Here is a 56,951-nt window from a genome sequence, read left to right on the forward strand (position 1 = left end):
CACCCCCCCACCGGGCATCCCGGGGCACAGCCCACGCCCCGGCCCCCCCGCGCCGCCGCGCGGCCTACGCTGCCCCCCCCGGCCGGCGACTGGGGGGGGGGGCGCCGGGCCCGCCCCCCACCCCCCTTTTCCGTGTTCTCCTCGTCGCATCCCGGACGCGGTGTCCGTCGCGCGAGTGAGGGACAGGCGAGCGGGCCGCGCGTTACGGTCGGACCATGAACATCGAGGCCGTGGTCTGGGACGTCGACGACACGATCTTCGACTACACGGCCGCGGACCGGGCCGGAATGCGCGCGCACCTGGACGCCGAGGGCCTCCTGGGGGCCTACGAGTCCGTCGACCAGGCACTCGCACGCTGGCGTGAGGTCACCGACCAGCAGTGGGCCAGGTTCTCCGCGGGTGAGTCGGACTGGGAGGGGCAGCGGCGCGAACGGGTGAGGGTCTTTCTGGGGGAACGGCTGAGCGACGCCGAAGCCGACGCGTGGTTCCTGCGCTACGCGGCGCACTACGAAGCCTCGTGGGCCCTCTTCCCCGACGTGGTGCCCGCCCTGGACGCCCTCGCCACCAGCCACCGGCACGCGGTCCTCTCCAACTCCAGCCTGCAGAGCCAGGACCGCAAGCTGCGCGTCCTCGGCGTGCGCGACCGCTTCGAGTCGGTCCTGTGCGCGGCCGAGCTGGGCGTCTCCAAGCCCGCCGCGGCGGCCTTCCACGCGGCCTGCGACGCGCTCGCGCTGCCCCCGGACCAGGTCGCCTACGTCGGCGACCACCCGGAGATCGACGGCCGGGGCGCTGCCGACGCCGGTCTGCTCTCCGTCTGGATCGACCGTGGTGGCGCGCACACCGTGGTGGACGGCGTGGCCCCCGGTCCGCGCCGCATCGCCTCGCTCGCCGAACTGCCCGCGATCCTCGGCGCGGATACCCGTTTTGGAGCGCCGTCCACCTTCAGGTAATGTTCTTCCTGCGCCGCCGGGGAGCGGGCCGAAAGGCCGGAAACCGGAGGAGCGAACTAGAACAAGAACCCCTCCGGGGCTTGCGTTCCAGTGGCCTATGGTGTAATTGGCAGCACGACTGATTCTGGTTCAGTTAGTCTTGGTTCGAGTCCAGGTAGGCCAGCTCGCAGAGCTCATCTGCAACCGCGGAGATCGACTCCGCAAAGCCCCCGTTGTGTAGCGGCCTAGCACGCTGCCCTCTCAAGGCAGTAGCGCCGGTTCGAATCCGGTCGGGGGTACAGATCCTTCCCAAGGGAGACAGTCCGGGTCGCACCCGCTGACTCTCATGCAGGATCGCTAGGGCCCCCGTTGTGTAGCGGCCTAGCACGCCGCCCTCTCAAGGCGGTAGCGCCGGTTCGAATCCGGTCGGGGGTACGCAGTTGGTCTAAACCATATTGGTCTATGGTGTAATTGGCAGCACGACTGATTCTGGTTCAGTTAGTCTAGGTTCGAGTCCTGGTAGACCAGCTTGGATCTGCGGAAACGCAAGATCCTCGCCCCCGTTGTGTAGCGGCCTAGCACGCCGCCCTCTCAAGGCGGTAGCGCCGGTTCGAATCCGGTCGGGGGTACCACACAAGGCCCTTCGCTTCGGCGGAGGGCCTTCGTCGTGCCCGGAGCCGGCTACTCGAAGCCGTACCGCCGTGTCGTCTCCTCCTCCTGGGCCAGCCGGTGCAGCGCCTGCAGGATCGGCTCGTTGATGATCGCCCCCAGGATCGCCCACTCGATCCGCTCCTCCTCCGAGGGCTGCGTCTCCATGTTGTCCAGGTCGAGGACGGCTGTCCGGTGCATCAACTCGGCGTACGGCACGAGCAGTTCGGCCCCGAAGCCGTAGCCGAGCCGGCGGAACGCGGCCACCGCCACCACCAGTGAGCGGTATGCCGGGGAAATGGTCGAGAGCCGCTTGGCGTTCTCCCACCCGAGCCGGTCGAGGAGCGCGGCGGCCTCCTGGTGTGCGGCGCGGACGTATTCGTCGTCCTCGTCCGGCTCCGGCACCTGCGGCAGCGCCCACACCGCCGCGCCCAGGCGCAGCGCGCGGCCCAGGGAGTCGTCGTCCACGTGCCCGAGCACCTCCCGGACGGTCGCCACGGGGAGCCGGCCGACCTGGATCATCGCCCGCACCAGCCGCAGCCGGCGCAGATGCTCCGCGTCGTACTCGGCGGTCCTCGCGTTGATCTGGCGGCCGGGCGCCAACAGTCCCTCGCGCAGGTAGTACTTGATCGTCGCGATGGGCACACCGCTGCGCTCGCTCAACTCGGCCAGCCGCATCCTCTTGCGCCTCTCCTAGGGAAGTGCCACTATCCAATCACTGCACAGAAGGATAGTGCCGGTATCCAATTCTGGAATCAGGGGGGACACCATGTTCGCAAAGCCGTTTCCGGGCCTCAGTACCGCGGCCGTCGAGGGCGATGCGGTGGTCCTGCTGATCGGCATGCGCATCAACCACTTCTGGGCGGTGCACCAGTGGCTGCCGGTCATGCTGTCGATGAAACGCATGCTGGGGGAGCTTGCTCGCGACAGCAGCCGGGGGCTGCTGGGCCACGTCCTGCTGACCGCCTCGCCGCGGACGTACTACGTGGTCCAGTACTGGGAGTCGAAGGAGAAGCTCTACGCCTACGCGACCTCGCCCGACATGTTGCATCACAAGGCGTGGGCGACCATCAACCGCATGGACCGGGCCGGGAAGCTGCGCCAGCACGTGGGGCGCTGGCACGAGGCGTACGTGGTGCCCGAGGGCTCGTACGAGTCCATCTACGCGGACATGCCGGCCTTCGGGCTGGCGGCGGCGCACGGGGTGCTGCCGGTCGAGAAGCGGGGGCGGCGGGCCGCGGACCGGTACGCGTACCGCTCGTCCGGGGCGGCCGAAGGGGCGGAGCCGGCCGAGAAGGCCGGGTGACCCGGGCGCGGACCAGGGGGGACGGGGGAAATCGGGGAGGGTCTGCCGCGGCGTTGAGGCAGGCCCTCCCCGGTTGTCGTACCCGGAAGGTCAGCCCGTGCGGCGCAGGGCCTCGGAGAGACGGGCGGCGGCGTCGATGACCGCCTGGGCGTGCATACGGCCCGGATGGCGCGTGAGGCGCTCGATCGGTCCGGAGACCGAGACGGCGGCCACGACGCGGTTCGAGGGGCCGCGCACCGGCGCGGACACCGACGCGACGCCCGGCTCGCGCTCGCCGATCGACTGGGCCCAGCCGCGGCGCCGCACGCCCGACAGCGCCGTCGCCGTGAAGCGGGCGCCCTGGAGGCCGCGGTGCAGCCGCTCCGGCTCCTCCCAGGCCATCAGGATCTGGGCCGAGGAGCCGGCCTTCATCGTGAGCGTGGAACCGACCGGGACCGTGTCCCGCAGGCCGGACAGCCGCTCCGCCGCGGCGACGCAGATGCGCATGTCGCCCTGGCGCCGGTAGAGCTGTGCGCTCTCGCCCGTGATGTCCCGCAGATGCGTGAGCACCGGGCCCGCCGTCGCGAGGAGACGGTCCTCGCCGGCGGCCGCGGCCAGCTCGGCGAGGCGGGGGCCGAGAATGAAACGGCCCTGCATGTCGCGCGCCACCATGCGGTGGTGTTCAAGTGCCACGGCGAGGCGATGTGCCGTGGGTCGTGCCAGTCCGGTCGCCGCGACCAGGCCCGCGAGGGTGGCCGGACCGGACTCCAGAGCGCTCAGGACAAGGGCTGCCTTGTCCAGAACGCCGACGCCGCTACTGTTGTCCATGCAACGATACTCGCGTCTCACTCTGTGAAACGCAAGTTCAATTTTCCGTGGAACGCGCCACCCTTGTAGACACAGCGGCCCGCGGACCAACGGGCCCGGCGGACGACGTCCGGTACGAGGGGTACGGACGTTCCCGCCCCGGAAATCTCTAGTTGGGCCGGCGCCACACAGGCCGGCCGGAGGGAAAGCGATGGGTAGGACACTCGCGGAGAAGGTCTGGGACGACCACGTCGTCCGGCGCGCCGAGGGCGAGCCCGACCTCCTCTTCATCGATCTGCACCTGCTGCACGAGGTGACCAGCCCGCAGGCCTTCGACGGCCTCCGTCAGGCCGGGCGTCGCGTGCGCCGTCTCGACCTCACCATCGCCACCGAGGATCACAACACCCCGACCCTCGACATCGACAAGCCCATCGCGGACCCGGTCTCCCGGGCCCAGCTGGAGACGCTGCGCAAGAACTGCGCCGAGTTCGGCGTACGGCTGCACTCGCTGGGCGACGTCGAGCAGGGTGTCGTCCACGTGGTGGGGCCGCAGCTGGGCCTGACCCAGCCGGGCACCACCGTGGTCTGCGGTGACTCCCACACCTCCACGCACGGTGCCTTCGGCGCGCTGGCGTTCGGCATCGGCACCTCGCAGGTCGAGCACGTGCTGGCCACGCAGACGCTGCCGCTGGCCCGCCCGAAGACGATGGCCATCACCGTCGACGGCGAGCTGCCCGAGGGTGTCACCGCCAAGGACCTGATCCTGGCGATCATCGCCAAGATCGGTACGGGCGGCGGCCAGGGCTACATCCTGGAGTACCGCGGCTCCGCCATCGAGAAGCTGTCGATGGAAGCCCGGATGACCATCTGCAACATGTCGATCGAGGCCGGTGCCCGCGCGGGCATGATCGCCCCCGACGAGACGACCTTCGCCTACCTCGAGGGCCGCGCCCACGCGCCCGAGGGCGAGGACTGGGACGCCGCGGTCGCCTACTGGAAGACCCTGAAGTCGGACGACGACGCGGAATTCGACGAGGAGGTCGTCATCGACGCCGCCTCCCTGTCGCCGTTCGTCACCTGGGGCACCAACCCCGGCCAGGGCGCGCCGCTTTCGGCGTCCGTCCCCGACCCTGCTTCGTACGAGGACGCTTCGGAGCGCCTGGCCGCCGAAAAGGCCCTGGAGTACATGGGGTTGGACGCCGGACAGCCGCTGCGCGACATCAAGGTCGACACCGTCTTCGTAGGTTCCTGCACCAACGGCCGCATCGAGGACCTGCGCGCCGCCGCCGCGATCGTCGAGGGCCGCAAAGTCGCCGACGGCGTACGGATGCTGGTGGTCCCGGGTTCCGCGCGGGTCGGTCTGCAGGCCGTCTCCGAGGGCCTGGACGTGGTCTTCAAGGAGGCCGGCGCCGAATGGCGGCACGCGGGCTGCTCGATGTGTCTGGGCATGAACCCCGACCAGCTGGCCCCCGGTGAGCGCTCCGCGTCCACCTCCAACCGCAACTTCGAGGGCAGGCAGGGCAAGGGCGGCCGTACGCACCTGGTCTCGCCGCAGGTCGCCGCCGCCACCGCCGTGCTGGGCCACCTGGCCTCCCCGGCCGACCTGTCCGACGCGTCCGCCGCCCGTACGCCCGCTGGAGTCTGAGAAGTCATGGAAGCATTCACCACGCACACCGGCCGGGCCGTACCGCTGCGCCGCAGCAACGTCGACACCGACCAGATCATCCCGGCCCACTGGCTCAAGAAGGTGACCAGGGACGGCTTCGAGGACGGGCTGTTCGAGGCCTGGCGCAAGGACTCGTCCTTCGTCCTCAACCGGCCCGAGCGCCAGGGCGCCACGGTCCTGGTGGCCGGCCCCGACTTCGGTACCGGCTCGTCGCGCGAGCACGCCGTCTGGGCCCTGCAGAACTACGGCTTCAAGGCCGTCATCTCCTCGCGGTTCGCGGACATCTTCCGCGGCAACTCGCTCAAGAACGGCCTGCTCACGGTGGTTCTGGAGCAGAAGATCGTGGACGCGCTGTGGGAGCTGACCGAGCAGGACCCCGAGGCCGAGATCACGGTCGATCTGGAGGCCCGCGAGGTGCGCGCCGAGGGCATCACCGCCGCCTTCGAACTCGACGAGAACGCCCGCTGGCGCCTGCTGAACGGCCTGGACGACATCTCCATCACCCTCCAGAACGAGAGCGACATCTCCGCGTACGAGGCCAAGCGGCCGTCGTACAAGCCGAAGACGCTGCACGTCTGAGGCCCGGTCCCACGGGCCCGGCCCACGGCTGATTTCGGCCACCGCAACACCCCTCTGTACCCCCAATCGTGGACGGTTGGGGGTACAGCTGTGTCTGCCCCGGAACGGCCCTCGAACACCCCGGGGCAGCACCCCAACTCCCTTGGTTACAGGGGAGATTGCCTGGGTACTCGCATTCCGCTGCCACGCCGCGTCGAGCTGCCCAGGACCCGCTCGAGGGGCGGCAGTTGCCCCCTGAGCAGGCGACAACTCGCCCCAGATGGCACAATCTGTGCATGGAACACGACGGCCAACTCGAGCTCTACGTGGCAGTCGCGGCCCAACTCAAGGAAGCGCACACAAGAGTGCGCGCACTGCAAGTCCCGGAGGGCGTACGGATGGCGCTGACCCGGAAGCTGCTGGTCATTACGGCCGTGGCCAAGCACGATCTCGCCGACGCGACAAGGCGGCTGGAGCGGTTCACCGACGACCTCGACGAGGGTCGATTCCTCGAAGGGGAACGCTGAGGAACTCCGCGCCGGTCCGAGTTCGTTGCGGCACAAGGGTGATTAGCCCGTTTCGTGTTTGATTTGCGGTATATATCTGCCTAACGTGCGAAAAAGCTTGAACGCATTCGTTCGGGCAATGTCTCCGAAGGGGAAGACGTGAACAAGGCGCAGCTCGTAGAAGCGATTGCCGACAAGGTCGGCGGGCGTCAGCAGGCCGCCGACGCGGTCGACGCCGTACTGGACGCGATCGTCCGTGCAGTTGTCGGCGGGGACCGGGTCTCCGTCACCGGCTTCGGTTCCTTCGAGAAGGTCGACCGCCCGGCCCGTTACGCCCGCAACCCGCAGACGGGTGAGCGCGTCCGGGTCAAGAAGACCTCCGTACCGCGTTTCCGTGCGGGCCAGGGCTTCAAGGACCTGGTCAGCGGCTCGAAGAAGCTCCCGCGCGGTGGCGAGGTGGCCGTCAAGAAGGCGCCCAAGGGCAGCCTGACCGGTGGCGCCACGGCGACGGTCAAGAAGGCCGCGGCCAAGAAGGCCACCGCCAAGAAGGCGACGGCCAAGAAGACCACGGCTGCCGTGAAGAAGACCGCGGCGAAGAAGACCACCGCCGCCGCGAAGAAGACCACGGCGAAGAAGACCACCGCCAAGAAGACCACCGCGGCCGCGAAGAAGACCACGGCGAAGAAGACCACCGCCAAGAAGGCGACGGCGAAGAAGGCCCCGGCCAAGAAGGCGACGGCCAAGAAGGCGCCGGCCAAGAAGTCGACGGCCCGCAAGACCACCGCCAAGAAGGCCACCGCCCGCAAGTAGCAGCGGCGCAGGGCACCTCACGCGCCGGGCCGGGCTCCCCAGGGGAGCCCGGCCCGCGGCATGTCCGCGTCCTGCTCAGAACGTCTGCAGGGTGATCAGGGTGATCCGGCGGGCCTCGCCCTCGCCCTCCGTCTCGATGCGCACGCGCTGCCCGGGGCGCAGCAGCCTGAGCCCGCCCGCCTCGAACGCCGGCCCGTCGAAGGGCACCGGGGTGCCGTCGTCGAGCAGCACCTGGCCGCTGTGGGTCTCGGGGTCGTACGTGTACGCGGTCGCCTGCATGGGGGAAGCCTATCCACCGGCCCGCGGCACAGGGATCGGCACCGCCCACAGGGGGAGCGGGGAACGGGCGCGGTCCCGCGGAACGCCGCGGGGGAGCGGAACCGGCGCCGCCCGGCCGTCAGCGGCCCGGTGGCCCGGGAAGCAGCAGACGCGCCGCCACCGCCGCGGTGCGCGGGCCGACTCCGAGGGCCAGCGCGGCCCGCAGGTCCTCGCCGGTGTCCACGTCCTGGCGTACGGAATCCACCGCGTCGAGGCCGATTTCCACGGCACCCGAGGCGCGATGCCGGGCACGGGATTCGGTGCCGAATGCGGGAATCAATTCCCGGCCCGGGGAGGCGGCCAGCAGAGTCGTACCGATTGCGGCCGCATCGGGGAGAAATGAGCGGGGGAATTCGGCGGCGGCGTCGAGCACCCGGGCCAATTCGGTGGGGCGCAGCGCGGGCAGATCGGCGTTCAGCGCGGCGACGGCGCTTTCGGGACTCCGGGAGCGGACGACGGCCGCCGCGTGGGCGAGGGCGGCGTTCAGTCCGCCGCCGGGTTCGTCCGGGACGACACGGGCGCCGAGGGCGGCCAGCTCCCGTCCGGCCAGCACGTCGTCCGTGACGACCGCCACATCCAGCACGGCCGCGCAGGCCAGCACGGCTGCCACGGTGTCCTGTGCGAAGGCGAGCGCGAGGCCGGGCCGCAACCCGTCCGCGGCGGTGTCCGCCAGCCTGCTCTTGGCTCGCGCCAAGGGTTTGAGGGGTACGACCACAGTCCACCGCACGAACGCTCCACCCTCCCTAGTCGCGTCCCCATTGTGACCCGGCGGCCCTGGCGGTACGGATGTCGGGGCGTACGGTGTTCTCGACAGACAGGCGGCCTGGGGCGACACTTGTGCGGCCCCCCAGGCCCTAGAGGAAGGTGTCCGCGTGCCCCGCCGCAGAATCGGCTTCTGGTACCGCTTCGCAGCGGTCCTCTGCAAACCACCGCTGGTGGTTCTGATCAAGCGGGACTGGCGTGGAATGGAGAACATTCCGGCCGAGGGCGGATTTATCACTGCGGTGAACCACAATTCGCACGTCGACCCGTTCGCGTATGCGCACTATCAGTACAACACCGGGCGCGTTCCTCGTTTCCTCGCGAAGGCCGGCCTTTTCAAGAAGGGATTCGTGGGAGCCGCCATGCGCGGCACCGGACAGATCCCCGTCTACCGCGAGAGCACGGACGCCCTGAGCGCCTTCCGGGCCGCGATCGACGCCGTGGAGCGCGGCGAGTGCGTGGCCTTCTATCCCGAAGGCACCCTCACCCGCGACCCCGACGGCTGGCCGATGACCGGCAAGACCGGGGCCGCCCGGGTCGCCCTCCAGACCAAGTGCCCGGTGATCCCGGTCGCCCAGTGGGGCGCCAACGAGCTGCTGCCGCCGTACGCCAAGAAGCCCAACCTCCTTCCCCGCAAGACCCACCACGTGCTCGCGGGCCCGCCCGTGGACCTCTCGCGCTTCTACGACAGGGAGATGAGCCCGGAGCTCCTCAAGGAGGCCACCGAGGTCATCATGGCCGCCATCACCGCGCTGCTGGAGGAGATCCGCGGCGCGAAGGCCCCCGAGAAGGCCTACGACCCGCGCGAGGTGCGTATCGCGCAGCGCCGCAGGGCCGCGGAGGCGGAGCGGGCGAAGGTACAGCAGGAAGAGGGGCAGGGCACGTGAGCAGTCCGGTCAAGGCGGCCGTCTTCGGGACCGGATCGTGGGGGACGGCCTTCGGCATGGTGCTCGCCGACGCCGGGTGCGATGTCACCCTGTGGGCGCGCCGTGCCGATCTCGCCGACGCGGTCAACTCCACGCGCATGAACCCGGACTATCTGCTGGGCATCGAACTCCCGGAGAACCTGCGGGCCACCACGGACCCGGCCGAGGCGGCGCGCGGCGCGGACTTCACCGTGCTCGCCGTGCCCTCGCAGACGCTGCGCGGCAATCTGGCCGAGTGGGTTCCGCTGCTCGCCCCGGACACCGTGCTCGTCTCGCTCATGAAGGGCGTCGAACTCGGCACGGTGAAGCGGATGAGCGAGGTCGTCGAGGAGGTCGCCAAGGTCTCGTCCGACCGCGTCGCCGTGGTCACGGGGCCCAACCTCGCCAAGGAGATCGCCCAGCGGATGCCGGCCGCCGCGGTGGTCGCGTGCCGTGACGAGTCGGTGGCCACGCGCCTCCAGGCCGCGTGCCACACGCCGTACTTCCGCCCGTACACCAACACGGACGTGGTGGGCTGCGAACTCGGGGGCGCGGTCAAGAACGTGATCGGTCTCGCCGTGGGCATCGCCGACGGCATGGGCCTCGGGGACAACGCCAAGGGCTCGCTGATCACCCGCGGCCTCGCCGAGACCACCCGCCTCGGGCTCGTCATGGGCGCCGACCCCATGACGTTCTCCGGCCTCGCGGGACTCGGCGACCTCGCCGCCACCTGCTCCTCGCCGCTGTCGCGCAACCACACCTTCGGCATCAACCTGGGCCGAGGCATGACGCTCCAGGAGACCATCGCGGTCACCCGGCAGACCGCCGAGGGCGTCAAGTCCTGCGAGTCCGTGCTGGATCTGGCCCGCAGGCACGGTGTCGACATGCCCATCACGGAGACGGTCGTCAGCATCGTCCACGAGGGCAAGCCGCCGGTGGTCGCGCTCAAGGAGCTGATGTCGCGCAGCGCGAAGCCCGAACGCCGCTGAACGGCCCCGCCGACGATGCCGGGAACGGCCCGGCAGGCGGTCGCCCGCGGCCGTTCGCGCGACGCTGAGCGACGGTCCGCACGACGCTGAGCAACGGCCGTCGTGGGGCGCTGACTCACCGCACTACCAACGGGTACTCTCAACGCGATATGAGCACCGAGAACCTCCCCCAGAGCCCTGAGCAGCCGCCTCGCAAGCCGCGCGTGGCCGTCGTCTTCGGCGGCCGCAGCTCCGAACACGGGATCTCCGTGGTGACCGCCGGCGCCGTTCTGAGCGCCATCGACCGTACGAAGTACGACGTACTGCCGATCGGCATCACCCAGGACGGCCGTTGGGCGCTCACCGCGGACGAGCCGGAACGCATGGCGATCGTCGACCGCAAGCAGCCCAGCGTCGAGCAGCTCGCCGAGTCGAGCGAGGGCGGCGTGGTGCTCCCCGTCGACCCCGCCAACCGCGAAGTGGTCTACAGCGAGCCGGGTTCGGTCCCCAAGGCCCTCGGCGAGGTCGACGTCGTCTTCCCCATGCTGCACGGCCCGTACGGCGAGGACGGCACCCTGCAGGGCCTCCTGGAGCTCTCCGGGGTGCCCTACGTCGGTTCGGGCGTGCTCGCGTCCGCCGTCGGCCAGGACAAGGACTACATGAAGCGGGTGTTCACCTCGTTCGGCCTGAAGGTGGGCCCGTACGTGGTGATCCGGCCGCGCGAGTGGGAGCGCGACGAGTCGGCCGCCCGCAAGAAGATCGTCGACTTCGCGGGCGAGCACGGCTGGCCGCTGTTCGTGAAGCCCGCGCGCGCGGGCTCCTCGTTCGGCATCACGAAGGTGGACGACCTCTCCGGCCTCGACGAGGCGATCGCCGAGGCCCAGCGCCACGACCCGAAGATCATCGTGGAGGCGCTGCTGCGCGGCCGCGAGATCGAGTGCGGCGTCCTGGAGTTCGAGGACGGCCCGCGCGCCTCGGTCCCGGCGGAGATCCCGCCCGTGCAGTCGCACGCGTTCTACGACTTCGAGGCCAAGTACATCGATTCGGCCGACGGCATCGTCCCGGCGCCGCTCACCGAGGAGCAGACGGCCGAGGTGCGGCGGCTGGCCGTCGAGGCCTTCGAGGCGGCCTCCTGCGAGGGCCTGGTCCGCGCGGACTTCTTCCTCACCGAGGACGGCGAGTTCGTGATCAACGAGATCAACACGATGCCCGGGTTCACGCCCATCTCCATGTACCCGCGCATGTGGCAGGAGACCGGGGTCAGCTACCCGGAGCTGGTCGACCGCCTGGTGCAGGCGGCGCTGCGCAGGTCCACCGGCCTGCGCTGAGCACGCGTTCCGGACGAGGTCCGGGTCAGTCGGCGATCCCCTTGGGGATCGCCTTCTTGATGGAGGCGGCGAGGTCGACGAGCATCCCCGAGGTGTCCCGTCCCTCCGGCACCGTCACCTCGACGTAGGCACGGCGTTGTGCGGTGGTGAAGCGGGTCGATCCGTCGTCCCGCTTCTCCATCAGCCAGTCGACGCCGTTCACTCGGCCGCCGACGGCCTTCGGGTCGTCGCCGAGCGCCACCTTGGGGTCGATCATCTTCGCGGGCCGCTCCACACCGCAGCGCAGTATGATCGCCGGGCTTCCCCAGCCCGCGGTCAACGCGGACCGGGGCTCGGGGTCCTGGCGGCCGAGGCCGTCCACCTTCCGCGGCAGCGCCTTGTCCAGGTTCTGACACAGCTCGGTGACCTTCGTGTCCGGACTCGGAACCGCGACGGAGTCACCGTCGTCTGCTGAGGAGCAGCCCGCGATCGTGATCAGCAGGGCCAGGGCGGGCAGTCCGAGGAAAGCGGAACGCCGGTGACGGAAGAAGTTCACCGGCCAAGGGTAGACGGGGGCTACAGGTGCACGACCGGGCAGGTCAAGGTACGGGTGATGCCGTCCACTTGCTGGACCTTCGCGACCACCATGCGGCCGAGTTCGTCGACGGTATCGGCTTGGGCGCGCACGATGACGTCGTACGGTCCTGTCACGTCCTCTGCCTGGATCACCCCCGGGATCTTGCTGATCGTCTCGGCGACGGTCGACGCTTTGCCGACCTCCGTCTGGATCAGGATGTACGCCTGTACCACGGAACCTCCAGGGCGGCCACGAGGATCATGTGGGGAAAAGGAACGCCACGGTATCGCGTCGCCGCTCGCCGCGGGGAGACCCACGGTGACTGGGGCTTGCGCGCCGGGGTGGGCGGACTGCACAAGTTGACGGTCAACTCGACCGTACCGAGTACGGAGACGGCTCGCGACCGGGCACGGGCAGCGAGAGAGGGAGCAGTGCGATCATGAAGGGCACCGTGGGCGAGTTGGGGGAGTTCGGGCTCATTCGAGAGCTCACCTCGCGTCTCACCACCACCCCGGCCGTCCGGGTCGGCCCCGGCGACGACGCCGCGGTGGTGGCCGCGCCGGACCGCAGGGTCGTGGCGAGCACCGACATCCTGCTGGAGGGACGGCACTTCCGCCGTGACTGGTCCACGGCGTACGACGTGGGACGCAAGGCGGCCGCTCAGAACCTCGCGGACATCGCGGCGATGGGCGCCGTACCGACCGCGCTGCTCCTCGGCCTGGTCGTGCCGGCGGAACTTCCGGCGACCTGGCCGTCCGAGCTGATGGACGGACTGCGCGACGAGTGCCAGGTGGCGGGCGCGGCCGTGGTCGGCGGTGACGTCGTACGCGGCGACACCATCACCGTCGCGATCACCGCGCTCGGCGATCTGCGCAACCACGAGCCGGTCACCCGGGCCGGCGCCCAGCCCGGCGACGTCGTCGCGGTGACGGGCTGGCTGGGCTGGTCGGCGGCCGGGTACGCGGTGCTCTCGCGGGGCTTCCGCTCGCCGCGTGCCTTCGTGGAGGCCCACCGGCGCCCCGAACCGCCGTACCACGCGGGTCCCGCGGCGGCCGGACTCGGCGCCACCTCGATGTGCGACGTCAGCGACGGCCTGATCGCCGACCTCGGGCACATCGCCGAGGCCAGCAAGGTGCGCATCGACATCCGCTCCGGCGACATCGACATCCCCTCCCAGATGAACGACATCGGGCAGGCCGTCGGCGTCGACCCCCTCCAGTGGGTGCTCAGCGGCGGAGAGGACCACGCGATAGTGGCGACGTTCCCGCCGGACGTGAAGCTGCCCGCCCGCTGGAAGGTGATCGGCGAGGTCCTCAACCCGTCGGCACTCCCTCAGGTCACCGTGGACGGGGCGCCCTGGACGAACAAGGGCGGCTGGGACCACTTCGGCGACATGGAGGCGTGATCCTGGCGGCCCGGGGCCGCGGAACACGCAGGGGCCGCCCGTGGGCCCGGCACCGACTGCGCCGGGCCCACGGGCGGCCTCGTACGTGCCGGTGGCATCGGCGGTGTCCGCCATGTCACCCGTGTCGGTCGGTCCGTGTCCGCCGGGGAGGGTGCCCGGTGCCGCGGAAGCGTGCGCAGTGATCTGTCCGCCGCGGTGCGGGCGCAGCAAAAAACCGGCCCACCCGGAGAGGTGGACCGGCTCAGTGCAAGCGAACCAGCAGTGGCCGCGCGCTAGCGGTTGTCAGCGCGAGACCTTGCCGGCCTTGATGCACGAGGTGCAAGCGTTCACGCGCTTCGGCGTCCCGCCGACCACCGTACGGACGCGCTGGATGTTGGGGTTCCAGCGACGGGGCGTACGGCGGTGCGAGTGCGAGATGTTGTTGCCGAAGCCCGGCCCCTTGCCGCAGACGTCGCAGTTGGCAGCCACGGGTCACTCCAAAGACTTCAGATGCACTTACGGTTGATCCCGGCATGCCGGAATCAGGATCTAGGATCTGAGTGGCGGTGCCAGGGGGAAGGCCCGATCGGATCGGGCAACTGGAGCAGCATACAACGACTGCGTCCGGAGAACGAAACTACCATGACCGGCCCGCACCTGGTCCGCGCCCTCATCAGGGTCCCCTACCGACAGTAACCCGTTCTGGGTCTACGCTGCGTCCCACGTTCAGCAGCTCAAGGAGGCGCAGGTGCCGCAGGTGCCGCAGACACTCGATGCTCTCGCGGTGCGCACCTGGTGCGGGCTCGCGCTCGAATCGCTGGGACGGGCCCGCGAGGAGATCGACGCGATCAACGTCTACCCGGTGGCCGACGGGGACACGGGGACCAACCTGTATCTGACCGTGGAGTCGGCGGCAGCGGCCGTCGAGGCGGTGTTCGCGGGCCACGAGACGATGGCGGTCGCGGACGCCCGGGACCCCCGCGGCACCGGTGCCCCTGCCGGCAGCGGCACCGATGCCGACGCGAGCGGAGGTCCGGCGGCGGTACGGGCGGCCGGCGGCCCCAGCCTCGCCGACGCCGTACGGGCGATGGCCCACGGAGCGCTCATCGGGGCACGGGGCAACTCCGGGACGATCCTCGCGCAGCTGCTGAGGGGTATGGCACAGGTCCTCGCGGACGGTGACACCGCTCACACCGACGGGCAGGGGCTGCGGCTCGCTCTGCGGCACGCCGCGGACTCCGCCCGCCTGGCCGTCGCCCACCCCGTCGAGGGCACCGTCCTCACGGTCGCCACCGCCGCGGCCGACGCGGCGGACGGAGCCGAGGGCGACTGCTCGGCGGTCGCGCGTGCGGCCCACGAAGGGGCACGCGCCGCACTCGCCGCGACCCCGGGGCAGCTGGCCGTCCTGCGGCGCGCCGGCGTCGTCGACGCGGGCGGGCGCGGGCTGGTCGCCGTTCTCGCGGCCCTCGTGGAGACGTTCACGGGCGAGTCGCCCGGCCTGCTCGCGGTGCCCGCGCCCGCCCGCGCCCGTGAGGGGACGACCACGGCCCAGGCTTCCCCGCCCGCCGACGCGTGCACGGACGACGGGTCGGAGGACGGCGGGCCCGCCTTCGAGGTGATCTACCTCCTGGAGGCGGAGGACGCGGCCGTGGAGCGGCTCCGGCAGCGCCTCGACGGTCTCGGGGACTCCCTCGTCGTGGTCGGCGGGGACGGGCTGTGGAACGTCCATGTGCACGTCGACGACGCGGGCGCCGCCGTGGAGGCGGGCGTCGAGGCCGGACGTCCGTACCGGATCCGGATCACGCACTTCGGGCTCGGCGACGTCCACACCGCGGGCGCGGCCGGGCGGCCGCCGCGGGAGCGGGCCCAGCGCGCGGTGGTGGCCGTCGTGCCCGGAGAGGGACTGGCCGGGCTGTACACGGAGGCCGGAGCGACCGCCGTGCTCGCCCGGCCCGGGGAGCCGCCCGCCAGCGGGGAGCTCGTCGAGGCCGTACGACGGGCCCACGCGCGTGAGGTGGTGCTGCTGCCGAACGACGCCGAGCTGCGGCACACCGCGGCGGCCGCCGCGGAGCAGGCCCGCACGGAGGGCGTCCGGGTCGCGCTCATCCCGACGCGGTCCGCGGTGCAGGGCATCGCCGCTCTCGCCGTGCACGAGCCGGACCGCCGCTTCGACGAGGACGTCGTCGCCATGACCTCGGCGGCCGGTGCCACCCGCCACGCCGAAGTCGTCGTCGCCGAACGGCAGTCCTGGACCATGGCCGGCATCTGCCAGGCCGGGGACGTCCTCGGCCTCATCGACGGAGACGTCGCCGTGATCGGCTCCGACGTCACGGCCACCGCCGAGTCGGTCCTCGACCGCATGCTCGCCGCCGGCGGCGAGATGGTCACGCTCGTCCTCGGCGACGAGGCCCCCGAGTCCGTGGTGCCCCATCTGGAGGCCCGGGTCAGGGAGTCGTACCTGGCGGTCGACACGGTCGTGTACCGGGGCGGCCGGCAGGGCGCGTTGCTGCTGATCGGGGTGGAGTAGCGGCGGCGCCCCCGCCCATGTCCTCGAGCGCCGGAGGACTCCGGCGCGCCCACGCCATCGAGGGCCGGTCGCCTTGAGCCCGTCCGGCGCTTGAGGACGAGGCCGTCCAGGCCGAAGCGGGGGTCTGGGGGCGCAGCCCCCAGGAGCAGGGGAAGGGCAGGGGCGGAGGGGGCGAACCTCCGGCCTGCGGGAGCGCGGCGAACCTCCGGCCTGCGGGAGCGCGGCGAACCTCCGGCCTGCGGGAGCGCGGCGAACCTCCGGCCTGCGGGAGCGCGGCGAACCTCCGGCCTCCGGAGGGGCGTCCCCTGGTCCGCGGAAGGAGCGCCCCCCGATGCGTGGACGGGGCGCCCACGGGACCCCGGCCGGCTCAGTCCCCCGGGAGCCCCTCGACCAGCCCCAGCATCCGCTCCGCCTCGGTCCGCCGGGCCCCCGCCGTCTCCCCGTCCAGCCCCTGGCAGGCGGAGAGCACCGCACGCGCGCGTGCGGCAGCCGCGGCGGGGCGGCCGAGGTCGGCCTCCAGCCAGCCGGCGGCGAGTTCGGCCCCGGTGCGGGCGCCGACGCCACCGTCGCCGAGCGAGGTGAACACGGCGATCGCCCGCGTGACATGGGCGAGCGCCTCCTCCAACACCGCCCCGGCGGAGGCCTCTTCCTCGTCACCGGACACGGAGCGGACCACCAGATCACCGAACTGGCGGTGGGTGTGCCCGAGTTCGGCGACCAGGCGCTCCCGCGCGTCCTCGTCATCCGGAGCCCCGGAGGCGGAGCCGGACGATGAGCCGGACTCCTCCTGGAGAGCCGACTCGCACGCGCGCACGGCCGTCTCCATCAGCTCCCGCGCGGCGCCGAGCCCGGCCTCCGTGCGCGTCGCGGTCCACGCGCGCGCCCGCAGCGACCTGACCAGCCCGTGGACGTTGCCGAGCGCGCGCCACAGGTCGCCGGCACGGGCGTACGCCTGCTCGGCCCGGTCGGCGAGACCGGCGTGCCCCAGGGCCTCGGCGGCCAGATGCGCGAGCATCGCGTGGTCGTGCTGTTCGGGCCAGTGCCGGGCGATGTCCGCGGCCCGCAGCCAGTGCCCCGCGGCCTCACGGTGTTCGCCGAGTTCGGTGAGACAGTCGCCGAGCCACCACCGCGTCTGGACGATCGCGCCGTCCCCGTGCATCTCGGCGGTCAGGTCGGGCAGCGCCGACTCCAGCACCTCGGCCGCCTCGGCCCACCGCCCCTGGCGGAGCAGCAGCCCGCCGAGCTGGTGCCGGGCCCAGGCGCCGAGCGTGCCGGCCTCGCCCGCCTCGTCGGCCCAGTGCGCGGCTTCCAGTGCCTGTTCCGCGGCGGGGCCCAACTGCCCTCCGGCGCCCAGGATCTCGGCGAGCTGGAGGTGCAGCTGGGCGTGGCCCATGGGCTCCAGGTACGCACCCGCGTGCTCCAGCGCCGCGCGGGCCGCCCGCTCCGCGGCGTCGGCGTCGCCCAATTGCATCGCGATGCCTGCGAGCCGGGAGTCGTACTCCACGGCGAACCACGGCAGCCCGGCCGAGACGAACCCGTCCACGGCGGCCGAGAGGTGTGCCACGGCGGCCTCGGCGTCGTCGGCGCGCGCCGCGAGCTCGCCGAGCATCGCCCTCGCCTCCGCGGCCCGCGAGGCGAGTGCCACGTCCTCGCCGACGTGGGGCCCGACGAGCGCGAGCAACTCCCGCGCGGCCGCCCCGGCCGTCCGGGTCGCGGTCGCGGCGTCCGGGCCGGCGGCCTCGCCCCCGCTCTCCAGTTGATCGACCCGGTGCATCCACGTCCGCGCCCGCCCGATCAGCACGGACGCCGTCTGAGGCACTCCCGTGGCGCCCCGGGCGTGGAGGGCGAGCACCTCCTCGTACAGTTCCGCCGTCTCCGCCAGCGCCTCCTCGGTGCCGGCGGACAGGGCGTGGACGTACGCGGCGCGGGCACGGGCCGCGAGCGCCTCACCGGGGTCGCCCGCCTCCTCGTACAGTTCCGCCGCGCGGCGGAACACACCGACCCCCTCGGGACCGCGGCCCATCGCCTCGTGGTCGGCGATCTCCGCGCGGTCGCGGACCGCCAGCTCGTGGCCCTCGGCGGCGCGTGAGACCGCCGCCCACGCCTCCACCGCGTCCGGGCTGCGCAGCCCGGACAGCCGCCGGGCCTCCGTGAGCAGCGCGGGCAGGTCCGGTGCGGCGCCGGCACCCGCAGCCCGCGGCCGGTGCTCCGGTGCCGGCTCGGCGCGACCTGCGGACGTGGGGCGGGCGGAGCGCACGCCCAGCGGCAGCCGGTCCACCAGCGGCGCCCGGTCCATGCGCGCCCGGGCCCGCTCACTCACGTAGGAGGTGCCGTTGCGGGAGTCGAAGCGCGCGGCCAGCGCGAGGGTCTCCCCGCGCGCGTGGACGGCCAGCTCCGCCGCGGTCCACGCGCGTCCGGCGGGGCCGGGCACCGTCTGCCCGCCGAGGCCGAGGGAGGTCAGGCGGTCCATCAGGAGGGCCACGACCGCCATGAAGTCCAGCTTGCTGCGCGGGTCCCCGGAGTCCGTGAAGTACGCGGGCCGCTCGGCGAGGAGCTCCAGGGCACGGGCCTCGTTCCCCGACAGGGCGCAGAACTCGACGTGGTCCGCGTACGCCCCGCGCATGCTCTCCATGGCGCGCACCAGCCGGAAGCCCCGGAGGTGATGGGCGCGGGCCTCCTGCAGGCGGCCCAGGCGCAGCAGGGGGAGCAACGACGACGCGAGGACGGTGTGCGGCTCGTGGGCGCACGTGTACGCGCCCTCCAGGACCGGAGCCCACAGGTCGAGCGCCTCCGCGTCGGCGTCGCGCTCCGCGCGCCACCATCCCTGGCTGTGCAGCTCGCACGCGTGGCAGTCCGCCATGCTGTCCCGGTCGGCGGCCAGCCACGCGGCATACGCCCGGTCCGCGCGCTCCAGGTCCCCGAGATGCGCGGCGACGCTGAACTCCGCGCCCCGCACGGCCCGTTCGGAGTGGCCGGCCAGCCGGTAGCGGCGCTCCATCTCGCCGAGCCACTTCTCGATCGAGGCGAGCGGGATGTGCGGCTGGTCCAGCATTCCGGCCGACATCCACTTGAACACCCAGTGCAGCGAGTGGATCTCGTACTCGTCGAAGTCCTCCGGGTGCTCGTCCCACATGCGCAGCAGGCGCGCGAAGGGGACGAACATTTTGTCCTTCTCGGAGCTGTAGTTGTAGACCTTCAGCTGGTGTCCGAGTGCCTCGACGACCGCGAGCGGGATGTTCAGCTTCTCGGCCTCCACGAGCAGTTGCTCCGCGCGCGCGTTGCGTGCGGGCCCCTCGGGCTGCTCGTGGTTGTCCGCCATCTCCTGGCGCAGGGTGTCGAAGTCCATGGCCCCGCTCATCCGCGGTCGTCCCTCCCCGGGTCGGTGTGGGTGGCCCATTCGAGGAGGCCGATGAACGAGCGGTTCAGGAGCGCGGAGTCCGCGGGCCGCAGCGGACGCTGGGCCATCAGCAGTGCCTGGCCGTACAGCGACTCGGTGGCGGTGCCGATCAGCTCCGGGTCGGCCAGGGAACCGATCCGCCGGACGAGCGGGTTGAGGTGGTTGAGCACCAGCCGCGCGCGGGGCGCGCTGCCGCGCAGCGAGCCGAGGATGCCGGCCCACAGGTCGTCGGCCTGCTCCTCGGCCTCCGCTCGGGCCTGCTCGTGCCGGGCGGCGCGGTCGTCCAGGTGCAGGGCCGGGACCGAGAGCGGGTGGAAGGCACGCACGACGACGTCGCAGCCCAGCGGGTCGAGCTTCGCCCGCGCCGCAGCCAGGAAGGCCGACAGGGCCAGCTCCTCGCCCGGGTCGACCGCGTCCAGGTGCGCGGTCACCGTGTCGGCGTCCAGCTCCGAGACGACCGTGCCCGGGCGCACCGAGGGCAGCGCCTCGACGAGCTCGCTGTCGTACGTGTAGCCGCCGTTGACGACGCCGACGCCCTGCGCGGACGCGATCGGCGCGACCTGCCGGTACTCCTCGACGGTGCGCGTGAAGTGCACGACGGGGTGCCGCTGCGCGAACTCCTCCAGGGACAGCCGGCCGTCGGTCGTCTCGAAGGGCAGCCACGGCAGCATCGTGCGCAGCATGTCCGTGTCGTGCCGCGCCAGGGACTTCACCCCCAGGTGGTGCACCGACAGGAACGCCGACAGCCGCTCCGGGTCCCCGGCCGCCAGCCCGGTCAGCCAGGACCGGATGCGCTCACCGAGCGCCTCGCGCACGGCGGCGAGGGTCTCGTCCTCGTACAGCGACTCGCGTGAGGCGGTGGGCCGCAGACTGTCCGTGTCCAGCACGCAGCGCACGAAGAACGCCCAGTCGGGCAGCAGCTGTTCGGCCCGCTCGGTGAGCAGCATGCCCTTGAGGTGCACCCGGTGGCTCGCCCGCTGCGCGGGACTCACGGCGGTCGGCAGGACGTACGCGACACCGCGGATGCCGGCCAGTGGCACCTTCAGGTCGATCGCGTCCAGCGGGGTGAAGCCGAACAGGTCGTGGCAGTGCCGGGCGAGGGCCACCCGCCGGGTGGCGGGGCTCGGGTACGCGCGGTCCCACGGCGCCGGCAGGTCGGTGACCGCCTCGTCGCCCACGCGCAGGTCGTACGGCAGCAGCGAGCCGAAGTCCCGCGCCAGCGACCGCACCCGCTCCTCGGTGAGCCACTCGCCGGCCCCGGCGCGCGCCACCAGGTGCACGGTGGTGCCCGGTTCGGGGCGTGCCTCGGCGGGCAGCGTCCGCACGGTGTAGGAACCGTCGTCGGCCGCCGTCCACTCCACGGGCGGCGCGTCGGGCGTGCGCGCGCTGCGGCTGACGACGCGGATGCGCTCGGCGACCACGAAGCAGGCGAGCAGGCCGATGCCGAACTGGCCCAGGAAGTCCGAGCGTGCCGACTCCAGGCCGTCGTCCCGCTTGGAGCTGCGGCCGATGGTCGCGAGGAGGCTGTGCACGTCGGCCTCGGTGAGCCCCACACCGGAGTCCTCCACCCGCAGCGCGCCGCCCTCGGCATGCAGGCGCACGGTGGCCGGGGCGTCCGGCTGCTCGGCCCGCCGCGCGGTGATCGCGTCCACCGCGTTCTGCAGCAGCTCGCGCAGATAGACCTTGGGGCTGGAGTAGAGGTGATGGGAGAGCAGGTCCACCAGACCGCGCAGGTCGACCTGGAACGTATGAGGTGACTGAGGTGCCTGGGATGACTGTGAGGTCTGGGAGTCCATCGTCGCTGCGCCGGTGGGTGGGGGGACGGGCGACGGCGCGGGGTCGGGCGGTCCCGGCGGACGGTGACCGCGAAGAGGGCCGGAACGCGTCATCCTAGGCCCGGAACGACCGGCCTGACCAGCGGATTTCCAGGACGTATACGGCATTGTCAGTGTGGTGGTGTGCAATGGATCTCGTGCCCGTGCTCGAAGAACCACTGAAGAAGGTGCTCGGTCCCGCCACCGCGAAGGTGATGGCCGAGCACCTCGGCCTGCACACCGTCGGCGACCTCCTGCACCACTATCCCCGCAGGTACGAGGAGCGCGGTCAGCTCACCCACCTCGCCGACCTGCCCATGGACGAGCACGTGACGGTGGTCGCCCAGGTCGCCGACGCGCGCCTGCACACCTTCGCCTCGTCCCGGGCGCCGCGCGGCAAGGGCCAGCGTCTCGAAGTCACCATCACGGACGGCAGCGGCCGCCTGCAGCTCGTCTTCTTCGGCAACGGCGTGCACAAGCCCCACAAGGACCTCCTGCCGGGCACGCGTGCGATGTTCTCCGGCAAGGTCTCCGTCTTCAACCACCGCCTCCAGCTGGCCCATCCGGCGTACGAGCTGCTGCGCGGCGACGGCGACGAGGCCGCCGAGAGCGTCGACTCCTGGGCCGGCGCCCTCATCCCGATCTACCCGGCCACGGCCAAGCTGGAGTCCTGGAAGATCGCCAAGTCCGTGCAGACGGTGCTGCCCAGCGCCCAGGAGGCGGTCGACCCCCTCCCGGACTCCCTGCGCGACGGCCGCGGGCTGGTCACGCTCCCCGAGGCCCTCCTCAAGATCCACCGTCCGCACACCAAGGCGGACATCCACGACGCCCGCGCCCGGCTCAAATGGGACGAGGCCTTCGTCCTCCAGGTCGCCCTGGCCCGCCGCCGTCACGCCGACGCGCAGCTCCCGGCCGTCGCCCGCGTCGCCCGAGCGGACGGCATGCTCACCGCCTTCGACGCCAAGCTGCCCTTCACGCTCACCGAGGGCCAGCAGAAGGTCTCCAAGGAGATCTTCGACGACCTCGCCACCGAACACCCCATGCACCGGCTGCTCCAGGGAGAGGTCGGATCGGGAAAGACGATGGTCGCCCTGCGCGCCATGCTCGCCGTCGTCGACGCCGGCGGGCAGGCGGCCATGCTCGCGCCCACCGAGGTGCTCGCCCAGCAGCACCACCGGTCCGTCACCGAGATGATGGGGGAGCTCGCCGAGGGCGGCATGCTCGGCGGGGCCGAGCACTCCACCAAGGTCGTGCTGCTCACCGGCTCCATGGGCGCGGCGGCCCGCCGCCAGGCACTGCTCGACCTGGTCACCGGGGAGGCCGGCATCGTCATCGGCACGCACGCGCTGATCGAGGACAAGGTGCAGTTCCACGACCTGGGCCTGGTCGTGGTGGACGAGCAGCACCGCTTCGGCGTCGAGCAGCGCGACGCTCTGCGCGGCAAGGGCAAGCAGCCCCCGCACCTCCTGGTGATGACCGCCACCCCGATCCCGCGGACGGTCGCGATGACCGTCTTCGGCGACCTGGAGACCTCCGTCCTCGACCAGCTCCCCGCCGGGCGCTCACCGATCGCCAGCCATGTCGTGCCGGCCGCCGACAAGCCGCACTTCCTCGCGCGCGCCTGGGAGCGCGTGCGCGAGGAAGTGGAGAACGGCCACCAGGCGTACGTCGTCTGTCCCCGCATCGGCGACGACGTCGACGACGCCGACGCGAAGAAGACCAAGAAGAAGTCCCCCGAGGACGAGGCCGAGAAGCGCCCGCCGCTCGCCGTCCTCGACATCGCCGACCACCTTGCCCAGGGCCCCCTGCGGGGACTGAAGGTGGAGGTCCTGCACGGGCGGATGCAGCCCGACGACAAGGACGCCGTGATGCGCCGCTTCGCCGCGGGCGAGACGGACGTCCTCGTCGCCACGACGGTCATCGAGGTCGGGGTGAACGTACCGAACGCCACCGCGATGGTGATCATGGACGCCGACCGCTTCGGCGTGTCCCAGCTGCACCAGCTGCGCGGTCGCGTCGGCCGAGGCTCGGCGGCCGGACTCTGCCTGCTGGTCACCGAGATGCCCGAGGCCAGTGCGGCCCGCCAGCGGCTGAACGCGGTGGCGTCCACCCTCGACGGCTTCGAGCTCTCCCGCATCGACCTGGAGCAGCGGCGTGAGGGCGACGTCCTCGGCCAGGCCCAGTCCGGCGTGCGCTCCTCCCTGCGGATGCTCGCCGTCATCGACGACGAGGAGATCATCGCCGAGGCCCGCGAGGAGGCCACCGCGGTCGTCGTCGCCGACCCGGCCCTGGAGCAGCTGCCGGGCCTGCGCACCGCGCTGGACGCGCTGCTCGACGAGGAGCGCGAGCAGTACCTGGAAAAGGGCTGACAGACTGGACCCGACACATCCCCGCCGCAAAGGACCCTCATGACCCGCGTGATCGCCGGCAGGGCCGGAGGACGCCGACTGGCCGTCCCTCCGGGCACCGGCACCCGGCCCACCTCCGACCGGGCGCGTGAGGGCCTCTTCTCCACCTGGCAGTCGCTGCTCGGCGGCCCCCTCGACGGAGAGCGCGTCCTCGACCTCTACGCGGGCTCGGGCGCCGTCGGCCTGGAGGCGCTCAGCCGCGGCGCCGGACACACCCTGCTCGTCGAGGCCGACGCCCGGGCCGCCCGGATCATCCGGGAGAACGTGAAGTCGCTGGGCCTGCCCGGAGCCGAGGTCAGGTCGGGCAAAGCGGAACAGATCATCCGTACGGCGCCGCCCGCGTCACCGTACGACCTGGTCTTCCTGGATCCCCCGTATGCCGTCACGGACGACGATCTTCGCGAGATTCTGCTCACACTCCGCTCGGAGGGCTGGCTCGCGGCCGAAGCCCTCGTCACCGTGGAGCGCAGCACCAGAGGCGGCGAATTCGGTTGGCCGGACGGCTTCGAAGCGATCAGGGCCCGTCGTTACGGCGAAGGCACGTTTTGGTACGGTCGCGCCGCCTCTACGTGCGAAGACGCACGATGACCGGACCGGAGAGCGAGGGACCACTGTTGCGCCGCGCCGTCTGTCCGGGGTCATTCGACCCCATCACCAATGGACACCTCGACATCATCGCCCGCGCCTCCAGGCTCTACGACGTCGTGCACGTCGTCGTGATGATCAACCAGGCGAAGAAGGGCCTGTTCAGCGTCGAGGAGCGGATCGAGCTGATCCGCGAGGTCACCGCCGACTACGGCAACGTCCAGGTCGAGGCCTACCACGGCCTCCTCGTCGACTTCTGCAAGCAGCGCGACATCCCCGCCATCGTCAAGGGCCTGCGCGCGGTCAGCGACTTCGACTACGAACTCCAGATGGCCCAGATGAACAACGGCCTCTCCGGCGTCGAGACGCTCTTCATCCCGACCAGCCCCACCTACAGCTTCCTGTCCTCCTCGCTCGTCAAGGAGGTGGCGAACTGGGGCGGCGACATCTCTCACCTGGTGCCGCCGGTGGTCCTGGAGGCGCTCACCGAGCGGCTCGGCAAGGGCTGAGACCCTGACAGCCCGTCACCAGGTGTCGGGAGGGGCGGCAGTGGTCGTACAGTCGACCCGTCCGTCTCCAACACAGCTGTAGAGAGTGGCGAGCACACGGTGGACGTGCAGAAGAAGCTCGACGAGATCGTCGCGACGGTCGGCGGCGCCCGTTCCATGCCCATGTCGGCCTCGTGCGTGGTCAACCGCGCCGAGCTGCTCTCGATGCTCGAAGAGGTGCGCCAGGCGCTGCCCGGCTCCCTCGCCCAGGCCCAGGAGCTGATCGGCGGGCGCGAGCAGATGGTCGAGCAGGCCCGTCAGGAGGCCGAGCGGATCATCGAGTCCGCGCATGCCGAGCGCGGTTCGCTGATCTCCGACACGGAGGTCGCGCGCCGTTCGCAGAACGAGGCGGACCGGATCCTGGCCGAGGCCCGCCAGGAGGCCGAGGAGATCCGCGTGGAGGCCGACGACTACGTCGACTCCAAGCTCGCCAACTTCGAGGTCGTCCTCACCAAGACCCTCGGCTCCGTGGGCCGTGGCCGCGAGAAGCTCCTCGGCACCGGCCCCGGCCTCGACGAGCAGGGGTACGAGGACGAGGACGCCCCCGAGCGCAGCCACGACCCGGAGACCCTGCGCCGCAACGCCGACGAGTACGTCGACGTCAAGCTCGGAGCCTTCGAGGCCGTCCTCGCCAAGACCCTGGAGGCCGTCGGCCGCGGCCGTCAGAAGCTGCACGGCCGGATCGCCTCCGACGACCTCGGCGACCTGAGCGCCTTCGACGAGGACGGGACGCCCGGCCGGCACACCAGCGACGCCGATTACCTGGCCGGGCTGGCCGAGCTCGCGGACGCCGCCCCCGAACAGCCCGCGCAGACCCCCGAGGTCCCCGCCCAGCCGTCCTACGGCCAGCAGGAGGCCTACGGCTACCAGCAGCAGTCGGCCGACCCGTACGGCTACCAGCAGCAGTACGCCCAGCAGGACGCCTACGGCTACCAGCAGGCCGACCCGTACGCCGCCTACCCGCAGCAGCAGGCCTACGGCCAGCAGGGCGCGTACGACGGTGGCGGGCAGGCCTACGCCGAGCCGCAGGGCCACACCGCGGACCCGCAGACGCATGCCCTCGACGAGACCAGCCTCTTCGACACCAGCATGATCAGCGCCGAGCAGCTGCGGGCGTACGAGCAGGGGCGCGGCGGGCACTGAGGCCGGCGCGGGCCGGTCGCCCGGGCGGGACACGGGCGGGCGCGCCCCGGCGCCCGGAACCGGGGACGGGCACCGGATTGGGCCGAGAGCGAAAGGTCCAGTATCCTGGCTCTTCGGTCGCGCGTACGTCCGCGATCACCGCTGCCCGGAACACCAGGGGCAGTGGCTCTTGAGCTTCGAGGATCGAAAGCAGGAATGGCCCTGAACACCCGCCACGACCACCGCAACCCTCTCGTGTTCGACACGCACGAGCTGGGGCGGCGTCCTGGTGCGATGCAGCGCCTGACCCGCACGATCGACGCCCCCGCGGATCTCGGGATCCCGGGAGTCATCGGAGTGCCGGAAGGTGCCCCGTTGGAGCTCGAACTCCGGCTTGAGTCGGTCATGGAAGGGGTGCTCGTCACAGGCACCGCCCGTGCGTCGGCCAAGGGGGAGTGCGTAAGGTGTCTGGAGCCGCTGGAGCAGGAGCTCGAAGCGGACTTCCAGGAGATGTTCTCGTACCCTGACGCCGATGACCGGGGCCGCGTCAAAGCGGAGCCGGCCGACGACGCCGAGGAAGACGAGGACAGGCTCTTTGTCGAGGACGGCCTGTTCGACCTCGAACCCGTGCTGCGTGATGCGGTGGTGCTCGCACTGCCGATGCAGCCGGTGTGCCAGGACGACTGCCCCGGCCTGTGCTCCGAGTGCGGAGCCCGGCTCGCGGACGACCCGGACCACCACCACGACGCCGTCGACATCCGTTGGGCGGCACTGCAGGGACTCGCCGGTTCACTCGAAGATGGCGAGAAGGACGAGATGAGCGGCGGCGCGCTTCCATCAGCGCACGTCGACGAGAAGCAGGAGAAGTAGCCGTGGCTGTTCCGAAGCGGAAGATGTCGCGCAGCAACACGCGCCACCGCCGGTCGCAGTGGAAGGCTGCGGTCCCCACCCTGGTTGCGTGCGAGCGCTGCCACGAGCCCAAGCAGCAGCACATTGCCTGCCCGGCTTGCGGCACCTACAACAAGCGCCAGGTCCTCGAAGTCTGAGTGGCTGGTGAGAGGTCTGATGTCTGACGCCAAGGCGGAATCAAACGCCAAGAAAAAGGCGGACAACACAGCCTCGTCCCACACGCTTCTGGAAGGGCGGCTCGGCTACAAGGTCGAGTCCGCCCTTCTGGTGCGTGCACTGACCCACCGTTCCTACGCGTACGAGAACGGCGGTCTGCCGACCAACGAGCGCCTGGAGTTCCTCGGGGACTCCGTGCTGGGCCTTGTCGTCACGGACACGCTGTACCGCACCCACCCCGACCTGCCCGAGGGCCAGCTGGCCAAGCTGCGGGCCGCGGTGGTCAACTCACGTGCGCTGGCCGAGGTGGGCCGCGGCCTCGAACTCGGCTCCTTCATCCGGCTCGGCCGGGGCGAGGAAGGCACGGGTGGCCGGGACAAGGCATCCATCCTCGCCGACACCCTCGAAGCGGTGATCGGCGCGGTCTATCTCGATCAGGGTCTGGACGCGGCGGGCGAGCTCGTCCACCGTCTCTTCGACCCGCTGATCGAGAAGTCATCGAATCTGGGCGCGGGCCTGGACTGGAAGACCAGTCTCCAGGAGCTCACCGCGACGGAAGGGCTCGGCGTTCCCGAGTACCTCGTCTCGGAGACCGGCCCGGACCACGAGAAGACCTTTACTGCTGCCGCCCGCGTCGGAGGCGTCTCGTACGGCACCGGCACCGGCCGCAGCAAGAAGGAGGCGGAGCAGCAGGCCGCGGAGTCCGCGTGGCGTGCCATCCGTGCCGCCGCGGACGAACGCGCAAAGTCGGCCGAGGCCGCCGCCGAACAGGCGGCCCGGGCCGCCGAGGGGACCGCCGACACCCCCTCGGCACCGACGAGCGACGCGGCCACGGCCTGACTCCTTCACAGCAGGACGCACTACCCGAACCCCGTCGCAGCGCTCGCGCCGCGACGGGGTTCGTGCGTCGGGCCGCCGTCCGGCGTGGTGACGGCCTCGGGCCGCCGTCCGGAATGATCACCGAGTCCGGCCGCCGCCCGGCACGGCGACCGAGTCCGGCCGTCGTCCGGACCATGCCGCGGTCGGCTGCCGGTGTCGCGCGACCGTGGCCGGCCGCCCCGGGAGGGAACACGGCGCGGGCCTCGGGTCCCGCGGTCCTGTCTGCCCGAAAGGCCGCGCCGTCGCGCACCGTTGAGCACGAGGTACCCTTCGGGCACTGCCCCCTCGAACCACCCCTTTGAAGGAGTCCCGTGCCCGAGCTGCCCGAGGTCGAAGTCGTGCGACGGGGCCTGGAGCGCTGGGTCAGCGGACGCGTCGTGCAGACCGTCGAGGTGCGGCATCCGCGGGCCGTACGACGCCATCTCGCGGGCCCCGAAGGCTTCGCGAAGACCCTCGCGGGGCACCGCGTGGGCGAGGCCCGACGGCGCGGCAAGTACCTGTGGCTGCCCCTGGACGACTCCCCGTTCTCGGTGCTCGCGCACCTCGGCATGAGCGGGCAGCTCCTCGTGCAGCCGCAGGACGCCCCGGACGAGAAGCACCTGCGCATCCGCATCCGCTTCGGGGACGGCCTCGGCACCGAACTGCGCTTCGTGGACCAGCGCACCTTCGGCGGGCTCTCGCTGCACGAGAACACTCCCGACGGCCTGCCGGACGTCATCGCGCACATCGCCCGCGACCCGCTGGACCCCCTCTTCGACGACGTCGCGTTCCACACGGCGCTGCGCGCCCGCCGTACGACGATCAAGCGGGCCCTCCTCGACCAGTCGCTGATCAGCGGGGTCGGCAACATCTACGCGGACGAGGCGCTCTGGCGGTCCCGGCTGCACTACGAACGCCCCACGGGGACCCTCACCCGTCCCCGCACCGCGGAACTCCTCGGGCACATCCGTGACGTCATGAACGACGCCCTGGCCGCCGGCGGCACCAGCTTCGACAGCCTGTACGTCAACGTCAACGGCGAGTCGGGCTACTTCGACCGCTCGCTCGACGCGTACGGCCGCGAGGGCGAACCGTGCCGACGGTGCGGGACGCCGATGCGGCGGCGGGCCTGGATGAACCGGTCGAGCTACTTCTGCCCGCGCTGCCAGCGGGCGCCACGCCTCCCGGCCTGACGAAGGGCGTGCACTCCCGTGGGCGCAGGCCTCGCCTCCTCCCGGTGACCCTGCCGGTGGCGCGGGCCACCTAGCGCTCGCGCGTCCCGTCGTAGCGCTCGCGGGCCTCCAGCACGTCGTCCATGTGCCCCTCGACGAAGTCGATGAGGGTCAGCAGACGCTCGGAGACCTGGCGGCCGAGCGGCGTGAGCCGGTAGTCGACGCGGGGCGGGTTGGTGGGCTGGGCCTCGCGGTGCACCAGACCGTCGCGCTCCAGCGCGTGCAGCGTCTGGGAGAGCATCTTCTCGCTGACCCCGTCCACACGGCGACGCAGCTCGTTGAAGCGGAACGTGCCGTCGTGCAGCGCGCCCAGCGTCAGTGAGCCCCACCGTCCGGTGACGTGCTCCAGCGTGCCCCGGGAGGGGCAGCTGCGGGCGAACACGTTGTACGCGAGGTCCTTGCCCTGCACGCAGGCGGCGCTCCGGCCGCCGTCGGTGCCCTCAGCGGTCTGCGCGACAGATTCCATACCCTGAGCATACGCGGACACAGCGCTAACCAGAAGGTTGCGCTATCTAGAAGTTAGTGCTTTCCTTTCGTCATCTTCAGCGAGCAGCGCAGATGTCGCTGCCCGCTTTCGCCCCTGAGGAGTACGAATCGTGACGACCCCCGTTGTCTCCATCGCCTACCACTCCGGCCACGGCCACACCGCCGTGCTCGCCGAGGCCGTCCGCGCGGGTGCCGCCGAGGCCGGCGCCCAGGTCGAGCTGATCAAGGTCGACGAGATCACCGACGCGCAGTGGGAGCTGCTCGACGCCTCGGACGCGATCGTGTTCGGCTCGCCGACGTACATGGGCACCGCTTCCGGTGCCTTCCACGCCTTCGCCGAAGCGTCCTCGAAGCGCTGGTTCGGCCAGGACTGGCGGGACAAGCTCGCCGCCGGATTCACCAACTCCGGTTCCAAGAGCGGCGACAAGCTGCACACGCTTCAGTTCTTCCAGATCCTCGCCGCGCAGCACGGCATGAACTGGATCAACCTCGGTCTGCACCCGGGCTGGAACAGCAGCACGGCCTCCGAGCACGACCTCAACCGCCTCGGCGTCTTCGCCGGCGCCGCCGCGCAGACCAATGTCGACGAGGGCCCGGACGGCGTGCACAAGGCGGACATCGCCACCGCCGAGCATCTCGGCCGCCGGATCGCCGAGGCGGCCCGTGTCTTCGCGCTGGGGCGCGTGGCGGCGGCCGGGGTGGCCGCCTGAAGCTCCCCGTCCGGACGCCCGGCGCCGCGGGGCACGGGGGAGTGGCGTTTCTGGCGCGTGCCTGTGATGCGAGAAAAATCGAACACATGATTGAATCGCGTCATGCGACCGTTTCCCGACGATCTCGTCCAGGCGCAGCAGGAGTGGAGCACCACCTACCGTCGGCTGGCCGAGCAGCCCGGCCGGACCGAGCTGCGCCGCCGTCTGCACCGGCTGTCGACCGCGGTGCTCTTCCATCCGTACTGGCAGGAGCGCGGCCGGACCCCGGCGGCCTGGTGGGAGCTGCGCAGCCTCGGGCGGCGGGGCGGCGGCCGGGGCTGAGCGCCCGCCCCGGCCCGCGCGGGCGGCGCCCACGGGTGAACATGCCGACGGCGGCCCCGAGGGGCCGCCGTGGAAAAAGCGGACGGTGCCCCGAGGGGCCGCCGTCGAAGTCGTGAGGTCTGCGCCGCCGGTCAGTCGGTCGCCTGGAGGTGTCGCCGGTCCGGCACGGTCACAGTGGTTGCTGTACTCCGCTGCTGTACTACAGCCACCATGCCGGCTCCCGTGGTCGCTGCGAGGAGTCATGCTCACCAGTAGAACCAACCTGGTGTCGCCGTGTAGTCCTGAGGTATGTAGTCGCACTTGTCACCGACAGGCCGTTGGGCTGCGATCGTTGCAGCGCGACTCTCCCCGCGAGCATCTACGCCGTCTGCTGCTATGAGCAGTGCAACCACAGTGATCATGCATGCGAGGTGGAGAAGGGCGCTCCGCGGTTTGTTCCACCAGAGAGCGATGGCGCTGAGGGCCGATACGGCGCCGGCCGACAGCACCAGACCAAGAGCGGTGTATGTCAGACGGTCAACAGCTTCCGAAGCGTGGCAGAAGACGTACTGGCGACCGCCCCTGAAAGCGCTGAGCCGTTCGAACAGCGCGCCAGCGGTCAGTAACAGCCCGAACAAGGCAACATGCCCAGCTCTCAGCACGGGCCGGGTGCCTACCGTGGTGTCAGCGGCTTTCAAGATCCCCCCAGTGGCGCACTCTTGATGAGCTCGTCGTGCACAGTAGCGCGCGGTCGGTGGATCCAAGCAGAGGGAGCTTCGCCCGTGGACTGAGGGCGGCGCCCGGCAAGCCCAGCCTTAAGGCCTGGCCTCATCCCTATCAGGTCGATCAGCGGGGGTTGGCGACGTCGGCCAACCGGTACTGCTCCTCGGCAGATAGTCCATTGAGGTCCGGCGACGGCCGCCGCTGTTCGCGCTTGTTGGTGTCAGTCGCTGGTGTCAACCGCTGTGTGCGGTCTTGACAAGCGTGGCTATCCCGCCGATCGCCGCTTTCAGAATGGCGGGTCGTCGGCATAGCCGTCCGCCCAGGGGTCGGCATCTGAGATCCGCGAGTCAGGCAGAGGGCCGGGCTCTGCACCCCAGGTGACGAGGCACCGCTTAGCAAGGTATCGGTAACCCCGGTACTCGCTGGTGCTTAGCGTGTTGCGTACCAGCGGCACGAGCTTCGGGATGTGTACGGCCAGGCCAGGCGCGGCGAGCGTCATCGCAGCTGCGTGTACCGCTGCTTCCCGGATCAGAAGGTCCGTATCACCTTGACGCCCCTGGGCCGCGTCTGCTCGGCTCAGCCCGGGTCGACGGTGGATGGGATGGGAGCACCCCGCGCACGCCACTACGTGCCCGCGGTCGGCGACGGCGCCCCCTCCATCCCGGTGCCGGCCGATCCCCCGCCGGAGGCATCGTTCTGACCGTAAGCCGCCCTATACGGACGGACGGGCGGGCGGCGACGTGCGGCCGGTGGCGAAGACAGGTAAGGCGGCGCGGCGGCGACCGGCCGGCGCCGCCGCGCTGGGCGCGGCCCTCGGGTCCTTGATCCGACCTACCGGCAGTAGGCAACCGGGTGGAAAGGGGTGCGCCGTGGCCTCATTAGCGGGGCGTTGGGGTCGAGCTGCTGTTGCGTCTTTCCCTTCCTGAGCCCGGATCGCGGTGGCGGTGGCGTGGGGGCCGGGGGTGGCCGTCAATGCGCTTGGGCGGCGGGTGCGGCGGCCGGGTTGGCGATGATCCAGAGGCTTCGTTGGCCGCGGGACCAGCGAGCGAAGCGGGCCTTGATGAAGTAGGGAAAGTTCTACCGCGCTGCGATCAGGCTCTTGCCGTCATGGCTCCGCACGTGGGGCCCGTTGCCGTCCGAGGCGTCCAGGAGCCGGATCGCGAAGACCTCGGCCATGGGCTCGCTGACCTCTTCAGGGGTGAGCCAGTCGACCGCGGTCGATTCGCTGGAGGTGCGCTCGGTGCCGCCGGAGGGCTTGCAGCGGAAGACCAGGGCGACGATACCCCGGGTGGTGTTCTTGCAGACCCCGGTGAGCTGGTCCACCTCGACGTGGATGCCCGTCTCCTCCAGGACCTCGCGGGCGACGCCGGCCTCGGGGTCTCGTCGAGTGCGAGTACGCCGCCGGGAAGTTCCCAAGTGCGGCGGATCGCCAGAAGTCGGCCGTCCCCGCCGATGACCAGTCCGGCTACGGACAATGCCGTCGAGCGGGACTCGGACCCGGGCCGCCGTGGACGGAGTCTTCATGGAAGAAGAGTCCACGCAGGACGGCCCGGACACGGCCCAGGAGGGTGCTTAGCCCTCTGACCTGCGGTTAGTTCAGTAACCGAAGTCCTGCGTCCACCAAGGGCCGCCCGAGCCGAAGTGGGCTCCGACGCCGAGAGTCTTGAAGTCGCAGTTCAGTATGTTGGCGCGATGGCCGGGGCTGTTCATCCAGGCCTCCATCACCGCCTCGGCGGTGGTCTGGCCACGGGCTATGTTCTCGCCGCCCAGACCGGTTATCCCGGCCTGCGCCGCACGGTCCCAGGGGCTGAGCCCGCCCGGGTCGGTGTGGTCGAAGAAGTCGCGCAGCGCCATGTCCTCGCTGAACGACTGGGCCAGCTCGGACAGGGAGCTGTTCGCTGCCACCGGGCTGCAGCCGACCTTGGCGCGCTCCTCGTTGACCAGGCGCAGCACCTCGGCCTCCGCCGCCGTCTCCGCGGACACCGTCACCGGCTCCTTGGTCTTCGGCCCCTTGGTGGCCTGCTCGGCCGGCTTGCTCGGCTTGGGGGCCTTGGTCTTGGCGGGCTTGGAGGGGTGCTCCTTCGGGGGCGCCGTGGTGCTTGGCGCGGCCGGCGACGTCGAGGGGGCGGCCGGGGGCGAGACGGAGCGCTGGGCGTCACGGCTCGTCGGGGTGCCGTCGTCGCGGGAGTCGTCCGCGGAGCCCGATGTGCCGCCCTGCTGGGTCTCCAGGGACGACGGGGAGCTCGCGGCCTGCACGTTGTCGGAGTTGTTGCTGCCGCCGCCGAGCGAGTAGTTCTCGCTGCCCGGCAGCACGCCGGTCGCGACGGCGACGGTTCCCAGCGCCACGGCCGCCGACACACCGAGCAGACCCGTGCGCACGGGCGTCACCGTCTTGCGCTTGCGGTGCGAGCGGGCGGCGGCGGTGGGCGGGAGGTCGGCGACGGCTGCGTAGCCGTACAGATTCTCCGGACCGTAACTCTCCGTGGGGGTCCCGTGTGTTTCCGTGACCCCGGTGCCGCGCCCTGTGGCGGCGCGGCCGGCGGCGGAGCGTCGGTGGCGTCCCATCTTCTGGGCCTTCCTCGATCTTGCGGTCAGCGATCCCCGGATGAACCTCACTCGAAAGAGTGAGTTTCCTGTGAGGCTCATTGGGTCGGGACGGTACCCCATGCCGCGTGAGGGGGAAGTGCTCCGAGAGACATTGTCCGGTTAGCGTGCACCCATGAACGAGGTTGCACGGCTGGTCGTCTGGGTGCGCGGAAGGGTCCAAGGTGTGGGTTTCCGCTGGTTCACGCGCGCCAAGGCCCTGGAGATCGGCGGGCTGAGTGGTTTTGCTCTCAATCTGGACGACGGACGCGTCCAGGTCGTGGCGGAGGGCCCGCGCGACGACTGCCAGAGTCTGCTCGACTGGCTCCAGGGCGACGACACGCCCGGCCGGGTCGACGGAGTCACTGAGATCTGGGACACGCCCCGCGGGATCTACGACGGCTTCGCCGTCCGCTGACGACATCGACCCCGGTGACCTCGACGGACCGGGGTCGGGCATGCCACCGGCACCTGCCGGGAGCAGAAATGACCTGGTGGTTGCCAAGAACGGCGAGAAGTGGCAGGCTCCCCAGAGAAGGATGATCTCCACGCCCTGAGGGCCCCGCAGGAGTCGCAGCGCAGCCGTCAGAAGGCCGCGCGACAGTGGGTTGCCCCCCAATACGGGGCGTGATCGTGTTGACCGTCAAACTTTTTGGTGAGACGCTGAAAGCCCCGCGCACCTTAGCTGTTTGGCATGTGGAACGGCAGCAGGACATCAGCAGTGTCAAGCATCGCGGGTGCGATTCCCTCACGACCCACACCGCTTCGGTCGGTCACTCAGTGTGGAGGACCATCCATCATGGCAAAGGCGCTTCTCGGTTACGTCGGCGGCTCCGACCCGCGACTCATTGCCGAGATGCGACGGCTCCAGCAGCGCGTACAGGACCTCGAATCCGAGCTCGTACGGATCCAGGCCGAGAACGACGCGCTCGCGGCTGCCGCTTCTCACGATTCGCTTCTTGAGAGCATCGACGTACCCCAGGCGGAGCCTGCGCTCACCTGATCACTGCACCGCACCACGACAGCAGTGGTTGGGCTGCCCGTATCAACCGCTAAGTTGTCAGATTTGCAAGGGACGCCTCTTCGGCGTCCCTTCTTTCTTGCCCCCGCGTCCCCTTCCCCTCTCTTCACCGTCTGGTGTGCCCTGCACGTTCATGGGTGAAACCGCGCGTTCATGGAGTGAGACCCGGCCCGAAAGGTAGAGTCCAGCGGCGTGCACCTCAAGGCCCTGACCCTGCGCGGGTTCAAGTCGTTCGCCTCGGCGACCACGCTGCGGTTCGAGCCGGGCATCACGTGCGTCGTGGGCCCCAACGGCTCGGGCAAGTCCAATGTCGTGGACGCGCTGAGCTGGGTCATGGGCGAGCAGGGGGCCAAGTCGCTGCGCGGCGGCAAGATGGAGGACGTCATCTTCGCCGGCACCACCGGCCGCCCGCCGTTGGGCCGCGCCGAGGTGTCGCTCACCATCGACAACTCCGACGGGGCCCTGCCCATCGAGTACGCCGAGGTCACCATCACGCGGATCATGTTCCGCAACGGCGGCAGCGAATACCAGATCAACGGTGACACCTGCCGGCTCCTCGACATCCAGGAGCTGTTGTCCGACTCCGGCATCGGCCGCGAGATGCACGTCATCGTCGGGCAGGGCCAGCTCGACTCCGTCCTGCACGCCGACCCGATGGGCCGCCGCGCGTTCATCGAGGAGGCCGCGGGCGTCCTCAAGCACCGCAAGCGCAAGGAGAAGGCGCTGCGGAAACTGGACGCGATGCAGGCCAACCTCGCCCGCGTGCAGGACCTCACGGACGAACTGCGGCGGCAGCTGAAACCGCTCGGCCGGCAGGCGGCGGTGGCGCGCCGGGCAGCGGTCATCCAGGCCGATCTGCGCGACGCGCGACTGCGGCTCCTCGCCGACGACCTCGTACGGCTGCGGCAGGCGCTGCAGACCGAGATCGCCGACGAGGCCGCGCTGAAGGCGCGCAAGGAGTCCGCCGAGGCCGAGTTGAAGAAGGCGCTCCAGCGCGAAGCCCTCCTGGAGGACGAGGTGCGGCAGCTGACTCCGCGCCTGCAGCGGGCCCAGCAGACCTGGTACGAGCTGTCGCAGCTCGCCGAGCGGGTGCGCGGCACGATCTCGCTGGCCGACGCACGCGTGAAGAGCGCCACGTCCGTGCCCGCCGAGGAGCGGCGCGGGCGCGACCCCGAGGACATGGAGCGCGAGGCCGCGCGCATCCGCGAGCAGGAGGCCGAGCTCGAAGCGGCGCTGGAGGCGGCCGAACGCGCTCTGGAGGACACCGTCGCGCACCGCGCCGAACTGGAGCGCGAACTCGCGCTGGAGGAGCGCCGCCTCAAGGACGTGGCCCGTGCCATCGCCGACCGCCGTGAGGGCCTCGCCCGCCTGAACGGCCAGGTCAACGCAGCCCGTTCGCGAGCCGCCTCCGCCCAGGCCGAGATCGACCGCCTCGCCTCGGCCCGCGACGAGGCCCAGGAACGCGCCTTCGCCGCCCAGGAGGAGTACGAGCAGCTGAAGGCCGAGGTCGACGGCCTCGACGCGGGCGACGTGGAGCTCGCCGAGCGGCACGAGGAGGCCAAGAGGCAGCTGTCCGAGGCGGAGGCCGCCCTGACCGCCGCCCGTGAAGCGGTCACCGCGGCCGAGCGCAGGCGCGCCGCCACCCAGGCCCGCCACGAGGCGCTCGCCCTCGGCCTGCGCCGCAAGGACGGCACGGGCGCGCTGCTCGGGGCCCGCGACCGGCTCACCGGCCTGCTCGGGCCCGCGGCCGAACTGCTCTCGGTCACACCCGGTTTCGAGGTCCCGCTGGCCGCGGCGTTCGGCGCCGCCGCCGACGCGATCGCCGTCACCAGCCCGGCCTCCGCGGCGGAGGCCATCCGGCTGCTGCGCAAGCAGGACGCGGGCCGGGCGGCCCTCCTGCTGACCGGAGCGCCGGACGAACCCGGAGACGGCACCCCGGGCGGCGCCGCTCCGGCACAGCCGGACGGCTCCCGGTACGCCGCCGAACTGGTCCGTGGTCCCGCCGAGCTGATGCCCGCCGTACGGAGGCTGCTGCGCGGCATCGTCGTGGTCGGCACCCTCGAGGACGCCGAGGACCTCGTCTACGCGCGGCCCGAGCTCACCGCCGTCACCGCGGAGGGCGACCTGCTCGGCGCGCACTTCGCGCACGGCGGTTCCGCCGGGGCGCCCAGCCTGCTGGAGGTGCAGGCGTCCGTGGACGAGGCGGCGGCCGAGCTGGAGGAACTCGCGGTCCGCTGCGAGGAGCTGACCGAGGCGCAGCATCTGGCGGCCGAAGTGCGTGGTGAACGGGCCGCGCTCGTCGAGGAGCTGGGCGAGCGGCGGCGGGCAGCCGAGCGGGAGAAGTCCTCCGTCGCGCAGCAGCTCGGGCGGCTGGCCGGCCAGGCGCGCGGCGCCGCCGGGGAGGCGGAACGGAGCACGGCTGCCGCGGCGCGCGCCCAGGACGCCCTGGACCGGGCGGTCGAAGAGGCCGAGGAACTGGCGGAACGGCTCGCGGTGGCCGAGGAGATGCCGGTGGAGGAGGAACCCGACACCTCCGTGCGCGACCGGCTCGCGGCCGACGGCGCCAACGCCCGGCAGACCGAGATGGAGGCCCGCCTCCAGGTGCGTACGCACGAGGAGCGGGTCAAGGGGCTCGCCGGACGCGCCGACGGACTCGACCGGGCCGCGCGCGCCGAACGCGAGGCACGCGCGCGTGCCGAGCAGCGGCGTGCCCGGCTGCGGCACGAGGCCGCGGTCGCCGAGGCCGTCGCCTCCGGCGCGCGCCAGCTGCTCGCCCACGTCGAGGTCTCGCTGACCCGCGCGGAGGAGGAGCGGGCCGCCGCGGAGAACGCGAAGACGCACCGGGAGCAGGCCCTCGGCGTCGCCCGGGGCGAGGGTCGTGACCTGAAGGCGGAGCTCGACAAGCTGACGGACTCGGTGCATCGCGGCGAGGTGCTCGGCGCGGAGAAGCGGCTGCGGATAGAGCAACTGGAGTCGAAGGCGCTGGAGGAGCTCGGTGTCGAGCCGGCCGGGCTCGTCGCGGACTACGGTCCGGACCAGCCGGTGCCGCCGTCGCTGCCCGCCGAGGGCGAGGAACTGCCGGAGGACCCGGAGCACCCGCGCAATCAGCCCCGGCCGTTCCACCGTGCGGAGCAGGAGAAGCGGCTCAAGTCAGCCGAGCGGGCGTATCAGCAGCTCGGCAAGGTCAATCCGCTCGCCCTGGAGGAGTTCGCCGCGCTGGAGGAGCGTCACAAGTTCCTCAGCGAGCAGCTGGAGGACCTCAAGAAGACGCGCGCCGATCTGCTTCAGGTGGTGAAGGAGGTCGACGAGCGCGTCGAGCAGGTGTTCACCGAGGCGTACCGGGACACGGCCCGGGAGTTCGAGGGGGTCTTCAGCCGGCTGTTCCCGGGAGGGGAGGGGCGGCTGATCCTGACCGATCCCGACAACATGCTCACCACGGGTGTGGACGTCGAGGCCCGGCCGCCGGGCAAGAAGGTCAAGCGGCTCTCCCTGCTGTCCGGCGGTGAGCGGTCCCTGACCGCGGTGGCGATGCTCGTGTCGATCTTCAAGGCCAGGCCGAGTCCGTTCTATGTGATGGACGAGGTCGAGGCGGCGCTCGACGACACCAACCTCCAGCGGCTGATCCGGATCATGCAGGAGCTCCAGGAGGCCTCGCAGCTGATCGTGATCACGCACCAGAAGCGCACGATGGAGGTCGCCGACGCGCTGTACGGCGTCTCCATGCAGGGCGACGGTGTGTCGAAGGTCATCAGCCAGCGTCTCCGCTAGCGCCGCAAAAGTGCGTGTAGCCCACACCTGTCTTGACCTGGGCTTCCTGCCGCCTTCACCTTGACTTCAAGTGTTGAACATAACTCTGGGGAAGCTGTGGCTAAAATTCATAGCTGGGCGCCTGTTGACTTCGGAACTTGAAGGCATAGTCTCTGCAACGTTGCTTTTACCTTCAGGTGGTGGGCGGCGTGAACCTGTGCGCCACTGGAACCACCAGCGAAGGGCTCGCCCCCCACCCCCGGCAGTGACGCCGGTGGCCCGAGGAGTTACCCGTGACCAGCACAGCGCAGGCACCTCAGTCAGGAGCCAGGTCGGCTCACCCCGAACATCTCGGGCATGTCATCTTCATCGCGGCGGCGGCCGCCATGGGCGGTTTCCTCTTCGGTTACGACAGCGCCGTGATCAACGGTGCCGTCGAGGCCATCCGCAGCCGCTACGACATCGGCTCCGCGGCCCTGGCCCAGGTCATCGCCATCGCGCTGATCGGCTGCGCCATCGGCGCCGCCACCGCGGGCCGCATAGCCGACCGCATCGGCCGCATCCGGTGCATGCAGATCGCCGCGGTCCTCTTCACCATCAGCGCCGTGGGTTCGGCGCTGCCCTTCGCGCTGTGGGACCTCGCCTTCTGGCGCATCATCGGCGGCTTCGCCATCGGTATGGCCTCCGTGATCGGCCCCGCCTACATCGCCGAGGTCGCCCCGGCCGCGTACCGAGGTCGCCTCGGCTCCTTCCAGCAGGCCGCGATCGTCATCGGCATCGCCATCTCGCAGCTGGTCAACTGGGGCATCCTGAATGCCGCGGGCGGCGACCAGCGCGGCAACCTGATGGGCCTGGAGGCCTGGCAGGTCATGCTCGGCGTCATGGTCGTCCCGGCCGTCCTCTACGGCCTGCTCTCCTTCGCGATCCCCGAGTCGCCGCGCTTCCTGATCTCCGCCGGTCGCCAGGACCGCGCCCGCGAGGTCCTCAAGGAGGTCGAGGGCGACAAGATCGACCTGAACGCCCGCGTCGCCGAGATCGAGCACGCCATGAAGCGTGAGCACAAGTCGACCTTCAAGGACCTGCTCGGCGGCTCCTTCTTCTTCAAGCCGATCGTCTGGGTCGGCATCGGCCTCTCGGTCTTCCAGCAGTTCGTCGGCATCAACGTCGCGTTCTACTACTCCTCGACGCTGTGGCAGTCGGTCGGCGTCGACCCGACGGACTCGTTCTTCTACTCGTTCACCACGTCGATCATCAACATCGTCGGCACCGTGATCGCGATGATCTTCGTGGACCGGATCGGCCGCAAGCCGCTCGCCCTCATCGGCTCCGTGGGCATGGTCATCGGTCTCGGCCTGGAGGCCTGGGCCTTCTCCTTCGACCTGGTGGACGGCAAGCTGCCGGCGACCCAGGGCTGGGTCGCCCTGATCGCCGCCCACATCTTCGTCCTCTTCTTCGCCCTCTCCTGGGGCGTGGTGGTCTGGGTCTTCCTCGGCGAGATGTTCCCGAACCGCATCCGCGCCGCCGCGCTCGGCGTCGCCGCCTCCGCGCAGTGGATCGCCAACTGGGCCATCACCGCGAGCTTCCCGTCGCTGGCCGACTGGAACCTCTCCGCGACCTACGTGATCTACACGATCTTCGCCGCCCTCTCCATCCCGTTCGTGCTCAAGTACGTGAAGGAGACGAAGGGCAAGGCCCTGGAGGAGATGGGCTAGGCCTCGGCGCCGCCCCACCGAAGAGGTCCCCGGACTCGGGGAGAAGGGCCAAGTCCCCGCTGCCCCTCTCCTCGTACTCGTAAGAGGCGTACCGCCCCGGCTCAGCCCTTCAGGGCATCGAGCCGGGGCAGCACGTTCTCGCAGAACAGGTGCAGGCTGCGCCAGCCCTCGTCGACCGGCATCCCGCCGGACAACGGGTGCAGCACGTAGTTGTCGAGACCCAGGGCCACGCACGCGTCCGGCGTCAGGACGCGGTAGACGCCCTCGGCGCGCAGCTCGTCGACCGTCGTGGCCGCGGACCTCACCGCCGAGCGGATGTCCCCCGACTGCCAGGATGCGTAGGTACGGGCCTCGTGCAGGAAGTGCCTGCCGTGCTCGGCCCAGGTGCGGTCGGGGTCCTCGGAGACGTGCAGCAGCGGGGTCTCGGCCGCGGGCATCATGGTCCAGCCCTCGGTGCCGTACTCGGTCAGCCGCTCCTTGTAGTACGCCTCCAGCTCCGGGAGGTGCGCGCTCGGGAAGAACGGCAGCCCGAGACGGGCGGCGCGCCGGGCCGCCGCCTTCGACGAACCGCCGACCAGCAGCAGGGGATGCGGATCGGAGAACGGGCGCGGGGTCACCCGGACCGTACGGCCACGGTAGGAGAACTCCTCGCCGCTCCACGCCTTCAGCACGGTCTCCAGGAGTTCGTCCTGGAGCCGGCCACGCCGCTTCCAGTCCACGTCGAACAGGGCGTACTCCTCCGGCCGGTAGCCGATCCCGGCCACCGTCACGAGCCGTCCGCCGCTGAGCAGGTCGAGCACCGCGACGTCCTCGGCGAGGCGCAGCGGATCGTGCAGCGGGCCGATGACCGCCGACACGGTGACCGCGATGTGCCGGGTCGCGCCGAAGACGGCGCCCGCGAACGCGAACGGCGAGGGCAGCCAGTTGTTGGCGACGCCGTGGTGCTCCTCGGTCTGCACGGTGGTGATACCGCGGTCGTCGGCGTAGGCGGCCATCTCGACGGCCGCCTTGTAGCGGGCGCTGAGGGAGGCGGGGGTGGCTTCGGGCTCGACGAGGTTGAAGCGAACGACCGTCACGGGCATGGGGTGCCCCCCTTCGTGTGTGGGGGAGGACGCTAGCTGACGGTGCGTCAGACAGCCATAGTCGTGGCCTCTTCGGCGGAATCCGCGGGACCGCGGACCGCCGGTTTCGGCAGCACGACGTACAGCAGGAACGACACCGCCGCGGTGGCCACCCAGCCGAGGCCGTACTCGCCGATCGGGTTGCCGGACGCGAGCGGCCCGCTGAACCAGTCCGACGTGGTGAACAGCACGCCCGAGCCCAGACCGGCCGCCCACGCGACGACCGCGGCCGGGCTGAAGCCGCCCCGGTACCAGTAGGCGCTGGTGCGCGTGGTGTCCAGCAGCGCCTCGCCGTCGTACGCCGGGCGGCGCAGCATGTCCGCGCCGAAGACGCCGACCCAGGCCGAGAAGGCGACCGCGAGCAGCGACAGGAAGGCGAGGAAGGAACTCAGGAAGCTGGTCGCGACGAGCATCAGGACGCCACCGAGGACCAGTGAGATCGCGGCGTTGACCGAGACCGCCCAGTGGCGCGGCACCTTCAGGCCGAGGGTCTGCGCGGTGAAGCCCGCCGAGTACATCGACATCGCGTTGATCAGCACCATGCCGACCAGGGCGATCAGCAGGTACGGCACCGCCATCCACAGCGGCAGAGCCTCGCCGAGGAAGGAGACCGGATCGGGTGCCGAGGCGAGGTCCGGGGTGGAGACCGCCATGACCGCACCCATCAGGATCAACGGGAGCACGACGATCGCGGCACCGCCGACGGTGTTGCGCACGATCGCCACCGACGACGCCGTACGTGGCAGATAGCGCGTGAAGTCGGGCGAGGACGGCGCCCAGCTCATGCCGCCCGCCGCGATCAGCCCCACCCCCGTGACCATCAGCGCCGCGGGGCCTGCCGGCTGCGCGAACACCCTGTTCCAGTCCGTGTCGGCGACGAGGTGGCCGAGGACGAGCAGGGAGAAGACGCCGAACAGGTACGTCGCCCACTTGGTGCACCGGCGCACCGCGCCGATCCCCAGCCCCGAGATCGCGAACGTCGTGGCGACGAACAGCAGCAGGGCCGCGACGACCAGAAACGTGCTGCTCCGGACGCCGAAGAGGATGTCCAGCACGGTGAGCAGGGCGTAGGCGCCGGTCACCGCGTTGATCGTCTCCCAGCCCCACCGGGTGACCCAGATCAGCGAGCCGGGCAGGAGGTTCCCGCGCTGGCCGAATACCGCACGCGACAGCGCCATCCCCGGGGCTCCGCCGCGCTTGCCCGCGATGCCGACCAGCCCGACCAGCCCGTACGACACGGCCGGCGCCGCGACGCCGACGACCAGGGTCTGCCAGATGTTGAGCCGGAAGGTGACGGACAGGCTCGCCCCCATGGTCAGCAGCAGCACGGTGATGTTGGCGGCGACCCAGGTGGGGAAGAGCCCGCGGGTCCTGGCCCGGCGCTCGCCGGGCGGGACGGGCTCGATGCCCCGGGTCTCCAGGGCGCGGGGCGCGTGTGCGCCGGAGGCGTCCCCTGCGGGAGGTTCCGGGGTGTCCTCGTCGCGCGGACCGCGACCGGCGCGGGCATGTGCTCCGGGGGCGTGCGGTTCGCGAAAGCCGCGGGCACGAGGTCGGTGGGCGCCATCGGTCGATGCGGTGGAGCTCATGGCCAACTATCGTACGTTGGTCCTACTAAATCCTCTAAATGGCTTATGTTCCCTGGAGGAAAACACAAGCTGGGTTCCCGTGAGGGCCATGGCCGATACTGGGTGGGTTATGGAAACCGTCATCCTTGCTGTAGTCATCGCCGTGGTCGTGATCGGCGCGCTCGGCGGGCTCGTCATCGGCAGCCGCAGGCGCAAGCAGCTGCCCCCGCCGCCCCCGTCCGCCCCCGACATCACCGCCCCTCCGGCCGAGCCGCACGTCGGCGACGAGGCCGAGGCACCGCACGACGAAGAGCGCCGCACGATCGAGGAGGTGGATCTTCCCGAGGGCTCGGCCGCCGCGCCGGTCGTCGTCGAGGAGCCTCTTCCCACCGAGGCGCCCGCCGTCGAGATCCCGGAGCCGACCGCCGGGCGCCTGGTGCGCCTGCGCGCCCGGCTCTCCCGCTCGCAGAACGCGCTCGGCAAGGGGCTGCTCACGCTGCTCTCCCGCGAGCACCTCGACGAGGAGACCTGGGAGGAGATCGAGGACACCCTCCTCACCGCCGACGTCGGCGTGCAGCCCACCCAGGAACTGGTCGAGCGGCTGCGCGAGCGCGTGAAGGTCCTCGGCACCCGGACGCCGGACGAGCTGCGCGGACTGCTGCGCGAGGAGCTGCTCCAGCTCCTCGTCCCCGAGTTCGACCGCGCGGTCAAGACCGACTCGAACCTCGACACCCCGGGCATCGTCATGGTCGTCGGTGTCAACGGCACCGGTAAGACCACCACCACCGGAAAACTCGCGCGCGTGCTCGTCGCCGACGGCAGGAGCGTCGTGCTGGGCGCCGCCGACACCTTCCGCGCCGCCGCCGCCGACCAGCTGCAGACCTGGGGCGAACGCGTGGGTGCCCGCACCGTGCGCGGCCCCGAGGGCGGCGACCCCGCCTCGATCGCCTTCGACGCCGTCAAGGAGGGCATCGAGGAGGGCGCCGACGTCGTCCTCATCGACACCGCGGGCCGGCTCCACACCAAGACCGGCCTCATGGACGAGCTCGGCAAGGTCAAGCGTGTCGTCGAGAAGCACGCCCCGCTCGACGAGGTGCTGCTCGTCCTCGACGCGACCACCGGCCAGAACGGTCTGGTCCAGGCGCGCGTCTTCGCCGAGGTCGTCGACATCACCGGCATCGTGCTGACCAAGCTGGACGGCACCGCCAAGGGCGGCATCGTCATCGCCGTGCAGCGTGAGCTGGGTGTGCCGGTCAAGCTGGTGGGTCTCGGCGAGGGCGCGGACGACCTGGCGCCGTTCGAGCCCGAGGCGTTCGTGGACGCGCTCATCGGCGAGTGACACCACCCCCGGCCGAGGGCCTGTCCCGCGGGGCACGCCCGGCCCGCGGGACCGCGGCCGTCCGTTCGTCGAAGAGAAGCGCCCGCCCCCAAGGTGCAGTTGGGAGCGGGCGCTTCGTCATGCGGCCCCGTGACGGGGAAGACCGGGGAGTGCCGCTCGGATCACCGCGGGCGCCGGGAGATCCGAACGACGCCCCTAGACGCGCGAGCGGTGCGCCACGTACGCCAGCGTGCCCAGGAGCAGCCGGGCCTGCGGCGGCCGGGTCGCCGAGTCGAGGTCGGGGGAGCGCAGCCAGCGGACGGGGCCGAGGCCGCCGCGGTCGGAGGGCGGCGCCGTGATGAAGGAGCCCGGGCCGAGACCGCGCAGGTCCAGGGACGGATCGTCCCAGCCCATCCGGTAGAGCAGCTCGGGCAGCTCGGCGGCGGCGCCGGGGGCGACGAAGTAGTGCGCGCGGCCGTCCGGCGTCGCCGTCACTGGCCCGAGCGGGAGGCCCATCCGTTCCAGGCGGGCGAGTGCGCGGCGCCCGGCGGGCTCGGCGACCTCGATCACGTCGAAGGAGCGGCCGACCGGCAGCATCACCGCGGCTCCGGGGAAGTCGGCCCAGGCCTCGGAGACCTCGTCGAGCGTGGCGCCGGCCGGGACGGTGGGGGCGAAGTCCAGGGGGTGCGCACCCGGGGCCAGGCAGTCGGCCTTGCCGCACGAACACGTCCCCGCGGCGGCACGGGCGCCCGGGACCGCGTCCCAGCCCCACAGTCCGGTGAACTCGGCCACGGCGGTGCACTCCGACGAGCGGCCGCGGCGCCGCGTGCCGGGCCGGTTTTCGCGCAACCCTCGGCTGCTGCCGATCGTGAAGCCCATGCCCCCTCCAACGGGTCCGACGCACCAGTGGTTACGTGGAGGAATCGGAATGTGACCCTCTGTTCCCGACTTCCCCGTGCCGCCCGGTCCAGGCGGCGCGTTGTGGTGCACCGGGTGGTGTGCTCGGCTCCGCGCGCCCCGGCGTACACCGCTCCATCCACCCCTGCTTTTCCTGTGTCAAGTGAATCGCGCGCAGGCCACACGGAGTTCATTCGAAGGGGTGGCGAATGGTGGCGTTTCATGGATCGCCATGGCTGGGGCAGTGATCGTAGGATTACTTTGAGTACACGAGTCCTGGGGACGTGTGCACTCGTGGGTATGCCAAGGGCAAGTCGGCTTCCCGTTCGAAGGGTGAGAACTACGGGACGGGCGGCCGTATTTACCGGCATTCTGATAGGGCTTGGCGCACGCAGCGTACAAGTGGTCTCAGGGATGGGGGCGTTCCAGTGGGCGGCAACGGCGGAAGCGGTACGAACGCTGACAAGCGCCCCAATGAGCTGCTCGGCTCATGGTTCGTGCGCAGCGGCTGGTCCAAGGGCGAACTCGCACGTCAAGTGAACCGCAGGGCCCGCCAGTTGGGGGCCAACCACATCTCCACGGACACCTCGCGGGTGCGCCGCTGGCTGGACGGGGAGAATCCGCGCGAGCCGATCCCGCGCATCCTGTCCGAGCTGTTCTCCGAGCGGTTCGGCTGCGTCGTCGCCGTCGAGGACCTCGGCCTGCGGGCCGCTCACCAGTCACCGTCCGTGTCCGGCGTCGACCTCCCCTGGACGGGCCCGCAGACGGTGGCCCTGATCAGTGAGTACTCGCGCAGCGACCTGATGCTGGCGCGGCGCGGCTTCCTCGGCAGCTCGCTGTCGCTGTCCGCGGGACCGGCCCTGATCGAGCCGATGCAGCGCTGGCTCGTCCCCACCCCCGCCACACCCCACGAGGAGCCCGAGCTCCCGGCCTCGGCACGCCGCGGCGGCCGGCTCTCCAAGCCGGAGCTGGACCTGCTGGAGTCCACCACGGTGATGTTCCGCCAGTGGGACGCACACTGCGGCGGCGGTCTGCGCCGCAAGGCCGTCGTCGGCCAGCTGCACGAGGTGACGGACCTGCTCCAGGAGCCCCAGCCCGCCGCCACCGAGAAGCGTCTGTTCAAGGTCGCCGCCGAACTGGCCGAGCTGGCGGGCTGGATGAGCTACGACGTGGGACTCCAGCCCACCGCGCAGAAGTACTTCGTGCTCGCCCTGCACGCCGCGAAGGAAGCGTGCGACAAGCCGCTCGGCGCGTACATCCTGTCCAGCATGAGCCGCCAGATGATCCACCTCGGGCGGCCCGATGACGCCATCGAGCTCATCCACCTCGCGCAGTACGGCAGCCGTGACTGCGCGAGCCCACGCACCCAGTCGATGCTGTATGCGATGGAGGCCCGCGCCTACGCCAACATGGGCCAGCCCGGAAAGTGCAAGCGGGCCGTGCGGATGGCCGAGGACACCTTCTCCGACGTCGACGAGTGGGACGACCCGGACCCCGACTGGATCCGCTTCTTCTCGAAGGCCGAGCTGTACGGCGAGAACTCCCACTCCTACCGCGACCTCGCGTACGTGGCCGGCCGCAGCCCCACGTACGCGTCCCTGGCCGAGCCCCTGATGCAGGAGGCCGTCGACCGCTTCGCCAAGGACTCCGAGCACCAGCGCTCGTACGCGCTCAACCTCGTCGGCCTGGCCACCGTGCACCTGCTGCAGCGCGAGCCCGAGCAGAGCGTGGCGCTGGCCAAGGACGCCATGAAGATCGCCAAGAAGGTGCGCTCCGAGCGTGTGAACACTCGTATCCGAAAGACGGTCGACGCCGCGGTCCGCGACTTCGGGGACCTCGCCGAGGTCATCGACCTCACCGACCAGCTCGCCATCGACCTGCCCGAGACCGCAGAGGCGGTCTGACCCGGGGCCGCGGCAGCGGCCCCGCCCAGTACCCCGGCCACGGCCGGTCGTCCCGAACTGCCCGACTCGGCTCCCCCATGCCAGGTCATCGGACGACCCGCCGTGGCCGGTTCTTTTGCCTTCGAAGAAGGTTGCGCCACGATAACGATCGCTCGGCCCGGCAGCAGGCAGTTCATCGACGCGTAACACGCAGGACCTCTTCGTCACTGCGGCGAAACAACGAGGGGCTTCGACCGAAACCGCGCTGCGCCAATCTCATGGCGCATAACCGGCCCACCCCTCACGACCACTCAGGCTTCGCCCGCACGGGGCCGTACCAACGACGAGGAGACGCCGATGGCACCAGCCATCACCCTTGCCGCAGAGGCACCCAAGCTGTCTGCCGCCAACACAGGGTTCATGCTCATCTGTTCCGCCCTGGTGCTGATCATGACACCCGGACTCGCCTTCTTCTACGGAGGCATGGTCCGCGTCAAGAGCACCCTGAACATGCTGATGATGAGCTTCATCAGCATGGGGATCGTCACCATCCTGTGGGTGCTGTACGGCTTCTCGGTCGCCTTCGGCACCGACAAGGGCTCCCTCGTCGGCTGGACCTCCGACTTCGTCGGATTCAGCGGCATCGGCAAGATGGAGCTCTGGGACGGCTACACCATCCCGATCTACGTCTTCGCCGTCTTCCAGCTGATGTTCGCGATCATCACGCCCGCCCTGATAAGCGGCGCCCTCGCGGACCGCGTGAAGTTCACCGCCTGGTCCCTGTTCATCGCGCTGTGGGTCACGGTCGTGTACTTCCCGGTCGCGCACTGGGTCTGGGGCACCGGCGGCTGGGCCTTCGACCTCGGCGTGATCGACTTCGCGGGTGGTACGGCGGTCCACATCAACGCGGGTGCGGCCGCACTCGGCGTCATCCTCGTCATCGGCAAGCGCGTCGGCTTCAAGAAGGACCCGATGCGCCCGCACAGCCTCCCGCTGGTCATGCTCGGCTGCGGTCTGCTGTGGTTCGGCTGGTTCGGCTTCAACGCCGGCTCGTGGCTCGGCAACGACGACGGCGTCGGCGCGCTGATGTTCGTCAACACGCAGATCGCCACCGCCGCCGCCATGCTCGCCTGGCTCGCCTACGAGAAGATCCGGCACGGCGCGTTCACCACCCTGGGTGCCGCCTCCGGCGCGGTCGCGGGCCTGGTCGCGATCACCCCGTCCGGCGGTGCCGTCTCCCCGCTCGGCGCGATCGCCGTCGGCGCCATCGCCGGTGTGCTGTGCGCCATGGCCGTCGGCCTCAAGTACAGGTTCAACTACGACGACTCCCTCGACGTCGTCGGCGTCCACCTCGTCGGCGGTGTCGTCGGCTCCCTGCTCATCGGCTTCTTCGCCAGCGGCGGCGGTCAGTCCGACGTCAAGGGCCTGTTCTACGGCGGCGGGCTCGACCAGTTCTGGAAGCAGTGCGCCGGTGTCTTCGCCGTCCTCGGCTACTCCCTCGTCGCCTCCGCGATCCTCGCCTTCCTGATCGACAAGACGATCGGCATGCGGGTCACCGAGGACGAGGAGATCGCGGGCATCGACCAGGCCGAGCACGCCGAGACCGCATACGACTTCAGCGGCGCCGGTGGCGGCGCGGCCCGGACCGCGGTCCCGACCCCGGTCGCCGACGCGCAGACCAAGAAGGTGGACGCATGAAGCTCATCACCGCCGTCGTGAAGCCCCACCGGCTCGACGAGATCAAGGAGGCCCTGCAGGCCTTCGGAGTACACGGACTGACGGTCACCGAAGCCAGCGGCTACGGTCGGCAGAGGGGCCACACCGAGGTCTACCGCGGTGCCGAGTACACCGTCGACCTGGTCCCCAAGATCCGCATCGAGGTCCTGGCCGAGGACGACGACGCCGAACAGCTCATCGAGGTCGTCGTCAAGGCGGCCCGGACCGGCAAGATCGGTGACGGCAAGGTCTGGTCCCTCCCGGTGGACACGGCAGTCCGGGTCCGGACCGGCGAGCGCGGCCCGGACGCGCTCTGATCAGCACGAGGACAGGAGTCGCTGGGTGACGAGTACGGACGTGCGTGCGGAAGCAGAGGACTCGGGACCCAGCGGCTACGCGGCGGCCCGGCTGCGCCTCCTCCAGGAGGGGGCGCGGTCCGGGCCGCCGCGCCGTACGGCCCTCGCCGAACTGACCGACGACTGGCTCACCGGCCTGTTCACGGCCGGCTCCGAGGGACTGCGCGGTGTCTCCCTCGTCGCCGTCGGCGGCTACGGCCGCGGAGAGCTCTCCCCCCGCAGCGACCTCGACCTGCTGCTCCTGCACGACGGCAGCGACCCCGGCGGCGTCGCCGCGCTCGCCGACCGCGTCTGGTACCCGGTCTGGGACCTGGGCCTGGCCCTCGACCACTCCGTGCGCACCCCCGCCGAGGCCCGCAAGACCGCGGGCGAGGACCTCAAGGTGCAGCTCGGCCTGCTGGACGCCCGGCACATCGCGGGCGACCTCGGCCTGACCGCCGGACTGCGTACGGCCGTGCTCGCCGACTGGCGCAACCAGGCACCCAGACGCCTCCCCGAGCTCCAGGAGCTGTGCGCCGAACGCGCCGAGCGCCAGGGCGAGCTCCAGTACCTCCTCGAACCGGACCTGAAGGAGGCGCGCGGCGGGCTGCGCGACGCCACCGCCCTGCGCGCCGTGGCCGCCTCCTGGCTCGCCGACGCGCCCCGCGAGGGCCTCGCCGACGCCCGCAGGCGCCTCCTCGACGTCCGCGACGCACTGCACCTCACCACCGGACGCGCCACCGACCGCCTCTCGCTCCAGGAACAGGACCAGGTCGCCGCGGAGCTCGGGCTGCTGGACGCCGACACCCTGCTGCGCCAGGTGTACGAGTCCGCCCGGGTCATCTCGTACGCCAGCGACGTGACCTGGCGCGAGGTCGGGCGTGTGCTGCGCTCGCGCGCCGTACGGCCGCGTCTGCGCGCCATGCTCGGCGGCGGCAAGCCGGTCGCCGAGCGCTCGCCCCTCGCGGAGGGCGTGGTCGAGCAGGACGGCGAGGCCGTGCTCGCCCGTGCCGCACGCCCGGAGCGCGACCCGGTGCTCCCGCTGCGGGCGGCGGCGGCCGCAGCGCAGGCCGGAATTCCGCTGTCGCTGCACGCCGTGCGGCGCATGGCGGCCGTGGCGCGCCCCCTGCCCACCCCCTGGCCCGCGGAGGCGCGTGAGCAACTCGTCACCCTCCTCGGCTCCGGCCGCCCCACCATCGAGGTCTGGGAGGCACTGGAGGCGGAAGGGCTGATCACCAGGCTGCTGCCCGACTGGGAGCGGGTGCGCTGCCGGCCGCAGCGCAACGCCGTGCACATCTGGACCGTCGACCGTCATCTCATCGAGACCGCGGTACGGGCCTCCGAGCTCACCCGGCGCGTCGGCCGCCCCGACCTGCTGCTCGTCGCCTCCCTGCTGCACGACATCGGTAAGGGCTGGCCGGGCGACCACTCCGTGGCCGGCGAGATCATCGCGCGCGACGTGGCCGCCAGGATCGGCTTCGACCGCACGGACGTGGGGGTCCTCGCCACCCTCGTACGCCACCACCTGCTCCTCGTCGACACCGCCACTCGGCGCGACCTGGAGGACCCGGCCACCGTCCGCTCGGTCGCCGAGGCCGTCGGCTCCCAGGGAACCCTGGAGCTGCTGCACGCCCTCACCGAGGCCGACGCGCTCGCCACCGGGCCCGCCGCCTGGTCGTCCTGGCGCGGCTCCCTCGTGGCCGACCTGGTCAAACGGGTCTCGGCGGTGCTCGCGGGCGACGATCCCGAAGAGCCCGAGGCCGTGGCGCCCACGGCGGAACAGGAGCGGCTCGCGATCGAGGCGTTCCGGACCGGCGGCCCGGTCCTGGCGCTGCGCGCGCAGACGGAATCGGCCGACGCCGACACCCCCGCGGACGACCCGGAGCCACTGGGCGTGGAGCTTCTCATCGCGGTGCCCGACCAGCCCGGTGTGCTTCCCGCGGTCGCCGGCGTGCTCGCCATGCACCGGCTGACCGTACGCACCGCGGGACTGCGCGCCCTGGATCTGCCCGAGGAGGTCCAGGGCTCGGTGCTGCTGCTCGACTGGAGGGTCGCCGCCGAGTACGGCTCGCTGCCCCAGGCCGCCCGGCTGCGTGCCGACCTCGTCCGTGCACTGGACGGCTCCCTCGACATCGCGGCCCGCCTCGCCGAGCGCGACGCCGCCTACCCGCGGCGCCGGGGCACGGTCGCGCCGCCGCCCCGGGTGACGGTGGCCCCGGCGGCCTCCCGGCACGCCACCGTCATCGAGGTCCGCGCCCACGACGCACCCGGGCTGCTGCACCGCCTCGGCAGGGCCCTGGAGGACGCGGAGGTCCGGGTGCGGAGCATGCACGTCTCCACGCTCGGCGCGAACGCCGTGGACGCGTTCTACGTGACCGGCGCGAAGGGAGCGCCCCTCCCCGGGGAGGAGGCCGCCGCGGTGGCCCGCGCCCTGGAAGAGGCACTGCGGGCGTGAGCCCGGCCCGGATCCGGCCCGGCGGCCCGGGTCCGGGGCCACTGTCCTGGGCCGTCACCGGTCTCGTACGAACGCGGTGGAGACCGCACCGCACGCGGCCAGATACCCTGGAGGGCGATTCCCTTCGCCCCCGACCCCTGAGGACCGACGAGCGCCGTGTTCGATACTCTCTCCGATCGCCTCTCAGCGACGTTCAAGAACCTGCGGGGCAAGGGCCGACTGTCCGAAGCTGACATCGACGCCACCGCACGCGAGATCCGTATCGCGCTCCTCGAGGCCGATGTGGCCCTGCCGGTCGTGCGGACCTTCATCAAGAACGTCAAGGAGCGCTCGCTCGGTGCCGAGGTCTCCAAGGCGCTGAACCCGGCCCAGCAGGTTCTCAAGATCGTGAACGACGAGCTCGTCACGATCCTCGGCGGCGAGACCCGTCGCCTCCGGTTCGCCAAGAACCCGCCCACCGTGATCATGCTCGCGGGTCTGCAGGGTGCGGGCAAGACGACCCTCGCGGGCAAGCTCGGCAAGCACCTCAAGGACCAGGGCCACTCGCCGCTGCTCGTCGCCGCCGACCTCCAGCGCCCGAACGCGGTGAACCAGCTCAGTGTCGTCGCCGAGCGCGCCGGTGTCGCGGTCTACGCGCCCGAGCCGGGCAACGGCGTCGGCGACCCGGTCAAGGTCGCCAAGGACTCCATGGAGTTCGCGAGGACCAAGGTCCACGACATCGTGATCGTGGACACCGCGGGTCGCCTCGGCATCGACCAGGACATGATGCAGCAGGCCGCCGACATCCGTGACGCGGTCTCGCCGGACGAGATCCTCTTCGTCGTCGACGCGATGATCGGTCAGGACGCGGTCAACACCGCCGAGGCCTTCCGCGACGGCGTCGGCTTCGACGGCGTGGTGCTCTCCAAGCTCGACGGTGACGCCCGCGGTGGCGCGGCCCTGTCGATCCGCCAGATCACCGGCAAGCCGATCATGTTCGCGTCGAACGGCGAGAAGCTCGACGACTTCGACGCCTTCCACCCTGACCGGATGGCTTCCCGCATCCTCGACATGGGTGACCTGCTCACCCTGATCGAGCAGGCGGAGAAGACGTTCAGCCAGGAAGAGGCCGAGAAGATGGCCTCCAAGCTGGCGTCCAAGAAGGGCCAGGACTTCACCCTGGACGACTTCCTGGCCCAGATGGAGCAGGTCCGGAAGATGGGCAGCATCAGCAAGCTGCTCGGCATGCTCCCGGGCATGGGCCAGATCAAGGACCAGATCAACAACCTCGACGAGCGCGACGTCGACCGCACGGCCGCGATCATCAAGTCGATGACCCCGGCCGAGCGCCAGGAGCCGACGATCATCAACGGCTCGCGCCGCGCCCGTATCGCCAAGGGCTCCGGCGTCGAGGTGAGCGCCGTCAAGAGCCTGGTCGAGCGCTTCTTCGAGGCCCGCAAGATGATGTCCCGCATGGCCCAGGGCGGCGGCATGCCGGGTATGCCCGGGATGCCGGGCATGGGTGGCGGCCCCGGCCGCGCCAAGAAGAAGCCGAAGCAGGCCAAGGGCAAGCAGCGCTCCGGCAACCCGATGAAGCGCAAGCAGCAGGAGGAAGAGGCTGCCGCGCGCCGCGAGGCAGGTGCGCAGCCGGGCGGTGCCTTCGGTCTGCCGCAGCAGGGCGGCAAGGACTTCGAGCTCCCGGACGAGTTCAAGAAGTTCATGGGCTGACGACTCGCGCAGCCCCCCGCCGGCCCGCGCCGGGCCGGCCGGCTCTCGTACGTCATCGAGGGCGCCCCTCTCCGAAGGGGCGCCCTCGGCGTATGTCGGACCGGCGGACGGCTCGGGTGCCGCGCCCGCCCGACGCGGAGCCTCCCGTCGTGTCTGCCCGTGCCGGTGTCGGCGCCGACGAAGGGGTCCGCCGGGGCGTCGGGCGCCGGAGCCGGCCGGGGCGCCGGCGAAGGGGCCCGCTGGGGTGCCGGCGTCGCACACGTGTCGTAACGTCCCGATATGGCCAACCCTGCGCCACCTCGTAAGTCTCCCGACCAGCCCTGGCGTACCGAGGGCACCCCGGAGGAGACGCCGAAGCCGACGCCCGGCGGGCGGAAGATGCGCGGCGGCTGGTGGCGGCTGGTCCTCACCGCCCTCGTGGTGTTCCTGATCGCCAACCTCGTGCTGTCGTTCTTCAACGAGGGGGACGAGCCGACGATCTCCTACACGGAGTTCAGCAAGCAGGTCGACGCCGGGAACGTCACCAAGATCTACGCCAAGGGCGACGCGATCCAGGGGCAGCTCAAGACCGCCCAGGACAACCCCGACGGGGGCGGCAAGTACACCAAGTTCAACACCCAGCGCCCGTCCTTCGCGGACGACCAGCTCTGGCAGGACCTCACCAAGAACAACGTCACCGTCACCGCGCAGCCGGTCGTCCAGCACCGCAGCTTCCTGGCGAATCTGCTGATCTCGCTGGCCCCGATGATCCTTCTGATCGTCCTGTGGATCTTCATCGCCCGGCGGATGAGGGCGGGCATGGGCGGCACGGGCGGCATGCTCGGCCGCAAGCCGCCGCCGAAGCCCGTCGAGCTGGAGCCGGGCGCCGAGCGCACCACGTTCGGCGACGTGGCGGGCATCGACGAGGTCGAGGGCGAACTCAACGACGTCGTCGACTTCCTGAAGAACCCCGACGCCTACCGGAAGATGGGCGCCAAGATGCCCCGCGGCGTGCTCCTGACGGGCCCTCCGGGCACCGGGAAGACGCTGCTCGCCCGCGCCGTCGCCGGCGAGGCGGGCGTACCGTTCTTCTCCGCGTCGGCCTCCGAGTTCATCGAGATGATCGTCGGCGTCGGCGCCTCACGCGTACGCGAGCTGTTCGCCGAGGCACGCAAGATGGCCCCGTCGATCATCTTCATCGACGAGATCGACACCATCGGACGGGCGCGGGCCGGGGGTTCCGGCATGGGCGGTCACGACGAACGCGAGCAGACGCTGAACCAGATCCTCACCGAGATGGACGGCTTCTCCGGCTCCGAGGGCGTCGTCGTCATCGCGGCGACGAACCGCGCCGACATCCTGGACCCGGCGCTCACCCGCCCCGGACGCTTCGACCGGGTCGTCACCGTCTCGCCCCCCGACCGTGGCGGCCGGGAGGCGATCCTGGAGATCCACACCCGTGACATCCCGCTCGCCCCGGACGTGGACCTCTCCCACGTGGCCCGTACGACCCCGGGCATGACCGGCGCGGAACTCGCCAACCTCGCCAACGAGGCAGCCCTCCTCGCGGTGAAGCGCAAGCAGCGGCAGGTGACGCGGACGGACCTCTCCGAGGCGCTGGAAAAGGTGCAGCTGGGCGCCGAACGCCCCTTGGTGATGCCCGACGAGGAACGCCGCCGCACCGCATACCACGAAAGCGGCCACGCCCTGCTCGGCATGCTGCAACCAGGCGCCGACCCGGTCCGCAAGATCACCATCGTCCCGCGCGGCCGCGCCCTGGGCGTCACGCTCTCCACCCCGGAGTCGGACCGGTACGCGTACACGGAGGAGTACCTGCGCGGCCGCATCATCGGAGCCCTCGGCGGCATGGCCGCCGAACAGGTCGTCTACGGAGTGGTCACCACGGGTGCGGAGAACGACCTGGAGCAGGTCACGAACATCGCCCGCGGCATGGTCGCCCGGTGGGGCATGAGCGACCGCGTCGGCCGCTTGTCCGCTCTCCCGACCGACGCTCAGCAGGCCTACGGGCTCGCCGCGGCACCCCGCACCCTCGACGTGATCGACGGGGAGATGCGCCGCATCGTCGACGAGTGCTACGAGGAGGCCTGCCGCAAGCTCCGTGACCACCGCGGACAACTCGACGCGCTGGCCGAGGCGCTCCTCGCGAACGAGACCCTGGAGGAGGCGGACGCCTACCGGATCGCGGGCATCACCCGCCTGACGAAGGAGACGTAGCGGTCCGGTGCCCGTTCAGGCCGTGCGGGCGATCAGGTACCGGAAGACGTTCGGCATCCACACCGTGCCGTCCTGCCGCAGGTGCGGGTGCAGGGCCTCGGCGAGCTCCTTGTCGACCTGTGCCCGGTCGGTGGCCTCGACCGCCGCGTCGAACAGCCCCGTCGACACCAGTCCCCGTACCGCGCTGTCCACGTCGGCGTACCCGAAGGGGCAGGCGACCCGCCCCGACCCGTCCGGTCGCAGCCCGGCCCGCTGAGCGACCTCCTCCAGGTCGTCGCGCCGGGCCGCCCGCCAGTTCCCCGCCCCCGGCAGGGGATCGGCCAGCTTGGCGGCGATCCGCAGCACACCCGAGGTGGCGCAGCGCTCAGGCGGCCCCCATCCGACGAGGACCACGGGCGTCCCCCGCTCCGCGAGCGGTGCCGCCCGGCCGAGCAGCGCACCGAGCGCCTCGGAGTCCCCGGCCGTGCATCCGACCGGCTCGAAGGCGGTCACCAGGTTGTACGCCGGCGTCCCCGCGGCGACGGCCGCGTCCTCGGGGGAGCCGTCCACCAGCCGCGTGTCCACAGGCACGCGCGTGCGCCAGTCCTCCGGCAGCAGCCGCTCGCGCGCCAGGGCCGTCAGCTCGGGCGACGCGGAGTCGACGCCGGTCACCGTCGCACCGCGCGCCGCAGCCATCAGCAGCGCGAGTCCCGATCCGCACCCCAGTCCCAGCAGCCGTGTCCCACGGCCCACTTCCAGTCTTTCGTAGACGGCCTCGTAGAGCGGCACCAGCATCCGCTCCTGGATCTCGGCCCAGTCACGCGCGCGTGCACACAGGTCCACGCGAGGCGATGGACCCGCGTGAGGCAGTTGCTGCCGCACGAGCGTAGGTGTCATCGAAAGCGCCCCAATCCGCCGAGAGTTGCCGCCTTGCCTGTTTCGCCGCCCCCCGTGCAGTGCGCTCGCACTCCCCCCGTATGTCAGGTAACTCCGCACTCGACCCGGCGTCCAGGGGTTGCGGGGCCCGGCTTGTCCACCGACCGCGCCCGCCGCGAGAATTCACATTCCGGCAACGTGGGCCCGTACGATCGCCGCATGGCAAAGGCACCCGTTCTCACGCCCCGGGCGGACGACTTCCCCCGCTGGTACCAGGACCTGATCAACAAGGCCGAGCTGGCCGACAACGGCCCGGTGCGCGGCACCATGGTCATCCGGCCGTACGGGTACGGGCTGTGGGAACGGATGCAGCAGGAGATGGACGCCCGCATCAAGGAAGCGGGCGCCTCGAACGCGTACTTCCCGCTCTTCATCCCGCAGTCGTACCTGACGAAGGAGGCCGAGCACGTCGAGGGCTTCGCCCCGGAGCTCGCGGTCGTCACGCACGGCGGCGGCAAGGAGCTGGAGGAGCCGGTCGTCGTCCGCCCCACCTCCGAGACGATCATCAACGACTACTTCTCCAAGTGGGTGCAGAGCTACCGCGACCTTCCGCTGCT

At 71.2% G+C, this 56,951-nt stretch carries 48 protein-coding genes, 5 tRNA genes and 1 pseudogene (1 of these 54 only partly in view); 38 read left to right on the forward strand and 16 right to left on the reverse strand.

From position 1 onward, the window contains the following. Positions 1-215 precede the first annotated feature (215 nt). The 6 genes from ACZ4IF_RS24815 (at position 216) to ACZ4IF_RS24840 (ending at position 1,561) form a co-directional block, all read left to right on the forward strand. Positions 216-950 (forward strand): HAD family hydrolase, encoded by a 735-nt coding sequence (locus ACZ4IF_RS24815; protein ID WP_467566322.1) that lies wholly within the window; start codon positions 216-218, stop codon positions 948-950. Positions 951-1,041: 91 nt separating this feature from the next. Further along, positions 1,042-1,113 (forward strand) — tRNA-Gln (locus tag ACZ4IF_RS24820). Between the two features lie 42 nt (positions 1,114-1,155). Further along, positions 1,156-1,228, forward strand: a tRNA-Glu gene (locus tag ACZ4IF_RS24825). Between the two features lie 63 nt (positions 1,229-1,291). Continuing rightward, a tRNA-Glu gene (locus tag ACZ4IF_RS24830) sits at positions 1,292-1,364 on the forward strand. 21 nt (positions 1,365-1,385) lie between these two features. Next, a tRNA-Gln gene (locus ACZ4IF_RS24835) sits at positions 1,386-1,457 on the forward strand. A gap of 28 nt (positions 1,458-1,485) precedes the next feature. Continuing rightward, positions 1,486-1,561, forward strand: a tRNA-Glu gene (locus ACZ4IF_RS24840). 49 nt (positions 1,562-1,610) lie between these two features. Here ACZ4IF_RS24840 and ACZ4IF_RS24845 read toward each other — a convergent pair. After that, positions 1,611-2,255, reverse strand: a complete 645-nt coding sequence (locus ACZ4IF_RS24845) for a MerR family transcriptional regulator (protein WP_467566324.1) — start codon at positions 2,253-2,255, stop codon at positions 1,611-1,613. A gap of 91 nt (positions 2,256-2,346) precedes the next feature. Here ACZ4IF_RS24845 and ACZ4IF_RS24850 point away from each other — a divergent pair, with 91 nt between their 5' ends. Next, entirely contained in the window at positions 2,347-2,883 is a 537-nt protein-coding gene (locus ACZ4IF_RS24850) for a DUF4188 domain-containing protein (protein ID WP_467566327.1), read from the forward strand. A 90-nt stretch (positions 2,884-2,973) separates the two neighbouring features. Here ACZ4IF_RS24850 and ndgR read toward each other — a convergent pair whose 3' ends face one another. Continuing rightward, positions 2,974-3,690, reverse strand: a complete 717-nt coding sequence (gene ndgR / locus ACZ4IF_RS24855) for an IclR family transcriptional regulator NdgR (RefSeq protein ID WP_007384919.1) — start codon at positions 3,688-3,690, stop codon at positions 2,974-2,976. A gap of 190 nt (positions 3,691-3,880) precedes the next feature. On the opposite strand from ndgR, the gene leuC reads away from it, so the two are divergent. The 4 genes from leuC (at position 3,881) to ACZ4IF_RS24875 (ending at position 7,209) form a co-directional block, all read left to right on the forward strand. After that, positions 3,881-5,314, forward strand: a complete 1,434-nt coding sequence (leuC, locus tag ACZ4IF_RS24860; protein ID WP_359492464.1) for a 3-isopropylmalate dehydratase large subunit — start codon at positions 3,881-3,883, stop codon at positions 5,312-5,314. Between the two features lie 6 nt (positions 5,315-5,320). Then, the gene (gene leuD, locus ACZ4IF_RS24865; RefSeq protein ID WP_467566332.1) at positions 5,321-5,914 is read left to right on the forward strand and encodes a 3-isopropylmalate dehydratase small subunit; all 594 of its coding nucleotides are present in this window, start codon (positions 5,321-5,323) and stop codon (positions 5,912-5,914) included. Between the two features lie 275 nt (positions 5,915-6,189). After that, positions 6,190-6,420: an SCO5555 family protein gene (locus ACZ4IF_RS24870; RefSeq protein ID WP_467566335.1), complete on the forward strand. Its 231-nt coding sequence runs from the start codon at positions 6,190-6,192 to the stop codon at positions 6,418-6,420. Positions 6,421-6,558: 138 nt separating this feature from the next. Next, positions 6,559-7,209: an HU family DNA-binding protein gene (locus ACZ4IF_RS24875; protein ID WP_467566338.1), complete on the forward strand. Its 651-nt coding sequence runs from the start codon at positions 6,559-6,561 to the stop codon at positions 7,207-7,209. A gap of 75 nt (positions 7,210-7,284) precedes the next feature. Here ACZ4IF_RS24875 and ACZ4IF_RS24880 read toward each other — a convergent pair whose 3' ends face one another. Beyond that, positions 7,285-7,488 (reverse strand): hypothetical protein, encoded by a 204-nt coding sequence (locus tag ACZ4IF_RS24880; RefSeq protein ID WP_028802409.1) that lies wholly within the window; start codon positions 7,486-7,488, stop codon positions 7,285-7,287. Between the two features lie 118 nt (positions 7,489-7,606). After that, positions 7,607-8,254, reverse strand: a complete 648-nt coding sequence (gene cofC / locus ACZ4IF_RS24885; RefSeq protein WP_467566341.1) for a 2-phospho-L-lactate guanylyltransferase — start codon at positions 8,252-8,254, stop codon at positions 7,607-7,609. 145 nt (positions 8,255-8,399) lie between these two features. On the opposite strand from cofC, the gene ACZ4IF_RS24890 reads away from it, so the two are divergent. The 3 genes from ACZ4IF_RS24890 (at position 8,400) to ACZ4IF_RS24900 (ending at position 11,490) form a co-directional block, all read left to right on the forward strand. After that, the gene (locus tag ACZ4IF_RS24890) at positions 8,400-9,176 is read left to right on the forward strand and encodes a lysophospholipid acyltransferase family protein (protein WP_467566344.1); all 777 of its coding nucleotides are present in this window, start codon (positions 8,400-8,402) and stop codon (positions 9,174-9,176) included. Next, entirely contained in the window at positions 9,173-10,183 is a 1,011-nt protein-coding gene (locus ACZ4IF_RS24895; protein ID WP_467566347.1) for an NAD(P)H-dependent glycerol-3-phosphate dehydrogenase, read from the forward strand. Before ACZ4IF_RS24890 ends, ACZ4IF_RS24895 begins: the two co-directional genes overlap by 4 nt. 149 nt (positions 10,184-10,332) lie before the next feature. Further along, positions 10,333-11,490, forward strand: a complete 1,158-nt coding sequence (locus ACZ4IF_RS24900; protein WP_359492453.1) for a D-alanine--D-alanine ligase family protein — start codon at positions 10,333-10,335, stop codon at positions 11,488-11,490. 25 nt (positions 11,491-11,515) lie between these two features. Here ACZ4IF_RS24900 and ACZ4IF_RS24905 read toward each other — a convergent pair whose 3' ends face one another. Next, positions 11,516-12,025, reverse strand: coding sequence for a DUF3515 domain-containing protein (locus ACZ4IF_RS24905; RefSeq protein WP_467566349.1), 510 nt, complete (start codon positions 12,023-12,025; stop codon positions 11,516-11,518). A gap of 20 nt (positions 12,026-12,045) precedes the next feature. Next, the gene (locus ACZ4IF_RS24910) at positions 12,046-12,279 is read right to left on the reverse strand and encodes an Lrp/AsnC family transcriptional regulator (RefSeq protein ID WP_028802415.1); all 234 of its coding nucleotides are present in this window, start codon (positions 12,277-12,279) and stop codon (positions 12,046-12,048) included. A gap of 206 nt (positions 12,280-12,485) precedes the next feature. Here ACZ4IF_RS24910 and ACZ4IF_RS24915 point away from each other — a divergent pair, with 206 nt between their 5' ends. Continuing rightward, a complete protein-coding gene (locus ACZ4IF_RS24915) occupies positions 12,486-13,451 on the forward strand; it encodes a thiamine-phosphate kinase (protein ID WP_345657278.1) in 966 nt (321 codons plus the stop codon). A 282-nt stretch (positions 13,452-13,733) separates the two neighbouring features. Here the strand turns inward: ACZ4IF_RS24915 and rpmB are convergent, their stop codons facing one another. Beyond that, complete coding sequence (rpmB, locus tag ACZ4IF_RS24920) at positions 13,734-13,919, reverse strand: 50S ribosomal protein L28 (protein WP_004924906.1); 186 nt, start codon at positions 13,917-13,919, stop codon at positions 13,734-13,736. A gap of 259 nt (positions 13,920-14,178) precedes the next feature. On the opposite strand from rpmB, the gene ACZ4IF_RS24925 reads away from it, so the two are divergent. Then, the gene (locus ACZ4IF_RS24925) at positions 14,179-15,957 is read left to right on the forward strand and encodes a DAK2 domain-containing protein (protein WP_467566354.1); all 1,779 of its coding nucleotides are present in this window, start codon (positions 14,179-14,181) and stop codon (positions 15,955-15,957) included. Between the two features lie 367 nt (positions 15,958-16,324). On the opposite strand, the gene ACZ4IF_RS24930 is transcribed toward ACZ4IF_RS24925, so the two are convergent. After that, positions 16,325-19,315, reverse strand: coding sequence for a tetratricopeptide repeat protein (locus ACZ4IF_RS24930; RefSeq protein WP_467566357.1), 2,991 nt, complete (start codon positions 19,313-19,315; stop codon positions 16,325-16,327). Then, complete coding sequence (locus ACZ4IF_RS24935) at positions 19,312-21,150, reverse strand: HSP90 family protein (RefSeq protein WP_467566360.1); 1,839 nt, start codon at positions 21,148-21,150, stop codon at positions 19,312-19,314. The genes ACZ4IF_RS24930 and ACZ4IF_RS24935 overlap by 4 nt, the downstream gene beginning before the upstream one ends. A 167-nt stretch (positions 21,151-21,317) precedes the next feature. On the opposite strand from ACZ4IF_RS24935, the gene recG reads away from it, so the two are divergent. From recG to mutM, 8 genes are all read left to right on the forward strand, one after another. Continuing rightward, entirely contained in the window at positions 21,318-23,537 is a 2,220-nt protein-coding gene (gene recG / locus ACZ4IF_RS24940; protein ID WP_467566363.1) for an ATP-dependent DNA helicase RecG, read from the forward strand. Positions 23,538-23,576: 39 nt separating this feature from the next. Continuing rightward, positions 23,577-24,164, forward strand: a complete 588-nt coding sequence (gene rsmD / locus ACZ4IF_RS24945; RefSeq protein ID WP_095936891.1) for a 16S rRNA (guanine(966)-N(2))-methyltransferase RsmD — start codon at positions 23,577-23,579, stop codon at positions 24,162-24,164. A 26-nt stretch (positions 24,165-24,190) separates the two neighbouring features. Then, positions 24,191-24,670, forward strand: a complete 480-nt coding sequence (gene coaD / locus ACZ4IF_RS24950) for a pantetheine-phosphate adenylyltransferase (RefSeq protein WP_306453579.1) — start codon at positions 24,191-24,193, stop codon at positions 24,668-24,670. Positions 24,671-24,769: 99 nt separating this feature from the next. After that, entirely contained in the window at positions 24,770-25,852 is a 1,083-nt protein-coding gene (locus ACZ4IF_RS24955) for a cell division initiation protein (RefSeq protein ID WP_467566367.1), read from the forward strand. A gap of 195 nt (positions 25,853-26,047) precedes the next feature. Beyond that, the gene (locus ACZ4IF_RS24960; protein ID WP_467566370.1) at positions 26,048-26,701 is read left to right on the forward strand and encodes a YceD family protein; all 654 of its coding nucleotides are present in this window, start codon (positions 26,048-26,050) and stop codon (positions 26,699-26,701) included. 2 nt (positions 26,702-26,703) lie between these two features. Beyond that, positions 26,704-26,877, forward strand: coding sequence for a 50S ribosomal protein L32 (rpmF, locus tag ACZ4IF_RS24965; protein WP_028802425.1), 174 nt, complete (start codon positions 26,704-26,706; stop codon positions 26,875-26,877). A gap of 19 nt (positions 26,878-26,896) precedes the next feature. Continuing rightward, positions 26,897-27,736, forward strand: a complete 840-nt coding sequence (rnc, locus tag ACZ4IF_RS24970; RefSeq protein WP_345658648.1) for a ribonuclease III — start codon at positions 26,897-26,899, stop codon at positions 27,734-27,736. Between the two features lie 350 nt (positions 27,737-28,086). Then, entirely contained in the window at positions 28,087-28,947 is an 861-nt protein-coding gene (gene mutM / locus ACZ4IF_RS24975; protein WP_467566375.1) for a bifunctional DNA-formamidopyrimidine glycosylase/DNA-(apurinic or apyrimidinic site) lyase, read from the forward strand. Positions 28,948-29,017: 70 nt separating this feature from the next. Here the strand turns inward: mutM and ACZ4IF_RS24980 are convergent, their stop codons facing one another. Next, positions 29,018-29,452, reverse strand: a complete 435-nt coding sequence (locus tag ACZ4IF_RS24980; RefSeq protein ID WP_467566378.1) for a winged helix-turn-helix transcriptional regulator — start codon at positions 29,450-29,452, stop codon at positions 29,018-29,020. A gap of 130 nt (positions 29,453-29,582) precedes the next feature. Between ACZ4IF_RS24980 and ACZ4IF_RS24985 the strand changes: the two genes are divergently transcribed. Continuing rightward, positions 29,583-30,182 (forward strand): flavodoxin family protein, encoded by a 600-nt coding sequence (locus tag ACZ4IF_RS24985; RefSeq protein ID WP_467566381.1) that lies wholly within the window; start codon positions 29,583-29,585, stop codon positions 30,180-30,182. 102 nt (positions 30,183-30,284) lie between these two features. Continuing rightward, entirely contained in the window at positions 30,285-30,503 is a 219-nt protein-coding gene (locus tag ACZ4IF_RS24990; protein WP_467566385.1) for a hypothetical protein, read from the forward strand. A gap of 1,779 nt (positions 30,504-32,282) precedes the next feature. Here the strand turns inward: ACZ4IF_RS24990 and ACZ4IF_RS24995 are convergent. Then, positions 32,283-32,680: pseudogene (locus ACZ4IF_RS24995) on the reverse strand (NUDIX hydrolase). 121 nt (positions 32,681-32,801) lie between these two features. Continuing rightward, positions 32,802-33,770: a CAP domain-containing protein gene (locus ACZ4IF_RS25000; protein WP_467566388.1), complete on the reverse strand. Its 969-nt coding sequence runs from the start codon at positions 33,768-33,770 to the stop codon at positions 32,802-32,804. A 154-nt stretch (positions 33,771-33,924) separates the two neighbouring features. On the opposite strand from ACZ4IF_RS25000, the gene ACZ4IF_RS25005 reads away from it, so the two are divergent. From ACZ4IF_RS25005 to ACZ4IF_RS25020, 4 genes are all read left to right on the forward strand, one after another. Continuing rightward, positions 33,925-34,206, forward strand: a complete 282-nt coding sequence (locus ACZ4IF_RS25005) for an acylphosphatase (protein WP_028802433.1) — start codon at positions 33,925-33,927, stop codon at positions 34,204-34,206. 381 nt (positions 34,207-34,587) lie between these two features. Further along, positions 34,588-34,791, forward strand: a complete 204-nt coding sequence (locus tag ACZ4IF_RS25010; RefSeq protein ID WP_028802434.1) for a hypothetical protein — start codon at positions 34,588-34,590, stop codon at positions 34,789-34,791. Positions 34,792-35,001: 210 nt separating this feature from the next. Further along, positions 35,002-38,577, forward strand: coding sequence for a chromosome segregation protein SMC (smc, locus tag ACZ4IF_RS25015; protein WP_467566391.1), 3,576 nt, complete (start codon positions 35,002-35,004; stop codon positions 38,575-38,577). A 272-nt stretch (positions 38,578-38,849) separates the two neighbouring features. After that, positions 38,850-40,268, forward strand: a complete 1,419-nt coding sequence (locus ACZ4IF_RS25020; protein ID WP_345658639.1) for a sugar porter family MFS transporter — start codon at positions 38,850-38,852, stop codon at positions 40,266-40,268. Positions 40,269-40,369: 101 nt separating this feature from the next. Here the strand turns inward: ACZ4IF_RS25020 and ACZ4IF_RS25025 are convergent, their stop codons facing one another. Beyond that, positions 40,370-41,350, reverse strand: coding sequence for an LLM class flavin-dependent oxidoreductase (locus tag ACZ4IF_RS25025; protein ID WP_467566394.1), 981 nt, complete (start codon positions 41,348-41,350; stop codon positions 40,370-40,372). A gap of 47 nt (positions 41,351-41,397) precedes the next feature. Further along, on the reverse strand, positions 41,398-42,975 hold the full coding sequence (locus ACZ4IF_RS25030; protein ID WP_467566397.1) for a cytosine permease: 1,578 nt from the start codon (positions 42,973-42,975) through the stop codon (positions 41,398-41,400). A gap of 109 nt (positions 42,976-43,084) precedes the next feature. Between ACZ4IF_RS25030 and ftsY the strand changes: the two genes are divergently transcribed. Next, positions 43,085-44,293, forward strand: a complete 1,209-nt coding sequence (ftsY, locus tag ACZ4IF_RS25035) for a signal recognition particle-docking protein FtsY (RefSeq protein WP_467566400.1) — start codon at positions 43,085-43,087, stop codon at positions 44,291-44,293. A gap of 195 nt (positions 44,294-44,488) precedes the next feature. Here the strand turns inward: ftsY and ACZ4IF_RS25040 are convergent, their stop codons facing one another. Beyond that, a complete protein-coding gene (locus ACZ4IF_RS25040) occupies positions 44,489-45,151 on the reverse strand; it encodes a bifunctional DNA primase/polymerase (RefSeq protein ID WP_467566403.1) in 663 nt (220 codons plus the stop codon). Between the two features lie 446 nt (positions 45,152-45,597). On the opposite strand from ACZ4IF_RS25040, the gene nsdA reads away from it, so the two are divergent. The 6 genes from nsdA (at position 45,598) to ftsH (ending at position 55,479) form a co-directional block, all read left to right on the forward strand. Beyond that, positions 45,598-47,073, forward strand: coding sequence for a transcriptional repressor NsdA (nsdA, locus tag ACZ4IF_RS25045; protein ID WP_467566406.1), 1,476 nt, complete (start codon positions 45,598-45,600; stop codon positions 47,071-47,073). A gap of 336 nt (positions 47,074-47,409) precedes the next feature. After that, positions 47,410-48,750: an ammonium transporter gene (locus ACZ4IF_RS25050; protein WP_467566409.1), complete on the forward strand. Its 1,341-nt coding sequence runs from the start codon at positions 47,410-47,412 to the stop codon at positions 48,748-48,750. Next, positions 48,747-49,085, forward strand: coding sequence for a P-II family nitrogen regulator (locus tag ACZ4IF_RS25055; RefSeq protein WP_086730248.1), 339 nt, complete (start codon positions 48,747-48,749; stop codon positions 49,083-49,085). Before ACZ4IF_RS25050 ends, ACZ4IF_RS25055 begins: the two co-directional genes overlap by 4 nt. Before the next feature lie 25 nt (positions 49,086-49,110). Next, on the forward strand, positions 49,111-51,558 hold the full coding sequence (locus tag ACZ4IF_RS25060) for a [protein-PII] uridylyltransferase (RefSeq protein ID WP_467566412.1): 2,448 nt from the start codon (positions 49,111-49,113) through the stop codon (positions 51,556-51,558). A gap of 156 nt (positions 51,559-51,714) precedes the next feature. Further along, complete coding sequence (gene ffh / locus ACZ4IF_RS25065) at positions 51,715-53,265, forward strand: signal recognition particle protein (RefSeq protein WP_359492404.1); 1,551 nt, start codon at positions 51,715-51,717, stop codon at positions 53,263-53,265. 279 nt (positions 53,266-53,544) lie between these two features. Then, positions 53,545-55,479 (forward strand): ATP-dependent zinc metalloprotease FtsH, encoded by a 1,935-nt coding sequence (gene ftsH, locus ACZ4IF_RS25070; RefSeq protein ID WP_467566415.1) that lies wholly within the window; start codon positions 53,545-53,547, stop codon positions 55,477-55,479. Positions 55,480-55,494: 15 nt separating this feature from the next. Here the strand turns inward: ftsH and ACZ4IF_RS25075 are convergent, their stop codons facing one another. After that, a complete protein-coding gene (locus ACZ4IF_RS25075; RefSeq protein WP_467566418.1) occupies positions 55,495-56,355 on the reverse strand; it encodes an SAM-dependent methyltransferase in 861 nt (286 codons plus the stop codon). Between the two features lie 198 nt (positions 56,356-56,553). Here ACZ4IF_RS25075 and proS point away from each other — a divergent pair, with 198 nt between their 5' ends. Next, positions 56,554-56,951: the beginning of a proline--tRNA ligase gene (gene proS / locus ACZ4IF_RS25080; protein ID WP_467566420.1), read on the forward strand. Its footprint extends 1,018 nt past the window's final position; 398 of the gene's 1,416 nt are visible here — the first part of the coding sequence; it begins with the start codon at positions 56,554-56,556; its stop codon lies off the right edge, out of view.

Source organism: Streptomyces sp. NPDC025784 (assembly GCF_055558435.1).

Excerpts from the sequence above, each read along its gene's own strand:
- ACZ4IF_RS24815 (WP_467566322.1), top strand. The coding sequence starts at position 216 with ATGAACATCGAGGCCGTGGTCTGGGACGTCGACGACACGATCTTCGAC.
- ACZ4IF_RS24845 (WP_467566324.1), bottom strand. The coding sequence starts at position 2,255 with ATGCGGCTGGCCGAGTTGAGCGAGCGCAGCGGTGTGCCCATCGCGACG.
- ACZ4IF_RS24850 (WP_467566327.1), top strand. The coding sequence starts at position 2,347 with ATGTTCGCAAAGCCGTTTCCGGGCCTCAGTACCGCGGCCGTCGAGGGC.
- ndgR (WP_007384919.1), bottom strand. The coding sequence starts at position 3,690 with ATGGACAACAGTAGCGGCGTCGGCGTTCTGGACAAGGCAGCCCTTGTC.
- leuC (WP_359492464.1), top strand. The coding sequence starts at position 3,881 with ATGGGTAGGACACTCGCGGAGAAGGTCTGGGACGACCACGTCGTCCGG.
- leuD (WP_467566332.1), top strand. The coding sequence starts at position 5,321 with ATGGAAGCATTCACCACGCACACCGGCCGGGCCGTACCGCTGCGCCGC.
- ACZ4IF_RS24870 (WP_467566335.1), top strand. The coding sequence starts at position 6,190 with ATGGAACACGACGGCCAACTCGAGCTCTACGTGGCAGTCGCGGCCCAA.
- ACZ4IF_RS24880 (WP_028802409.1), bottom strand. The coding sequence starts at position 7,488 with ATGCAGGCGACCGCGTACACGTACGACCCCGAGACCCACAGCGGCCAG.
- ACZ4IF_RS24900 (WP_359492453.1), top strand. The coding sequence starts at position 10,333 with ATGAGCACCGAGAACCTCCCCCAGAGCCCTGAGCAGCCGCCTCGCAAG.
- ACZ4IF_RS24915 (WP_345657278.1), top strand. The coding sequence starts at position 12,486 with ATGAAGGGCACCGTGGGCGAGTTGGGGGAGTTCGGGCTCATTCGAGAG.
- ACZ4IF_RS24930 (WP_467566357.1), bottom strand. The coding sequence starts at position 19,315 with ATGAGCGGGGCCATGGACTTCGACACCCTGCGCCAGGAGATGGCGGAC.
- ACZ4IF_RS24935 (WP_467566360.1), bottom strand. The coding sequence starts at position 21,150 with ATGGACTCCCAGACCTCACAGTCATCCCAGGCACCTCAGTCACCTCAT.
- recG (WP_467566363.1), top strand. The coding sequence starts at position 21,318 with ATGGATCTCGTGCCCGTGCTCGAAGAACCACTGAAGAAGGTGCTCGGT.
- rsmD (WP_095936891.1), top strand. The coding sequence starts at position 23,577 with ATGACCCGCGTGATCGCCGGCAGGGCCGGAGGACGCCGACTGGCCGTC.
- ACZ4IF_RS24960 (WP_467566370.1), top strand. The coding sequence starts at position 26,048 with ATGGCCCTGAACACCCGCCACGACCACCGCAACCCTCTCGTGTTCGAC.
- rnc (WP_345658648.1), top strand. The coding sequence starts at position 26,897 with ATGTCTGACGCCAAGGCGGAATCAAACGCCAAGAAAAAGGCGGACAAC.
- ACZ4IF_RS24980 (WP_467566378.1), bottom strand. The coding sequence starts at position 29,452 with ATGGAATCTGTCGCGCAGACCGCTGAGGGCACCGACGGCGGCCGGAGC.
- ACZ4IF_RS24990 (WP_467566385.1), top strand. The coding sequence starts at position 30,285 with ATGCGACCGTTTCCCGACGATCTCGTCCAGGCGCAGCAGGAGTGGAGC.
- ACZ4IF_RS25000 (WP_467566388.1), bottom strand. The coding sequence starts at position 33,770 with ATGGGACGCCACCGACGCTCCGCCGCCGGCCGCGCCGCCACAGGGCGC.
- ACZ4IF_RS25005 (WP_028802433.1), top strand. The coding sequence starts at position 33,925 with ATGAACGAGGTTGCACGGCTGGTCGTCTGGGTGCGCGGAAGGGTCCAA.
- ACZ4IF_RS25010 (WP_028802434.1), top strand. The coding sequence starts at position 34,588 with ATGGCAAAGGCGCTTCTCGGTTACGTCGGCGGCTCCGACCCGCGACTC.
- ACZ4IF_RS25025 (WP_467566394.1), bottom strand. The coding sequence starts at position 41,350 with ATGCCCGTGACGGTCGTTCGCTTCAACCTCGTCGAGCCCGAAGCCACC.
- ACZ4IF_RS25030 (WP_467566397.1), bottom strand. The coding sequence starts at position 42,975 with ATGAGCTCCACCGCATCGACCGATGGCGCCCACCGACCTCGTGCCCGC.
- ftsY (WP_467566400.1), top strand. The coding sequence starts at position 43,085 with ATGGAAACCGTCATCCTTGCTGTAGTCATCGCCGTGGTCGTGATCGGC.
- ACZ4IF_RS25040 (WP_467566403.1), bottom strand. The coding sequence starts at position 45,151 with ATGGGCTTCACGATCGGCAGCAGCCGAGGGTTGCGCGAAAACCGGCCC.
- ACZ4IF_RS25050 (WP_467566409.1), top strand. The coding sequence starts at position 47,410 with ATGGCACCAGCCATCACCCTTGCCGCAGAGGCACCCAAGCTGTCTGCC.
- ACZ4IF_RS25055 (WP_086730248.1), top strand. The coding sequence starts at position 48,747 with ATGAAGCTCATCACCGCCGTCGTGAAGCCCCACCGGCTCGACGAGATC.
- ftsH (WP_467566415.1), top strand. The coding sequence starts at position 53,545 with ATGGCCAACCCTGCGCCACCTCGTAAGTCTCCCGACCAGCCCTGGCGT.
- ACZ4IF_RS25075 (WP_467566418.1), bottom strand. The coding sequence starts at position 56,355 with ATGACACCTACGCTCGTGCGGCAGCAACTGCCTCACGCGGGTCCATCG.